This is a genomic window from Sphingomonas sp. R86520, from assembly GCF_042466285.1.
Lineage (GTDB): Bacteria > Pseudomonadota > Alphaproteobacteria > Sphingomonadales > Sphingomonadaceae > Sphingomonas.
Map to the genome: position 1 here is coordinate 1,987,198 of NZ_JAXHBZ010000001.1, position 57,671 is coordinate 2,044,868.

General features: G+C 64.4%; 51 protein-coding genes and 3 pseudogenes (2 of these 54 only partly in view). 19 read left to right on the top strand and 35 right to left on the bottom strand.

From position 1 onward, the window contains the following. A protein-coding gene (locus SJY41_RS09055; protein ID WP_380780991.1) for a hypothetical protein crosses the window boundary here: on the bottom strand, positions 1-764 show its 5' portion. Its footprint begins 19 nt before the window's first position; 764 of the gene's 783 nt are visible here — the first part of the coding sequence; it begins with the start codon at positions 762-764; its stop codon lies off the left edge, out of view. Positions 765-990: 226 nt separating this feature from the next. On the opposite strand from SJY41_RS09055, the gene SJY41_RS09060 reads away from it, so the two are divergent. Then, positions 991-1,416, top strand: coding sequence for a cupin domain-containing protein (locus SJY41_RS09060; protein WP_380780993.1), 426 nt, complete (start codon positions 991-993; stop codon positions 1,414-1,416). 457 nt (positions 1,417-1,873) lie between these two features. Here SJY41_RS09060 and SJY41_RS09065 read toward each other — a convergent pair whose 3' ends face one another. The 13 genes from SJY41_RS09065 to SJY41_RS09125 all read right to left on the bottom strand — a co-directional run bounded on the left by SJY41_RS09065 (position 1,874) and on the right by SJY41_RS09125 (position 16,750). Beyond that, on the bottom strand, positions 1,874-2,293 hold the full coding sequence (locus tag SJY41_RS09065; protein ID WP_380780995.1) for a nuclear transport factor 2 family protein: 420 nt from the start codon (positions 2,291-2,293) through the stop codon (positions 1,874-1,876). Next, positions 2,290-3,051, bottom strand: a complete 762-nt coding sequence (locus SJY41_RS09070) for an SDR family NAD(P)-dependent oxidoreductase (RefSeq protein WP_380780998.1) — start codon at positions 3,049-3,051, stop codon at positions 2,290-2,292. Before SJY41_RS09070 ends, SJY41_RS09065 begins: the two co-directional genes overlap by 4 nt. A 10-nt stretch (positions 3,052-3,061) precedes the next feature. Further along, complete coding sequence (locus tag SJY41_RS09075; RefSeq protein WP_380781001.1) at positions 3,062-4,231, bottom strand: MaoC family dehydratase N-terminal domain-containing protein; 1,170 nt, start codon at positions 4,229-4,231, stop codon at positions 3,062-3,064. Positions 4,232-4,598: 367 nt separating this feature from the next. Beyond that, complete coding sequence (locus SJY41_RS09080; RefSeq protein WP_380781003.1) at positions 4,599-5,012, bottom strand: nuclear transport factor 2 family protein; 414 nt, start codon at positions 5,010-5,012, stop codon at positions 4,599-4,601. After that, complete coding sequence (locus tag SJY41_RS09085) at positions 5,009-6,691, bottom strand: class I adenylate-forming enzyme family protein (RefSeq protein WP_380781005.1); 1,683 nt, start codon at positions 6,689-6,691, stop codon at positions 5,009-5,011. The genes SJY41_RS09080 and SJY41_RS09085 overlap by 4 nt, the downstream gene beginning before the upstream one ends. 14 nt (positions 6,692-6,705) lie before the next feature. Further along, positions 6,706-7,689, bottom strand: a complete 984-nt coding sequence (locus tag SJY41_RS09090) for an MDR family oxidoreductase (protein WP_380781007.1) — start codon at positions 7,687-7,689, stop codon at positions 6,706-6,708. A 170-nt stretch (positions 7,690-7,859) separates the two neighbouring features. Continuing rightward, positions 7,860-8,537 (bottom strand): TetR/AcrR family transcriptional regulator, encoded by a 678-nt coding sequence (locus SJY41_RS09095; protein ID WP_380781009.1) that lies wholly within the window; start codon positions 8,535-8,537, stop codon positions 7,860-7,862. A gap of 188 nt (positions 8,538-8,725) precedes the next feature. Then, entirely contained in the window at positions 8,726-11,245 is a 2,520-nt protein-coding gene (locus SJY41_RS09100; RefSeq protein WP_380781011.1) for a TonB-dependent receptor, read from the bottom strand. Between the two features lie 196 nt (positions 11,246-11,441). Next, entirely contained in the window at positions 11,442-13,685 is a 2,244-nt protein-coding gene (locus SJY41_RS09105; protein WP_380781013.1) for a TonB-dependent receptor, read from the bottom strand. A gap of 241 nt (positions 13,686-13,926) precedes the next feature. Continuing rightward, positions 13,927-14,304, bottom strand: coding sequence for a VOC family protein (locus SJY41_RS09110; RefSeq protein ID WP_380781015.1), 378 nt, complete (start codon positions 14,302-14,304; stop codon positions 13,927-13,929). Beyond that, positions 14,298-15,149, bottom strand: a complete 852-nt coding sequence (locus SJY41_RS09115; RefSeq protein WP_380781017.1) for a sugar phosphate isomerase/epimerase family protein — start codon at positions 15,147-15,149, stop codon at positions 14,298-14,300. Before SJY41_RS09115 ends, SJY41_RS09110 begins: the two co-directional genes overlap by 7 nt. Further along, complete coding sequence (locus SJY41_RS09120) at positions 15,139-15,606, bottom strand: VOC family protein (protein WP_380781019.1); 468 nt, start codon at positions 15,604-15,606, stop codon at positions 15,139-15,141. The genes SJY41_RS09115 and SJY41_RS09120 overlap by 11 nt, the downstream gene beginning before the upstream one ends. 1 nt (position 15,607) lies before the next feature. After that, positions 15,608-16,750 (bottom strand): sulfotransferase family protein, encoded by a 1,143-nt coding sequence (locus SJY41_RS09125; RefSeq protein WP_380784093.1) that lies wholly within the window; start codon positions 16,748-16,750, stop codon positions 15,608-15,610. A gap of 247 nt (positions 16,751-16,997) precedes the next feature. Between SJY41_RS09125 and SJY41_RS09130 the strand changes: the two genes are divergently transcribed. Then, on the top strand, positions 16,998-17,858 hold the full coding sequence (locus SJY41_RS09130) for an SDR family NAD(P)-dependent oxidoreductase (RefSeq protein WP_380781021.1): 861 nt from the start codon (positions 16,998-17,000) through the stop codon (positions 17,856-17,858). A 122-nt stretch (positions 17,859-17,980) separates the two neighbouring features. On the opposite strand, the gene SJY41_RS09135 is transcribed toward SJY41_RS09130, so the two are convergent. Beyond that, complete coding sequence (locus SJY41_RS09135; protein WP_380781023.1) at positions 17,981-18,850, bottom strand: helix-turn-helix transcriptional regulator; 870 nt, start codon at positions 18,848-18,850, stop codon at positions 17,981-17,983. Positions 18,851-19,032: 182 nt separating this feature from the next. On the opposite strand from SJY41_RS09135, the gene SJY41_RS09140 reads away from it, so the two are divergent. The 6 genes from SJY41_RS09140 to SJY41_RS09165 all read left to right on the top strand — a co-directional run bounded on the left by SJY41_RS09140 (position 19,033) and on the right by SJY41_RS09165 (position 25,811). Then, the gene (locus SJY41_RS09140; RefSeq protein WP_380781024.1) at positions 19,033-19,854 is read left to right on the top strand and encodes an SDR family NAD(P)-dependent oxidoreductase; all 822 of its coding nucleotides are present in this window, start codon (positions 19,033-19,035) and stop codon (positions 19,852-19,854) included. A 13-nt stretch (positions 19,855-19,867) separates the two neighbouring features. Then, on the top strand, positions 19,868-20,878 hold the full coding sequence (locus SJY41_RS09145) for a zinc-binding dehydrogenase (protein WP_380781026.1): 1,011 nt from the start codon (positions 19,868-19,870) through the stop codon (positions 20,876-20,878). Then, positions 20,875-22,125 (top strand): MBL fold metallo-hydrolase, encoded by a 1,251-nt coding sequence (locus SJY41_RS09150; protein WP_380781028.1) that lies wholly within the window; start codon positions 20,875-20,877, stop codon positions 22,123-22,125. Before SJY41_RS09145 ends, SJY41_RS09150 begins: the two co-directional genes overlap by 4 nt. 82 nt (positions 22,126-22,207) lie before the next feature. Next, complete coding sequence (gene cysD, locus SJY41_RS09155; RefSeq protein WP_380781030.1) at positions 22,208-23,113, top strand: sulfate adenylyltransferase subunit CysD; 906 nt, start codon at positions 22,208-22,210, stop codon at positions 23,111-23,113. Next, on the top strand, positions 23,113-25,050 hold the full coding sequence (gene cysN, locus SJY41_RS09160) for a sulfate adenylyltransferase subunit CysN (protein WP_380781032.1): 1,938 nt from the start codon (positions 23,113-23,115) through the stop codon (positions 25,048-25,050). Before cysD ends, cysN begins: the two co-directional genes overlap by 1 nt. Beyond that, on the top strand, positions 25,047-25,811 hold the full coding sequence (locus SJY41_RS09165; protein WP_380781034.1) for a 3'(2'),5'-bisphosphate nucleotidase CysQ: 765 nt from the start codon (positions 25,047-25,049) through the stop codon (positions 25,809-25,811). Before cysN ends, SJY41_RS09165 begins: the two co-directional genes overlap by 4 nt. A 318-nt stretch (positions 25,812-26,129) precedes the next feature. Here the strand turns inward: SJY41_RS09165 and SJY41_RS09170 are convergent, their stop codons facing one another. From SJY41_RS09170 to SJY41_RS09205, 8 genes are all read right to left on the bottom strand, one after another. Then, positions 26,130-27,725, bottom strand: a complete 1,596-nt coding sequence (locus SJY41_RS09170) for an SMP-30/gluconolactonase/LRE family protein (protein WP_380781036.1) — start codon at positions 27,723-27,725, stop codon at positions 26,130-26,132. Beyond that, the gene (locus tag SJY41_RS09175; RefSeq protein ID WP_380781038.1) at positions 27,725-29,146 is read right to left on the bottom strand and encodes an aldehyde dehydrogenase family protein; all 1,422 of its coding nucleotides are present in this window, start codon (positions 29,144-29,146) and stop codon (positions 27,725-27,727) included. The genes SJY41_RS09170 and SJY41_RS09175 overlap by 1 nt, the downstream gene beginning before the upstream one ends. A 135-nt stretch (positions 29,147-29,281) precedes the next feature. Further along, positions 29,282-31,117: a thiamine pyrophosphate-binding protein gene (locus tag SJY41_RS09180; RefSeq protein WP_380781040.1), complete on the bottom strand. Its 1,836-nt coding sequence runs from the start codon at positions 31,115-31,117 to the stop codon at positions 29,282-29,284. Continuing rightward, positions 31,114-32,475 (bottom strand): SRPBCC family protein, encoded by a 1,362-nt coding sequence (locus SJY41_RS09185; protein ID WP_380781041.1) that lies wholly within the window; start codon positions 32,473-32,475, stop codon positions 31,114-31,116. Before SJY41_RS09185 ends, SJY41_RS09180 begins: the two co-directional genes overlap by 4 nt. A 70-nt stretch (positions 32,476-32,545) precedes the next feature. After that, positions 32,546-34,405 carry a flavin-containing monooxygenase gene (locus SJY41_RS09190; RefSeq protein ID WP_380781043.1) on the bottom strand — a complete coding sequence of 620 codons (1,860 nt, stop codon included), beginning with the start codon at positions 34,403-34,405 and terminating at the stop codon, positions 32,546-32,548. 259 nt (positions 34,406-34,664) lie between these two features. Beyond that, positions 34,665-35,156 (bottom strand): nuclear transport factor 2 family protein, encoded by a 492-nt coding sequence (locus tag SJY41_RS09195; protein ID WP_380781045.1) that lies wholly within the window; start codon positions 35,154-35,156, stop codon positions 34,665-34,667. Between the two features lie 28 nt (positions 35,157-35,184). Beyond that, positions 35,185-35,946: an SDR family NAD(P)-dependent oxidoreductase gene (locus SJY41_RS09200; RefSeq protein WP_380781046.1), complete on the bottom strand. Its 762-nt coding sequence runs from the start codon at positions 35,944-35,946 to the stop codon at positions 35,185-35,187. Between the two features lie 24 nt (positions 35,947-35,970). Then, on the bottom strand, positions 35,971-37,419 hold the full coding sequence (locus SJY41_RS09205; protein ID WP_380781048.1) for an NAD-dependent succinate-semialdehyde dehydrogenase: 1,449 nt from the start codon (positions 37,417-37,419) through the stop codon (positions 35,971-35,973). 286 nt (positions 37,420-37,705) lie between these two features. On the opposite strand from SJY41_RS09205, the gene SJY41_RS09210 reads away from it, so the two are divergent. The 3 genes from SJY41_RS09210 to SJY41_RS09220 all read left to right on the top strand — a co-directional run bounded on the left by SJY41_RS09210 (position 37,706) and on the right by SJY41_RS09220 (position 40,727). After that, positions 37,706-38,974 (top strand): amidohydrolase family protein, encoded by a 1,269-nt coding sequence (locus SJY41_RS09210; RefSeq protein WP_380781050.1) that lies wholly within the window; start codon positions 37,706-37,708, stop codon positions 38,972-38,974. A gap of 55 nt (positions 38,975-39,029) precedes the next feature. Next, positions 39,030-39,293 (top strand): hypothetical protein, encoded by a 264-nt coding sequence (locus SJY41_RS09215; RefSeq protein WP_380781052.1) that lies wholly within the window; start codon positions 39,030-39,032, stop codon positions 39,291-39,293. A gap of 399 nt (positions 39,294-39,692) precedes the next feature. Continuing rightward, on the top strand, positions 39,693-40,727 hold the full coding sequence (locus SJY41_RS09220) for a dihydrodipicolinate reductase (protein WP_380781055.1): 1,035 nt from the start codon (positions 39,693-39,695) through the stop codon (positions 40,725-40,727). 4 nt (positions 40,728-40,731) lie between these two features. Here SJY41_RS09220 and SJY41_RS09225 read toward each other — a convergent pair. From SJY41_RS09225 to SJY41_RS09255, 7 genes and pseudogenes are all read right to left on the bottom strand, one after another. Further along, a pseudogene (locus SJY41_RS09225) lies at positions 40,732-41,814 on the bottom strand (ATP-binding protein). 61 nt (positions 41,815-41,875) lie between these two features. Beyond that, a complete protein-coding gene (locus SJY41_RS09230) occupies positions 41,876-41,974 on the bottom strand; it encodes a winged helix-turn-helix domain-containing protein (RefSeq protein WP_380781057.1) in 99 nt (32 codons plus the stop codon). Between the two features lie 302 nt (positions 41,975-42,276). Continuing rightward, positions 42,277-42,557: pseudogene (locus SJY41_RS09235) on the bottom strand (response regulator); the annotation flags it as partial. Between the two features lie 85 nt (positions 42,558-42,642). Beyond that, positions 42,643-42,819, bottom strand: a complete 177-nt coding sequence (locus SJY41_RS09240; protein WP_380781059.1) for a hypothetical protein — start codon at positions 42,817-42,819, stop codon at positions 42,643-42,645. A gap of 27 nt (positions 42,820-42,846) precedes the next feature. Continuing rightward, positions 42,847-43,059, bottom strand: coding sequence for a TolC family protein (locus SJY41_RS09245; protein WP_380784094.1), 213 nt, complete (start codon positions 43,057-43,059; stop codon positions 42,847-42,849). Continuing rightward, the gene (locus SJY41_RS09250) at positions 42,965-43,378 is read right to left on the bottom strand and encodes a TolC family protein (protein ID WP_380781061.1); all 414 of its coding nucleotides are present in this window, start codon (positions 43,376-43,378) and stop codon (positions 42,965-42,967) included. Before SJY41_RS09250 ends, SJY41_RS09245 begins: the two co-directional genes overlap by 95 nt. Positions 43,379-43,430: 52 nt before the next feature. Next, positions 43,431-44,080: pseudogene (locus tag SJY41_RS09255) on the bottom strand (transposase); the annotation flags it as partial. A gap of 290 nt (positions 44,081-44,370) precedes the next feature. On the opposite strand from SJY41_RS09255, the gene SJY41_RS09260 reads away from it, so the two are divergent. Continuing rightward, the gene (locus SJY41_RS09260; RefSeq protein ID WP_380781063.1) at positions 44,371-44,535 is read left to right on the top strand and encodes a hypothetical protein; all 165 of its coding nucleotides are present in this window, start codon (positions 44,371-44,373) and stop codon (positions 44,533-44,535) included. Here SJY41_RS09260 and SJY41_RS09265 read toward each other — a convergent pair. Then, positions 44,532-46,160, bottom strand: coding sequence for an alpha/beta fold hydrolase (locus SJY41_RS09265; protein ID WP_380781065.1), 1,629 nt, complete (start codon positions 46,158-46,160; stop codon positions 44,532-44,534). The genes SJY41_RS09260 and SJY41_RS09265 overlap by 4 nt on opposite strands. Before the next feature lie 177 nt (positions 46,161-46,337). Here SJY41_RS09265 and SJY41_RS09270 point away from each other — a divergent pair, with 177 nt between their 5' ends. From SJY41_RS09270 to SJY41_RS09285, 4 genes are all read left to right on the top strand, one after another. After that, positions 46,338-46,811, top strand: a complete 474-nt coding sequence (locus SJY41_RS09270) for a DoxX family protein (protein ID WP_380781067.1) — start codon at positions 46,338-46,340, stop codon at positions 46,809-46,811. Between the two features lie 62 nt (positions 46,812-46,873). Continuing rightward, a complete protein-coding gene (locus SJY41_RS09275) occupies positions 46,874-47,554 on the top strand; it encodes a cupin domain-containing protein (protein WP_380781069.1) in 681 nt (226 codons plus the stop codon). 2 nt (positions 47,555-47,556) lie between these two features. Further along, complete coding sequence (gene glsA, locus SJY41_RS09280; protein WP_380784095.1) at positions 47,557-49,101, top strand: glutaminase A; 1,545 nt, start codon at positions 47,557-47,559, stop codon at positions 49,099-49,101. Positions 49,102-49,291: 190 nt separating this feature from the next. Then, positions 49,292-50,917, top strand: a complete 1,626-nt coding sequence (locus SJY41_RS09285; protein WP_380781071.1) for an alpha/beta fold hydrolase — start codon at positions 49,292-49,294, stop codon at positions 50,915-50,917. Here SJY41_RS09285 and SJY41_RS09290 read toward each other — a convergent pair. After that, positions 50,831-52,543 carry a GMC family oxidoreductase gene (locus SJY41_RS09290; protein ID WP_380781073.1) on the bottom strand — a complete coding sequence of 571 codons (1,713 nt, stop codon included), beginning with the start codon at positions 52,541-52,543 and terminating at the stop codon, positions 50,831-50,833. The genes SJY41_RS09285 and SJY41_RS09290 overlap by 87 nt on opposite strands. Before the next feature lie 409 nt (positions 52,544-52,952). Between SJY41_RS09290 and SJY41_RS09295 the strand changes: the two genes are divergently transcribed. From SJY41_RS09295 to benC, 3 genes are read left to right on the top strand one after another with little or no spacing between them, the layout of a single operon-like run. Then, the gene (locus SJY41_RS09295; protein WP_380781075.1) at positions 52,953-54,335 is read left to right on the top strand and encodes a Rieske 2Fe-2S domain-containing protein; all 1,383 of its coding nucleotides are present in this window, start codon (positions 52,953-52,955) and stop codon (positions 54,333-54,335) included. Then, positions 54,332-54,820 carry a benzoate 1,2-dioxygenase small subunit gene (gene benB, locus SJY41_RS09300; RefSeq protein WP_380781077.1) on the top strand — a complete coding sequence of 163 codons (489 nt, stop codon included), beginning with the start codon at positions 54,332-54,334 and terminating at the stop codon, positions 54,818-54,820. Before SJY41_RS09295 ends, benB begins: the two co-directional genes overlap by 4 nt. Beyond that, positions 54,813-55,916 carry a benzoate 1,2-dioxygenase electron transfer component BenC gene (gene benC / locus SJY41_RS09305; protein ID WP_380781079.1) on the top strand — a complete coding sequence of 368 codons (1,104 nt, stop codon included), beginning with the start codon at positions 54,813-54,815 and terminating at the stop codon, positions 55,914-55,916. Before benB ends, benC begins: the two co-directional genes overlap by 8 nt. Positions 55,917-56,056: 140 nt before the next feature. Here the strand turns inward: benC and SJY41_RS09310 are convergent, their stop codons facing one another. The 3 genes in view from SJY41_RS09310 to SJY41_RS09320 are tightly spaced (at most 28 nt apart) and all read right to left on the bottom strand, a layout consistent with a single transcriptional unit that may run on beyond the window. After that, positions 56,057-57,052, bottom strand: a complete 996-nt coding sequence (locus tag SJY41_RS09310; RefSeq protein ID WP_380781081.1) for a DUF2891 domain-containing protein — start codon at positions 57,050-57,052, stop codon at positions 56,057-56,059. Between the two features lie 28 nt (positions 57,053-57,080). After that, on the bottom strand, positions 57,081-57,503 hold the full coding sequence (locus SJY41_RS09315; RefSeq protein ID WP_380781083.1) for a YybH family protein: 423 nt from the start codon (positions 57,501-57,503) through the stop codon (positions 57,081-57,083). Beyond that, a protein-coding gene (locus SJY41_RS09320; protein ID WP_380781085.1) for an EAL domain-containing protein crosses the window boundary here: on the bottom strand, positions 57,500-57,671 show its final stretch. It continues 1,514 nt past the right edge of the window; 172 of the gene's 1,686 nt are visible here — the last part of the coding sequence; its start codon lies off the right edge, out of view; its stop codon occupies positions 57,500-57,502. Before SJY41_RS09320 ends, SJY41_RS09315 begins: the two co-directional genes overlap by 4 nt.

A 57,671-nucleotide genomic window follows, 5' to 3' on the forward strand; every position in this document is an offset into this window, starting at 1 on the left:
AAGTCGGCCGGATAGACTGCCAGATCGCCGTCGTAGGCGACCCCGCCGGGCCAGAACGTGCTACCGCTGACCTTGAGGAAGTAATGCACCGTCCGCGCGAACGAGCCAGCGGAGGAACGCGGCGCCATCGCGATGCCACTGGGCGAAGCGCCGCGGGCGCGCGCGCTGAAATCCTTCACGGTGAACAGCAGGTCGTCGGTCTGGAGCGCACACAGGACGAGGTCGCTGCCGGGGCAATAGCGGACTGGCTCGACCTGGATCGCCGACAGGCGGCCGCGCTTCATCGCCACCTTGCCGGGCACACGCGTCACTTCCGGGCCGTGCACGTCGGTGTACCATTGCTGATACTCCGCCTCGCGACCCGCGACGAAATTGGCGAGGATGATGCTGACGCCCGACAACGGCTGGTCGGGTTGGTGGTTCGGGCTCGAGACCCAGTCCGAGTACATCGCGTAGCTGTGGATGCGTTCGCTCTCGTCGGCGTCGTCGATCAGCCCCGCATCGCGCGCCTCGGCGAGCAGCGGCGCGAGCGCCGGCAGGTCGATCGCCGGCGTCGGATAGTCGAAATCATAGACGCTGATGAACCGCCACGGCTGCGGAATGTCGGGCATGACCTGTTCTGGCGTCACCTCGTACCGATCGGCCGCCACGAACCCGCGCAGCCGTTGCAGCGCATCGCGGTGTGGACCGTCGAACCATGCGGCATACTCTTCCTCACGTCCCGCGGGCACGTTGTGAAGGTGGATCGTCGTGTACAGGCTCATCCCCGGTCCTTCGCTTTGCGCGTTCCGCATGGTCTAGGCGACCCCGCGTCAAAGCCATATCGCCAGTGCGATTTGACCGGCCGGATGGCGTGGCACAGTCTGACGCCATCCATCCGGGAGACCTCCGATCGCCGCCGCCACCCCCTCCGCCGCCAAGCCGCGCTTCGCGCTCTTCCGCGCTGCCGACGCTCGCGATTTCGAGGAAAGCGGCATCATGTCGCAGGGCATGCCAACTGAGATCGAGATGACCGGCGCGGTCGCCGCGATCGACGCCGGAATGCTGGAGGGCACGACGGTCAAGCTACTGTTCGAGATGCCCGGCCTCAGCCTCACGCACGCTTGGTTCAAGAGTGGCTTCCCCCTGCCCCGGCACACCCACGACGTCGATTGCCTCTATTATATCGTCGCCGGTTCTCTTCGCGTCGGCACCGAGACGCTTGCGAAGGGCGACGGCTTCTTCGTCGGCGCCGGGGTGCCGTATCATTACGTGCCCGGGGACGACGGCGTGGAAGTGCTGGAGTTCCGCGGCTCGAACAGTTTCGACATCAAGCTGCTCGCCGATAACCCGGCGTTTTGGACCAAGGCGGTTGGCACGGTGAACGGCAACCGCGAACGCTGGGCTAGCGAGTTGCCGCCGTCCGCAATTGGATAGGATCGATCACCGTACCTGGATTACCGACACCATAGGACCTCCCCGGCGGAGGACCGAAGTTGGACTTCCGAAGCGGAGGTCGCAACGCGTAGCTCTCCCCGGCGGAGGCCGGGGCCCAGTTGGAAAGGTCGCGGTAACTTTGCGCTATCCGTCATCAAAGCCGTCCCTCAACTGGGCCCCGGCCTTCGCCGGGGAGATGCACGTCGGGGGAGGTGTATCTAACGCACGCGTACAGTCGCTCGAGGCTATTGTCGTCGGTTAGATGCAAGTGCGCCCAGTCCGCCGAACGCAGTTGCTCGGCGATTATCTCTCTGCCACCAGCTAGTTTCGTTTCCCCGCGAAGGCGGGAACCCAGATTGGGCCCCCGCCTTTCGCAGGAGTCAAGCAACAGGCGTGATGTGTTGAGACGACAGCGTACATATCCACCCGCTCGCGACCCAACCCAACGGAGACGCCCCTACTCCGCTACCTGCATATCCACGAACAACCGCGTCAGTCGCGACTCCGAAATCCGCCACGCGCCATCGATCCGCGCGTAACGCTCGTGATAATGCCCCGCAGCGTTAAGTATGCGCCCGTTGGGCCAGGTCAGTCGATCCTGCATCGCCCAGATCGCCGACGCGCCGTCGCCGTCGATCTCGATCTCCGGCGAGTGGACGTGATGGACCGTCACGGCGGGCTCAAGCGACGATCGGATATACGCCACCGCCGCGTTGCGCCCGTCCAGCCGCGGTCCGCCCGACGCAGTCGCGTCGATCACCGCGTCTGCGGCGAACAGCGCGGCGAATCCCGTCCAGTCCTTCGTATCGAGCAGCCGGCAATAGCGCGCCTTTACATTCGCGATCGCGTGCCAGTCGGCGAAGATAGGCGCCGTCAAAACCGGAAGCCGCGCATCTGGTTGCCGCCGTCGCACAGGATCGTCTGGTTGTTGACGAAGCTGCCTTCGTCCGACGCCAGGAACACGCCGAGGTTGGCGATATCCTCGGCGGTTCCCTGTCGCTTGACCGACTGCATGCTCTTCAGCCGCTCCCATGTATCGTCCGCGACACCGCCGCGTGCGGCTTCGGTCTGCATCAGACCCGGAGCGATCCCGACGCAGCGTATGTCGTTCGCGCCGAACTGCATCGCCATCGCGTTCGTGAAGACGTTGAGTGCCGCCTTCGTGATCCCGTAGGCGGTCGCCGGCGTGTAGCTCGCCATCGAAGACTTGTTGATGATCAATCCCTTCGCCTTGGCGAGCGCAGGACGCAGCGCCTCGGCGAGCAACACGGGCCCAAGCGTATTCACGGCAAAGAACTGCTGCCACTTCGCCATGCCGAGGCCGAAGAACCCACGCTGGATCTCGCCCGCGTGCATTCCTGCATTGTTGATCAGCACGTCGAGACTGTCATGCAGCGCCAGCACCTCGGCGGCGAAGGTGAGGATATCCTCTTCTACACCAAGATCGACACGGTGGACCGAAGCGGTGCTCCCCGCCTGCTCGACCAGCGTCTTGCTCACCCCGAGCCCGTCCAGCTTCAGATCTGCCAGCACCAGATGCGCGCCCTCGCGCGCGAAAGCCTCGGCATAGGCGCGGCCGAGACCACCGGCCGAGCCCGTCACCAGCACCGTCTTGCCCGAGAATTTGCCCATCATCGTCGCTTCCTCATGCCGGCCGCTTGGGGAGTTCGACCTCGGCCTTCGCGGTCGCCAGAATCGCGCCGGTCTGGTTCTGCATCTTAGCCTCGATCTGCACCATGTGGCGGCCGTCGGCGTCGACGAAGACGTCGGTCACGGTCGCGGTCTGGATCGTGATATCGCCGGTCAGCGCCGGGCTGCGGTAGTTGCAGGCGCTATGCCGCACCATGCCCCACTCCCCCGCCCAGCCGGCGAGATAGTCAGTGATCCACGCGCCCATCGACGCGCCATAGCCATAGCCACGCGGCATGCCGATGAAGCGTGCCCAGCGCGGGAACAGATGGCCGCGCGACGGGCCGATATAGGCACCGTCGGTGTTCTCGGGATTGATCGCTTCCTCGGTCGGATCCTGCTCGGGCCCCGCCATCGGCCCGGTGAAGCCTAACTCGGCCATGTTCAGGTCGGTACGACGGTGCATGCTGCCCCATTGCGTGAACGAGTAGCTGCGCCATTCGGTGGTGAAGCTGACGATCGAATGCGGACCGAACACGCGTTCGGGCAGGACGTCGCCTACGTTCACCGTATCCCAATAGCGCGCGCTGTGGCCGAGGTCGTGGAGCATCTGGATCCAGGCGAACTTGCGTGTCTCCAGCGCCTCGAGTTCCTCGTCGCCCCAGACCGGATCGTTCTGATTGTCCGTCGGGGTGTTCGCCTGCCCCGCCGACTGGCTGTAGCGGATCGAGGTTGAGCGCTGCTTGGCGATCAGGTCGCCGTGCTGGTTATAATAGAAATTGTCGCCGCGCTGGAAACAGGTCGGGCCGCCGAACTTGGTCTCCTTGACGGTGTAGTCGAACGGGATGCGCTCGTTCCACACCCGGTCGCCGGCGACGATGCGCGGGCCGTAGAACCACCATTCGTCGCCGCCGAACAGCATGTGCGAATTGGGAATGAGACCGATGCACGACGGTGCCGAGCCGTGCCCGTCGTCCATCGTCACAGGGAAGGATTGCGGCGCGATCAACTGTCCGAAGCGGCTCTGCATGCCGTACATCGCATCGTAGTGCAGCCGGTTCGGGTAATGCATCGCCTGGACCCAGCGGCGGATATCGTTGTTCGCGAACGGATCGATCATCCGCGCCGGCTGCATCGGCTTGCCCAGATATGTGTCGATATCGGACGTGTCGAGAATGGTGCTCATGGCCTGCTCCTGGAGGATCCGTGGATCGATCGTTGCGCCTGTTGTCCGGCGGCAAGGGCAAAAGGCAAGGCGACCGCGCCACTCATCGCGGGAGCGTTCCGCAGGCATCGCGGGAGAGTTCCGCGAGCATCGCAGGAGCGTTCCGTTGGCGTTGCGGACGTAATTTGAGGGAACTGAGAACGCTCGGGGAGAGGACACACGTCAACCCACCCCGTCATCCCCGCGGAGGCGGGGACCCAGATGCTTTGACGGTCGCGGTCACGTGGAGTGGCCTGCCAGTATGGGTTCCCGCCTGCGTGGGAAGGACGGTCTCATGTTTGAATGGGACAACTATCCTCTCGGTCACACGCCGACTATCCTCCCGGCCTCAAGCCGGCCGCGTGAACTCGATCCGGGTGATCCGCCAACCATCGTCGCCAAGCCTGAAAACATCGGAATAGCGCCCGAGCACGGTCGAAATCTCGCCCGTTTCACGTCGCTCCGACTGCGCCGTCACGACCCATTCGCCGGTCGCGTGATCGCCGTCGACCTCGATGCGCGGCGAGTGGAGCATGTGGATCATCCACACGCTGCCGCCCGCTATCGCGTCGCACAGGAAGTCGGTGATCGCGGCGGGGCCGTGCAGCAGTCCGTACCCATAGTCGCCAACGAAATCCGCGGCGAAAACGTCTGCGAACATCGCTTGCGCTACCACCACGTCCGCGGCCGCGGTATCGGCGGCATGGCAGTAACGCGCCTTCAGATTGGCGACCGCGAGCGCCTGCGCGGCGGCGTCGCTCACGCCAGCCGTTTGACGACCAGCGCCTTGAGATCCGCCGTCTTGATCTTCGCGCTGCCGGTCAGTTCCAGTTCGTCCTCGCCGAAGAACAGCACACGGCGCGGCACCTTGTAGCTGGCGAGGCTTTCCTTGGCGAAGCGACGGACGCCTTCCTCGTCGAGCGTCGCGCCGACATGCGAGACGATGCACGTCACGACGAGCTCGCCCAGCGTGTCGTGCGGCACGCCCACGGTCTGCGTCACCTTCACCCCGGGGATCGCCTTCAGCACGGTATCGATCTCGATCGGCGAGACATTGGCGCCGCCCGTCTTGATGATGTCGTTGAGCCGCCCTTCCCAGTGCAGCCGGCCTTCCGCGTCGAAATACCCACCATCGCCGGTGTGAAAGAACCCCTCGTCGTCCAGCGTTTCGTCGAGAGGCACGCCGACATAGCCAAGCATCATCGTCGCGCCCTTGACTGCCAGTTCGCCGCGCTCGCCAAACGGCACGACTACACCGGTCAGCGGATCGACGACCTTGAACACGTTCCCCGCCAGCGGATAGCCGTGCCCCACGCCCGCCTTCGCCTCGGGCGTACCCGAATCGTAGATCGCACTGATCGTGAAGGTCTCGGTATTACCGTACGCCGACCACGGCTCCTGCCAGTCGGTGTCGATCGTCGGGTGCTTCGCGAGCGCGACGTTGACGTAATGCAGGCTCGACAGGTCGACGTCGGCCCAGTTCCCGGCGCCTTCCAACTGGGCATATTGGTGCGGCCAGGCGAACGCCATCGTGGCCTTCTCGCGCTCCATCAGCGTCAGCGCCTCCTCAGGCTGGAACGTCGCCTGCAGGATCAGGCTGCCGCCGCTCGACAGCGCGCCGCCGATCGCCATCGCGAAATTACCCGACCAGAAGAACCCGTTGGCCGACCAGGCGCGCGCATCCGGCCCGGCCTGGAGAAAGCGTTTCCAGCGCCATAGCTGCAACGTCGGGCCACGGTGTGCGCTGAGAATGCCCTTCGGCTTGGCCGTCGATCCCGACGAGAAGAACAGCACGCCCGGATCGGCCGGGGTAATTGTCGCAGCCGTCGCGTCGACCAGCGCCTGCGTCACGTCTTTACCCCGCGCGAGAAACGCATCCCAATCCTCGACCACGCCGCCGGCACCGCCACCAATCGACACGATATGGCGCAGGAACGGAAACCGCAGCGACGCCAGCGTGCCCGGCGTTGCCGTCGTTATCGCGGGTTCGAGTGCGGCGATCGTCCCGACGAAATCCTTCTTCAGCACCGTGCGTTCGAGCAGCAGCACCGAACACGCCGAGATCTGCAGCAGATGCTCCACTTCGGCCTGCGTTGAGAACGTACTGAGCGTCGCCGCCACCCCGCCCGCCAATGCCGTGCCGAACACCGCGGCCAGGAACTCGGGCCGATTGGTCATCAACACGCCGACCCGCGTCCCCTTGCCGACCCCGCACGCCACGAGCGCGCGGGCGACGCCGTTCGCGCGCTCCCAAAGATCGTCATACGTCCAGCGGATCGCTACCTCGACGCCGTCCGGCCCGGTCTCGTGCAACACCAGTGCCTCGTTCGGGCCGTACAGCCCGGTGACGTCGCGCAACCATCCGCCGAGCGTCAGCGCGCCGATGCCGAGCTCGTCCGCGAGGGGCGGTCCGGCGACGATCGAGGGGAGCGTTTCAGTCATGATCTCGTCTCGGATCAGCGGTTGACGTCGACCAGCACGCGCCCGCGCACCTTGCCGTCGATCAGGTCGGCCGCGGCCTGCACCGCGTCCGCGAGGCCGACTTCGGTGGCGATAGAATCGAGCAGCGCCGGGTCGAGATCGTTCGCCAGCCGCTTCCACGCCGTCAGGCGCTTGGCCTTCGGTGCCATCACGCTGTCGATCCCGTGCAGGCTGACCCCGCGCAGGATGAACGGCATCACCGACGACGGGAAATCCGCCCCCTGCGCCAGGCCGCACGCCGCGACGACGCCGCCATATTTGGTTGCTGCGACCGCGTTGGCGAGCGTGTTGCTGCCGACCGAATCCACCACCGCTGCCCAGCGCTCCTTCTGGAACGGCTTGCCCGGTGCGCTGAGTTCCGCACGATCGATGATCGACGTCGCGCCAAGTGTCTTCAGGTAATCGCCCTCGGACGCCTTGCCGGTCGCCGCGACCACGGTGAAGCCGAGCTTGGCCAGCAGCGCCACCGCGACGCTGCCCACGCCGCCGGTCGCGCCGGTCACCAGCACCTCGCCCTTGTCCGGCGTCACGCCCGCAGAAACCAGCGCCTCGACGCACAAGGCGGCGGTGTATCCCGCCGTCCCGATCGCCATCGCCTGCTTCGGCGTGAACGCGGACGGCAGCGGCACCAGCCAATCGCCCTTCAATCGCGCGACCTGCCCCAGGCCGCCCCAATGCGTCTCGCCGACGCCCCAACCGTTCAGCACGACGGTGTCCCCAACCTTCCAGTCGGCATGGCCGGACTCGCGGACGGTGCCGACCAGATCGATTCCCGGGATCATCGGGAACTTGCGTACGACCGGACCCTTGCCGGTGATCGCCAGGCCGTCCTTGTAGTTGAGCGTTGAGTAGGCAACGTCGATCGTCACATCGCCCTCGGGCAGATTGGCCTCGTCGACCTGCGTGACGGCAACGGTCTGGCCGGCGTCGGTCTTGTCGATCAGGATGGCTGAAAACATCGTTGGTCCCCGGTTCTGGCGGCGGCACAGCGCTCAAGCGCGAGCCGCCGCATCATGGAAATACTGTGGCGTCACCCTCCAGAGTGCCGTGCCGAAATTCCATCGAAATGATCGTCGCCCGGGAAATCATCGCCCACCCGCTATACCGACCGAAGACCCGATTTCGTGGTCTACCCGACCTTACTGTGATCGGTTTTGCCATGGTTTAGGATTAGCGCCTCGATCTCGGGGAAGCGGTCCGCGCGCATCGTACCGTGCATCGACAGCCGCAGACTTTCGACGGCAAACCTTCGCGCGAGCACGCGGCGTTCCGCCTCGGTTTTTTCATGCGTCTTGGTCCAGACCGGCCACAGGAAATTGCCCGCCAGCATCATCATCGAGAACACTTCGCTGTCGATCCCCGGCTCGGCTCTGTCAGTCTCGGTAAACCGCCGCAGCGACCCGGCATATTCGCGCCAGAACGGATCGTGCGCCGGTTCGTCGGATGCCAGCAATTGCAGGAACCAGATGCGACACAGCGCGGGGTTGTCGACGGCGAAATCGGCAAGCGTCGTCGTCAACGCGGTGATGTCGACATCCTCGACACGGCGATCCTTCACCGTTTCGGGATCGCCGAATGCGGCATGGAAAAGCTGGTCCGACACCGACTGCGTGGTCGCCGCGACCAGCTGTTCGCGCGTCTCGAAATGCTGGTACGCAGTACCGCGGTTGATCCCCGCCAGCGTCGCCACCGCCGACACGCTCATGCCGTCGGGGCCGTCGCGGGCGAGCAATTCGCGCGCCGCAACCAGAATCACTTCGCGTGTCGCCACCGGATCCCGAGGGCGACGTGTGCGGACATTCGTCATGCGCATTCCCCCCTCGCAGAACCAGGCCCTTACAGTCATGCCCGGCCGCCAAGTTCCTCGCCAGTCCAACGCCGTAGCGTATTTCTAGAGCTAGGACAGTAGCACTGCGCAATACCACCTGGAAAAGCGAACGGCGGACGATTCCCCAATCCTCCGCCGTTCGCATCATGTCGCCGTCGTTCTCCTGTTCAGTGCGATCCGAACGAGAAACGCGCATTGAGACCGAACTCGCGCGGTGGGGTGGTCGTGATCCCCGTGTACGTGCTGGTCGTGGTAACCGCGGCGGCCGAACGGAACGTCGGCGGCTGGAGCACCTGATAGGTCGAGCTCAAAGGGTCGGTCCGGCTGAGGACGCGTACCGTATCGAACAGGTTCTTGGCGAACAGGCTGATTTCCCAATTGCCGTTCGGATCGCGGATACCGGCAAAGAGGTTGACCATCGCGTACTGCTTGACGTTGTCGTAGATGTTCGACGGATCGCTCTGCGACTTGCCGAAATAGCTGGCGAGACCGCGGATATAGACGTCGGTGCCATCGGTGACCGGCATGCCGTATTCCGCCTGAAGCGTCGCGCTGAGCGGTGGCTGGAACGACGACCGCTGCGTGACCGTGCACGAACTGAGGTTGTTTGCACCTACGCGCGCGGCCAACTGGGCCACGCTCGGTGCGGACACGGTTACGTCGGGAATGCCGTCGCCGTTGAGATCGTTACAGGGGATCGTCCCGTTCTTGATCTTGCCCAGCGCGTAGCTGCTGATCAGGTTCAATTTGAGGCGACTGCCGACATCGAAGGCGAGTTCGCCCTCGACGCCGTTGACCGTGACCGGCACCGCCGCGACGAAGTTAAACTGACCCACCTGCGGCGTGACTGTCGTCACGCCAGCGTTCGTCGTCTGATTGTAGTTGATGTAGTAGACGCCCGACTGACCATTCACACCCGGCGAACGAAACACGAAATTGTCGAATTTCTGGTGGAAGGCGCTGGCGTTGAAACGAAGTTTACCATCCATTAGCGTAGTTTTGAAGCCGGCTTCATAGGATTTGGACGTCTCGGGGGGCAGGTTAATGAACGAATTTTCCAGGGCCGATCGCCGCACGCTGAAATCGCCGATTGCATTGATCGCCGCGCGGTAGGAACTGCCCGTGCTCGCGTAAACCATGAATTCACGCGTGAAGTTATGCTTTATCGACGCACTGTAGATCAGCTTGTTATCTTTGATCGAAGGATCCGGCAGGACGACGCCGGGCTGGATAAGCGTTCCTGAACTTTGGTAATCGATGTAGCGCAAGCCGCCCGATACTTCAGTCGACTGCCCGATATGCGCGGTCAGATTGCCGAACACCGATTGCTCGTGCGTCTTGCCGCGACGGCCCACCGGCGTCGTCACGGTCGCGGCGAGACCGCCGCCGAGCGCCGCCGGCAGGAATACTGGCGTCGTGATCAACAGGTCGCTCGGCGAGCTGTTCTTGTTATCGAACACGCCGAGGACGTAGTCGAACGCCCCGAAGACGCGCTCTTCGTTCTGCAAGCGCAGTTCGTGCGACGTCGACTTCACATTGGTGCCCGAAAAATACCCGTAATCATAATTCGGGAAGACGTTGCCATAGTCCTGGCCCAGGTTCGAATCGATCAGCTGCGTGTAATGCTGGAACTGATAGATCAGCCGCTGACCACCGAGGGCCAATTCGGCGCGGCCATTGTAGATGTCGTACTTCTGGTGGATCGTGCGCGGCGTCTCTTGGCTGCTCAGCCGGTCTTCGGCACGGATCGTGATCGGGCTGGCTGCGACCCCCGGGTTGACCTGGTTGAACGATTCGACCTGATCGAACTGCCGCGATCTACGATCGAGACGCTGGAAGCTGCCTTCCAGCCGCAAGGCATCGAACGGTGTCACAAGCGCGCTGACGCGACCGCTATATGTGCGGGTATAGGGATCGCGGCCGTCGATCCGCGGATTGACGGTCTTTACGCGATTGCCCTCGTCCTCGTTGATTAGGCCTGCGACGCGGATCGCGGCGATACCCTCGATGATCGGCACGCCGAGGCCGCCGTTGAAGTTGAGCGTACCGATCGTGTTTCCGGTCAGGTTCGTATAGCCGCCCGCCTTGTAGAGATCGGGCTTGCGCGTCGTGACGGTGATCGAGCCCGACGGCGAGGCGCGGCCGCGCAGCGTACCCTGCGGCCCGCGCAACACTTCGATCTGACCGATGTCGTAGAGCTGCTGCAGCACGACGCCAGCGGTAATCGGCGCGTCGTTCTGGTAGAATTCGACAGTCGGATTCTGGCCGCTCGCGTTGATGTCGAAATTGACGCCGCGAAGCTGCGCGTTGCCGCCGGTGCCGTTCGAATTGCTGCTCAAGCTGAGACCCGGGACGATCGTCGAGACTTCCTGGAAATCGCGGAGGTTGAGCTTGGCGACTTCGGCCGCGGTGACCGCATTGACCACCGCCGGAACGTCCTGGATGCTTTCCTCACGCCGACGCGCGGTAACGATGATGTCGCTGTCCGGCGACAGCGCCTGTGCGGCTGCAGGCGCTGCAGCCTGTGGCACCGGTGCGGTCGCACCGGTCGTTACAGGTGCCGCAGGGTCGACAGACGATGCCGTCGCCGGAACGGCTGCGGTATCGGCCTGCGCCATCACCGACGCCGGCATGGCCAGCGCGATGAGGCTGACACCGATCAAGGCATTCGACGAAAGTGTCCTCACGGTACGATCCTCCCCATGCGCGGCCTGCACGTCATCGCTTCTTGCGATGGCATTACGGATCGCGTGAATAATCTACGAAACCCTTATGGTGAATTTGCCCGGCCGATAAGGTTTTACGACTTTAGCAACCGTATATATCGCCATCACGATTTACCGAAGTTACGCTACAACCTGATGGATCAGTTTCAGTTTCAAATCAGAACTTGGCACCCAGCGAGATACCCCATGTCCGAGGGGAATTCCACACGGCACCGATCCCAAGCGTGTTAAACAAGACCTGGTTTCGGTATCGTTTGTCGGTTAGGTTGTCGCCGAACACTGCAAGCGTAAAGCGATCGGACGAATCAACCCATTGCACACGCAACGCTGCGACTTCGTAGCCTTCCTGTTTATACTGTTTCGACGCGTCGAAATAGAAACTCGACGTATAATAGACATTCCCCGACAGGCTGAACTTCCCGCCCGCGAGCGCAGTGTGATAGGTTGCACCGACATTGCCGGTGAAATCGGGCGCGCGCTGCATCTGGTAGCCGCTGGAATCGTTGATCGTCTGCGCGATCGAGCCTGCCCCGATCGCACCGCAGGCCAGCGACGGCACCGCACCGGTCGGGTCGCAATAGCTGTAGAACGGCGCCTGCGTGAAGTTGCGGTAGCGCGCGTGGGTGTACGCGCCGCCTATCGTCAGGTCGAACGCGCCGGTGAGCTTGTAGCGCACGGAAGATTCGATTCCGCCAATCCGCGAACTCGCCGCGTTGGTGATCAGCGCCAGCCCGCTCTGGAAGCTCGACACCTGCAGATTCTTGTAGAAGTAATAATAGGCGGCGATGTCGAACGAGAGGCGGCGATCGTCGTATTTGTAGCCGACCTCGAACGCGTCGATCCCCTCCGGCTTGATCGGCACCGCGGAGGCACCGCCGACGTTCAGGATGCCCGCCTTGTAGCCGCGGCTGAACGATGCGTAGACGCTCGACACGTCGCTAGGCTTGTAGCGCAGCACCGCGCGCGGCGTGACGCGGTCGGTCTTGTAGTCGGGGACGTCGAACCGCTGTTGCGTCACCGGGATCAGGAAATACGCGTCGCCGACGACGTCGTGGCCGTAGCGGACGCCACCGGTCAGGAACAGCTTGGGCGAGAGTTCATAGGTCGCGTCGACGAAGGCTGCATAGGACCTGGTGGTCGTGCTCGATCCCCCGAACGGCATGTACGGCGGGGGGCCGAACGCGGCATTGACGAAATAAGTGTCGCGGTTGCGGAAATAATACAGACCCGCGGTCCATTGCAGCTTGCCGCCCGGCTTCGACGTGAACAGGAATTCTTGCGTGAACGTGCGGTTGCCGATGCCGAGGTTGATGTTGAACAGCGGGATCGCGGTCGCATCGAGATCCTGGAGATTGACCGCGTCGTCCTTGCGCACCTGCGTGTACGAGGTCAGGTCCGCGAACCCCAGGTCGGCCTTGATCGTGCCCTGGAACGCATCGGTCTTGTTAGTGAACCGGGTCGGCGTCGAGGGGACGTTGATGACGTCGCCGGGCCGCGTGGTGTAGGTCGATGGCGGCGCGAACGCATAGACGAGCGCGCGACCCGTGCTGTCGTTGGTGCCATATGCCGCGGTCGGCACGCGGCTGTAGAACCCCGATCCGCCGTTCGGATCGGCATACGCGTTGGTCAGCAGCAGCGTGGGATCGTCGGTCTTCGAATGCGTATAGCGCAACAGCACCGAGATAGCGTCGCTGACGTCGACCTTGATCCCGGTGCGGACCGACCAGTTCCTATACTTCCCGACCTTGTCGTCGTCGTTCGCGATGTTGCGGAAATAGCCGTCGCCCTTGCGCAGCAATCCCTCGACGTCGACCGCGATCCGGTCGCTCAACCCGACTGTCGCATAGCCCTGATAGGTCTGCGCGTTGAACCGGCCATAGGTCGCCTTGAATTCGGCGGCCGGCTTGGTGCTCGGTTCTGCGGTGGTGACGAGAATCGCGCCGCCCGTCGTGTTGCGCCCGAACAACGTACCCTGCGGACCTTTAAGCACCTGGATGCTGCGCGTCTTGGTCAGGTCGAACGCGGTCGCCTCGGGGTTGGCGACGTAGAAGCCGTCGACGTAGATTCCGACGTTCGGGCCGCCGCCGGAGGTGGTGACCGCGGTGCCGACGCCGCGGATGGTCGGTTGCGAGAAGCTGCCCGAACTATCGAAGCGCAGTGCGGGCGTGACGCGCGCGACGTCGGACAACTGGTTGATGTTGGCGGTCGCGAGTTGTGCCTCGCTGATGCTGGTGATCGAAATCGGCACGTCGCGCGAGCGTTCTTCACGACGCTGTGCCGTCACGATGATCTCGCCATCGACGGTAGTCTCGGCGGCCGGTGCAGCGGGCACCGGTATCTGAGCGGGCGCGGTCTGGGCGAGCGCGGCATCAGCCATCACCAGCATGGTGGCAATCCCCACGACCGACGCCATGCTTCGAGCAGCCGAAACCCTCACCCCTACTCTCCCTGCGGCGTTTTATTTTTTGGATCCACCTCCCCACAGCGGAAGTAGACAGGTGTGTTTATTACGCCAGCGGTGCGGTCGTGTAACGCGATATCCGCACGGCGGACGTACCGCCTATCGGATATCGCGGCAGCGATCGAAGCGCGATCGAAGCGCGATCGACCCGCGTTCCGATCTCGCTCTGTCGCGCCGTCGATCAGGCAGGCCCGAACCGAAACACGCAGAGCTTGTTGCCGTCCAGATCGCGGAAATACGCACCATAGAAGCCATTTGGATCGTCACCGCGCACGCCGGGCGCGCCTTCGTCCTTGCCCCCAAGTTCGAGCGCCTTGGCGTGTACCGCATCGACATCCGTCCGGTTCGCTACCATGAACCCGCCCTGCGTACCGTTGCCGACCGTCGCCTCGCCCTCGAACGGCAGGCCGATCAGCAGCATCGCGCCATCCGTGCCCTTGTACGCGATCATGTTGGGTCGATCATAGGCCAACCCCGCCCCGACCATCGCCGCGATCGGATCGTAGAAACCGCGCGCCCGCGTCAAGTCGCGCGTCCCGAACCGTGCTACCGTCAACATCCATGGTCTCCTTGATGGTCGACCAACGCATGCGCCGCAGCGACGACCGGACGCAACCGGTCGATCGGTGGCTCGCCGGCGCTGGCTCGTGCGAACATCGGCACTTCGAGGCCGATGGCGATGGTCTCGGGCAGTACCGCGATCAGATCGGCGAGCGGCAGTTCGCCCTGCCCCGGCGTGCGCCGTTCGAAGCTCGCCTCGCGGAAATAATCGGGCTCGGTCGCGACGAGCGGTACGTCGCACAGCTGCGCATAGCCGATCAGGTCCGGATCGAGCGCGGCAACCTGCGCACATGTCCCGCCCGATCGAAACAGATGCATCGCGTCGACCAGCACGCGGAAGTTCGGCCGGTCGATCCGCTCGACCAGCGCGACCGCTGCGTCGAGCGTACCGATCGCCAGGCCCGGCGCGAACTCGATCGTGGCGTTCATCCCCCGCGCCGCAGCCATGTCGGCCAATGCCGCAAACTGATCGTCGGACCGTGCAACGTCAGGCTCCATGCCCACGCCGCCTAAGCATTCCGCACCAAGTTCGGCCATCAGGTCAAATTCCGCCGCACGGTCGCGCATGTCGACTCCCCGCCGTACAGCAAAGCCCTCGCCGAGCGAGATCGTCACGCCCCGCTCGCGCATTGCCGCGATCATGGCCCGCCGTAACGCTGCGTCGTCGCGCAACGACCAGCCCGCATAGCCATGCGGATTGAACGGCGCCGGACCGAGACCACTCGAAATATGGCCGCATCCGAGATCGGCGGCCAGATGGACATGCGCGACCGGATCGAGCCCGAACACGCTGAGCAGCTCGATCCCCAACCTGCTCATGATCCGTGCGGCGTCATCGCCCACCCATCCCGGTCCAGCGATCGGGCACCATCCAGACATATTCGGTATAGTGGCCGAGCCAAGGCCGCGTATCGGTATAGGCGAATTGCAGCAGCCCCGGCGTGCCGCCCTTCAGCACGATCGGGAACGGCTGCGCCTCGATCTTCGCCATCGCCGCGTCCCAGTCATCGACCACATGACAGACATGGTGGAATGCGAGCCCGTCGCCCACGGGCAGCGCATCGCGGTAGATCGCGAGCACGTCGCCGTCCTTCGGCTCAATCAGTTCGTAATTGAGATCCTCGACCCACACGAAGGCGAGCTTCTGCACGCCCCGTCCCTCGCCCTGCGGCGTCCAGACCTGGACCGGGGTCTCGATCTCGAAGATCGTCCGCACGTCGGCGTGCCGCCTGAACCCGGCGACCGCCTTGTCGACGTCGCGCGTGACATAGGCGTTCTGATAATGCCGGCCGATGCTCATCTCAGCCCTCCCGCGCGACGTCGTACTGCGACAGATAGCGTTCGAACTTCGGCGCCAGCGCCTCGACCGACAGGCCATATTGGTCGAGCGCGTACTCGTGCTTGCCGAATTTCCCCTGTGGGTTCTCGTCGAGCCACGCCAGCATCGCCGCCTCCGCCTCGGGCGTCAGCGTATCGCCCAGATCGGCATACAGCGTGCGGATCGCCGCCATCGGATCGCGCGTCACGTCGGCATAATGCACGTCGACGATCCGGTCGTGGCCGAGCCGCTCACGCGTATCCATGATCCGGTCGAGGTGCAGCTGCGCCTGATACGGGCAATCCTCGCCCAACCATTCGTAATCGACCTTGCCGGTATAGCCGCGGTGGGCCATCGACAGGATGCTGCAGAACGAGCTGGTCGCGGTGAACGGATCGCGGTGCGCCCAGATCAGCTGCGCATCGGGATAGGTCTCCAGCAGCGTATCGAGCCACAGCGCGTGGCTCGGCATCTTGAGGCTCCACGCACCCGGCGCATCCGCCTGCAACAGCTGGAGGAAGCGCTTGTGATAGGTGTAGGCCGACGTCATGTCGGTCTGGAGCAGCCAGTCGCGATACGCCTTGAGCTTGCCGCGCGATTCCAGCGCAAGTCCCTTGAAGTCGTGGATCATGAAGAACATGCACTCGTTCGGATAGACCGCCGAATTGCGATAATATTTGCCCATTTCCGGCCTTGCGGCGAGCATCGCCTTTTCCTGCGCGAGCTTGGCGATCGCGCGCGGATCGGTCTTCAGCGTCGCGGTCGTCGGTGGCGGCACCGGCTCCTCGATCTCCCACGTCAGCGCCGACCGCCGTGCCGGATCGCACGCCAGCAGGTTGCTTAGCAGCGTCGTGCCAGTCCGCGGCATGCCGAACACGAACAACGGCCGCTCGACCGGCCGGGTCAGCAGTTCGGGGCGCTTGGCGAGATAGTCGGTGGTCTTCAAACGATCGACCAACGACTGGACCAGTCCGCCGCGCATCCGCTCGATTAACGGTTCGGGATGATCGTAGGAATTATAATCCGCGAGCAGGACGTCGAGCCCTTCGCGATAGGACTCGGAATCGAACCGGTCGAGGCCGGCCGTCGTCATGGCCTGTTCGATGAGCGCGTCGGAAACGAGCATCTGGCTCACAGCATTCTCTCCCAATGTCGTCTTTTGCCGGCATCATGCGCAGCGCTTCACGGTGCGCCAATGCCGTTCGATGTCGCGATCCGGCCTGGATATCCAGATCGGGCCATAACGCCGGACCGTCATGCTGCGCAGCATCGCACCCGCGATCCCGGCGTCTCCGGCCCCGCCATCGATTGCCGCCACCAAATTTTGGAAGGACGTTGGGACGAGAAACGAGGCGATGATCGGGAGGGTATCGATGGCGTTACGCGTGGCAGTCGTGACTGGCGCAAGCTCGGGGATCGGCAAGGAAACCGCCAAGGCGCTCTCGGCGCAAGGATGGCACGTGATCGCGTTCGGACGCGATCCGGCGCGTACCGCCGCGGCCGAAACCGAAATCCGCGCCGCGTCTAACGGTGGCAGGGTCGACATGATCCGCGCAGACCTGTCGCGCATGGCCGAGGCAACGCGCGCCGCAGACGCGATCGCCACACTCGCCCCCCGCATCGACGTGCTGGTAAACAACGCCGGTGGCATGGCGGACCGCATGGTGGTCACGAACGAGGGACTGGAGGAGAATTTCGCCGGCAATCATCTCGGGCCGTTCCTCCTGACCAATCGCCTGCTGCCGCTGTTGCGCACGGCGGCCCGCGATGCGCCGAGGGGCAGCGTGCGGATCGTCAACACATCGTCGGACGGCGGCGAGATGATCCCCGGCCTGCACTGGGACGACTTGCAACTGTTCGACGCGTTCCTCGCCGGTCGCGCCTATTGCCAGGGTAAGCTTGCCAACGTGATGCACGCACGCGGCCTCGCGTCGCGGCTGGCAAACGACGGCATCGTTGTCCACGCGCTGCATCCGGGCACAGTCGATACTAACTTCATCACCCACGCCGACGCGACGACGCAGGCGCATATCCGGACGCGCGCGACGATGAGCCCGAAGGCCGGTGCCGACGCGCTGATCTGGCTCGCGACCGCCGACGAGCCGGGGCGATCGACCGGCGGCTATTACCACCAGCGCACGCGCATGCCGCCCAACCCGTTCGCGCTGGACGACGCCAACGTCGAACGCCTGTGGCGCGAAAGCGAACGGCTCGTGGCGTCGGCGGACGACTGACCGAGCAATCTCATCCTCGCCCGCCAGGGGAAGGATGAAGAAACAGCGGTTATTACTTACCGGCCCCTCCGTCTGGCGAGCGCCAGCCACCTCCCCCTGCCAGGGGGGGATGGGTAGCTCCTCTACTCCCTCCCCCGCAGGTGCCGCTGGCGGAACCGGAGCGGCGTCACGCCGGTCGCGCGGCCGAACGCGTAGGAAAAGCCCGATGGCGAGGCGAAGCCGAGCGCGAACGCGATAGATTTGATGCTGTCGTCCGACGATAGCGCACGCTTGGCCATCTCGATCCGCGTCTGCCCTATATGGTCGCCGATCGTGAACCCGCGGCTCGACCGGAATCCGCGCGTAAGCTGGCGGATCGACACCGAACACAAGTCCGCCAGCTCGCCAAGCGACGGCGGCGGTCCGCCACGATGCAACCGCTCATCGATTAACCGCAGCCGCCAAGACGCGAGCCCGCCGGTGATCGGGTTATCCGAGATCGCCTCAAGGTATCGCGCAAGTTCGATCGCCAATTGTCCCGCGATCATCGCAGCGAGTTCCGCGCTGCCGGTGCCGCCATGCCGCATCTCATCGGCAAGCCGGGACAGGCACGACCGGATATACGGGTGGACGATGTCGAGCCCGCCCTCCAGCCGGCGATCGGTCCAATCGAGCGGGGTCTCGAGCCAGTGATCGACCGAATCGGCATGGATCTCGCACGCGATCGACGCCTGGTTGTCGCCCGCATCGGTCCGGATGTGAAGCGCCTCACCGGGCGGCACGAGAAAGATCTCGCCCAGCCGTTCGAACCGGTGCGGACCCCACCGTTCCGAATAACAGCCGCGCGCCTTTTCGGGACGTGGCGTCAGGCACAGATCGAGCCAGTAATGCGCGCCGCGGCGGAAGACGTGGTTGGTCGGTTGGTCGTTCGAAAACCGCATGATCCGCGCCATCCCGCGTGGAATCGGCAATTCCGCCTCGAACGCCGATTGCGTATACGTGTCGGTCTCCAACGCCCGTTCCCCCCCCGGCAGCATGGGTTCGTACCGCGCAGCATAACCGCGTCGACCTTTGGCTATCTAACGACATAATGGCCTGGCGTCGACAGGCAGTGCGATTGCGGCATGACGCACGATGCCCGCACATTGGTCGCAAGGACCGGCCCGGGCAAACCAGGGCGTGGCAGGAGGATGTATTGGCAAACGCACTTTTCGATTGCACCGGCAAGGTGACGCTCGTTACCGGTGGCAACAGCGGGATCGGCCTGGGCTTCGCGCTCGGCGTCGCCAAGATGGGCGGCGACGTCGCGATCTGGGCCCGCAACGCGGATAAGAACGCCGCTGCCAAGGCCCAACTCGAAGCCGCCGGTGCAGGCCGCGTCGAGACCTATCAGGTCGATGTGTCGTCCGAAGACCAGATCGTCGCCGGCTATGCGAAACTGCTCGCCGATTTCGGACGGATCGACTGCGTCTTCGCCAATTCGGGCCGCTCGTCGAAGTCGCGTTCGGTACTCACGCTGGACTCGGCCGAATGGCACGACCTGCTCGCGGTCAATCTCCACGGTGCGTTCTTCACCTTGCGCGAAGGCGCCAAGGCGATGGTCGCGCGCGCCGAAGCGGGCGAGCCCGGCGGCAGCCTCGTCTATTGCGGCAGCTTGTCGATGTTCCACGGTATCCCCGGCATCAACAATTACGCGGCCTCGAAGGGCGGCATGGGCGCCGCGGTCCGCGGAATGGCGGCCGAACTCGGCAAATACGAGATCCGTGCCAACACCATCGCGCCCGGCTACACCAAGACCAGCATCGGCAGCGACGCCGGTCATAGCCCCGAGATGCAGGCCCGCATCGTCGCGGTCGACGCGCATTTTTCCGCCAAGACGCCGATCCGTCGCCCCGGCACGATCGAGGATTTCGAGGGCATCGGCGCCTATCTCGCCAGCGACGCCTCGCGCTTCCACAGCGGCGATACGATCGTGATCGACGGTGGCAGTGCCATCTATCCCCCCTACGCCTTCTGATCGGGGACCCAGCATGCGCCGCCTGACCATCCATCACATCGACGACGTCCGGCTCGATGCCTACGCGCGTCCGGAGCATGGTCCGAAGGACGTCGTCGTCCGGATGAAAGCCTGCGGGATCTGCGGGAGCGACCTGTCGTACATCAAGAACGGCGGGATCCCGGTGGCCGGCACGATGACCGCGCTCGGCCATGAGGGCGCTGGCGAAGTCATGCACGTCGGCGACGAGGTCGAGGGACTTCACATCGGCCAGGCGGTCATCGTCAACCCGATGAACACGCCGAGTTTCATCGGCAGCGGCGGCCCCGAAGGTGCATTCACCGAGGAACTGCTGGTTCGCGAAGGCCGGCTGGGCCACAGCCTGTTGCCGATCCCCGAGGGCATTCCCTTCGACGTCGCCGCGATGTGCGAACCGCTCGCGGTCGCGCTCCATGGCGTCAACCGGTCCGAGGTGACGGCCGGCAGCAAGCTGGTGATCTTCGGCTGCGGCCCGATCGGTCTCGGCATGGTGATGTGGGCGGTCGATCGCGGCTGCGACGTGATCGCGATCGACCTCGCCGACGAGCGCCTCGATCGCGCGGAGGCGCTCGGCGCACGGACGATCAACCCGGCACGCGAGGATCTGGTCACGCAGGTCAAGGCCTATCACGGTGCGGAAATGTATTTCGGCCGCGAGCGCGCCGGCACCGATGCCTATATCGACGCCGCCGGTGCGCCTTCGATCCTCGGCGACGTCGTGCGGATGGCGAAGCGTCACGCGCGCCACGTCATTACCGCGGCCTATCTGAAACCGATCGAACTCCCCGCGGGCCCGATGCTGACCAGCGAAATGACGATCACCACCGCAGTCGGTTACCCGTCCGAGTTTCCCGACGTGATCGCCGCGATGCCCCGGTTGCACGACAAGATCGCCGCGATGATCAGCCACAGCCTCCCGTTCGATGCGGTACTCGACGGCCTGAAGATCGCCGCCACGCCCGCCTCGGCAAAAGTCATGATCTATTTCGAAGGAGCCGGTTCATGAGCGACAAGCAGACACCGCTGGGCGCGCTGGTGACGGCCGGCGCAGGTCAGACCGACGCCGAGGTGATCACCGACACCATCTTCATGGTGAAGGACATATCGAACGCCTACCTCGTCACGACCAGCGACGGCGACCTGCTGGTCAACACCGGCTTCATCGGCAATGGTGAGCGCAACAAGGCGCTGTTCGCACCGCATCGCACCGGTCCGCTCAAGCGGATCATCCTGACGCAGAGCCATGCCGATCATTACGGTGCGCTCCCTGAGCAGCGCGAAGACGGTACGCGGGTCATCGCGGGCGCCGGGTTCACCGAGACCGCCGAGTATTTCGATACGCTCGCGCCGTTCCTCGGCCGGCGCTCGGGCAAGTTATGGGCGTCGATGACGCGCCGCAGCGGCCCGCCGCCCGCCCCGCCGAAGATCGTGCCCGATATCGACGTGACCGACGTTGAAACCTTCGAACAGGGCGGACGCAATTTCGAGGTCCACAATACGCCCGGCGGCGAGACGCTCTGCGCGGTATTCATATGGTTGCCCGAAGAGCGGACGATCTTCACCGGCAATCTGTTCGGCCCGGTCTGGCGCGCAATGCCTAACCTTGTCACGATCCGCGGCGACCGCCCGCGCCTCGTCCGCGCCTATCTCAAATCGCTCGATGCGGTGCGCGCGCTCGAACCCGAGCTGGTCATCACCGGGCACGGCGAACCGATCCGGGGGGCCGATCGGATCCGCGCGGATCTCGATGCGATGCGCGCCGCGGTCACACATATCGAACGCGAGACGATCGCGGGCATGAACGCGGGCAAGACCGTTCACGAGTTGATGCGCGAAATCACGCTGCCGGCAGACGGCCAGATCGGTGAGTTCCACGGGAAGGCGTCGTGGGTGGTGCGTGCGATCTGGGAGGAGAATGCCGGCTGGTTCCATTATGCCGACGGCACCACGGCATTGTACGGCGTGCCGCGTACCGCGGTCGACGCCGATCTCGCGGAACTTGCCGGTCCCCCGGCGCTGGTCGCCCGTGCCAAGGCGCATGTCGCAGCCAGCAAACCCCTCGAGGCGCTCCACCTCGTCGACATCGCACTCTCTGTCGAACCCGCCGATGCGGATGCGCTCGGAGTCAGGAAAGCGGCGCTCGAACGCCTCGCCGCGATCTCGGGAGGTTCCAACCTCAGCGAAACGATGTGGTTGAAGGCGGAGATCGCCGACGCCGACGCTCGGCTTAGTACTGGGCTTGCCGCGGGATAGCGAACGCCTTCCTTGCCGAACACTGCATAGATTGCCGGAACCACCCGGCGCTGGGCAAGCGGCCCCGCGGAGATACGATATCATGGCCAAGACACTGACCCATCTGGAACGGCTCGAAGCGGAGGCGATCCACATCATGCGCGAAGTCGTCGCCGAGGCGGAGCGCCCCGTGATGCTCTATTCGGTCGGCAAGGATTCAGCCGTCATGCTGCATCTTGCGCGCAAAGCGTTCTATCCCTCGCCGCCGCCCTTCCCGCTGCTGCACGTCGATACGACGTGGAAGTTCAAGGCGATGTACGAACTTCGCGAAAAGGCTGCACGCGAGGCTGGCATGGAGTTGTTGGTCTATCAGAACCCCGAAGCGATCGCGCGCGGGATCAACCCGTTCGACCACGGCGCGCTGCACACCGATATGTGGAAGACGGAGGGGCTGAAGCAGGCGCTCAACCTGCATGGGTTCGATGCGGCCTTCGGCGGCGCGCGGCGTGACGAGGAAAAATCGCGCGCGAAGGAACGCATCATCTCGTTCCGCACCGCGACGCATGGCTGGGATCCAAAGAACCAGCGACCCGAACTGTGGAACATCTACAACGCGCGGAAATCGAAGGGTGAGAGCATCCGGGTTTTCCCGATCTCGAACTGGACCGAGCTCGACGTCTGGCAATATATACAGCTCAACGACGTCCCGATCGTCCCGCTCTATTATGCCGGCATGCGCCCGACGGTCGAACGCGACGGCATGCTGCTGATGGTCGACGACGATCGCTTCCCACTCGCCCCCGGCGAAGTTCCCGTTGAACGCTCCATCCGCTTCCGAACCCTCGGCTGCTACCCCCTGACCGGCGCGGTCGAGAGCACGGCGTCGACGCTGTCCGAGATCATCCAGGAAACGCTGCTGACCACAACCAGCGAACGCCAGGGCCGCGCGATCGACAAGGATTCCGGCGGCGCGGGCATGGAAAAGAAGAAGCAGGAAGGCTATTTCTGATGAGCGACATCGCAACCCAGGATTCGGTGTACCAGACCGAGGCGTTGATCGCCGAGGACATCGACGCGTATCTCGACCAGCACCAGCACAAGACGATGCTGCGCTTTATCACCTGCGGCTCGGTCGACGACGGCAAGTCGACGCTGATCGGACGGCTGCTTTACGATTCGAAGATGATCTTCGAGGATCAGCTCGCGGCACTCGAGGCGGACAGCAAGCGCGTCGGCACGCAGGGCGGCGAGATCGATTTCGCGCTGCTGGTCGACGGGCTCGCGGCCGAACGCGAACAGGGCATCACGATCGACGTCGCGTATCGATTCTTCTCGACCGAAAAGCGCAAGTTCATCGTCGCGGATACGCCCGGCCACGAACAATATACCCGCAACATGGTGACCGGCGCATCGACCGCCGACCTCGCGGTGATACTGATCGACGCGCGCAAGGGCGTGCTAACTCAGACCAAGCGCCACAGCTATCTCGCGCATCTGATCGGCATCCGGAACCTGGTGCTCGCGATCAACAAGATGGACCTGATCGGTTACGACCAGGGGCGCTACGATGAGATCCTCGCTGAGTATACCGAGTTCGCGAAGAGCATCGGCATCACCAATTTCACGCCGATGCCGATTTCCGGCTTCAAGGGCGACAACATCTCGCTCGCGTCGAAAAACATGCCTTGGTACACCGGGCAGACGTTGATGGAGCATCTCGAATCCGTCGATGTCGACGTCGACGACGACCAGAACAAGCCTATCCGTATGGGCGTACAGTGGGTCAACCGCCCCAACCTCGACTTCCGCGGCTTTTCGGGACAGGTCGCAGCGGGCATCGTCAAGCCCGGCGATGCGATCCGCGTTCTGCCCGGCGGCAAGACCTCGACGATCAGCCGTATCACGACGCTCGACGGTGATCTGCCCGAAGCGGTGGCGGGGCAGTCCGTCACGCTGTCGTTCGCCGACGAGATCGACTGTTCGCGCGGCAACGTCATCGCCGCATCGGAGTCCCCGCCCGAAACCGCCGACCAGTTCGAGACGACGATCGTCTGGATGGACGACGAACCGCTGATCGTAGGACGCTTCTATTGGCTCAAGCTCGGCACGCAGATGGTGTCGGCGACGGTCCGCGAACCAAAATACCAGGTCAACGTCAACACGATGGAGCATCTGGCCGCCAAGACGCTGGAACTGAACGCGATCGGCGTCGCCGAGATCACCACCGATCGCGCGATCGTTTTCGAACCGTACGCGCAGGGCGACGCGGCACCGAACAAGGTGCTCGGCGGGTTCATCCTCATCGACAAGATCACCAATGCGACCGTCGCGGCGGGCATGGTGCACTTCAGCCTGCGGCGCGCGCAGAACGTCCACTGGCAGGCGACCGACATCGGTCGCGACGTGCATGCCAGCCTCAAGAACCAGAAGCCCGCAGTGCTGTGGTTCACCGGGCTATCGGGTGCGGGCAAATCGACGATCGCCAACGAGGTCGAGAAGGCGCTCAACCTGATGAACCGCCATACCTTCCTGCTGGACGGCGACAATATCCGCCACGGATTGAACAAGGACCTGGGCTTTACCGAGGCCGATCGGATCGAAAATATCCGACGCGTCGGCGAGGTGGCGAAGCTGATGGCGGACGCCGGATTGATCGTCCTCACCGCATTCATTTCGCCGTTCCGTGCGGAACGCGACCTGGTGCGCTCGATGCTGCCTGAGGGCGAGTTCATCGAGATCTTCGTCGATACGCCGCTTGAGGTGGCCGAAGGGCGCGACGTGAAGGGGCTCTATAAGAAGGCCCGCGCTGGTGATCTGAAAAACTTCACCGGGATCGACAGCCCGTACGAGGCGCCGCTCAACGCCGAAATCCGCGTTAACACGGTCGCGATGACCCCGGCCGAAGCCGCAGAGTTCATCGTCCGCAAGATCATGCCCCTCAAATGAGTGTCGCCTCCGACACTGTGGTCGAGAGCGACGTCCGTCTTGCCGAACGTCTTGCAACCGAAGCGGGCGCGATCCTGCTCGGGTTGCAGGCGAGCAGCGGGCTGACCGGCAAGGAGCTGGGCAAGGCCGGCGATGCGCAAGCCAACACCTTCCTGATGCGGACGTTGCGCGCGGCGCGGCCGGATGATGCGATCCTTTCCGAGGAAGAGAAGGACAGTGGCGATCGCTGTTCGGTGCGCCGCGCGTGGATCATCGATCCCTTGGACGGGACGCGCGAATATGGCGAAGGGCGCACCGACTGGGCGGTGCACGTCGCGCTCGCGATCGACGGTGTCGCGACGGTCGGCGCGGTCGCGCTGCCGGGGCTTGGGCTAACGCTGACGTCCGGCGCGCCCAAGCCGCTCGAACCGGCGGGTGAACCGTTGCGCATGCTGGTCAGCCGTACACGGCCGGCAAGCGAAGCGGTCGCTGTAGCGGAGGCGGTCGGTGCGACGCTGGTGCCGATGGGTTCGGCAGGCGCAAAGGCGATGGCGGTGGTGCGCGGCGAGGCCGACATCTACCTCCACACCGGCGGGCAGTATGAATGGGACAATTGCGCCCCGATCGCGGTCGCACAGGCGGCGGGGTTGCACGTCAGTCGCGCCGACGGGTCGGCGTTGGTGTATAATTGCGCGGATCCGTATCTGCCGGATCTGCTGATCTGCCGACCGGAACTGGCGGCGCGGGTACTGGAACTGGTAAGGGCGTTGCCGGCGGTATGATTAGGCCAAGCGTTTACTTCGCATACCGCACCACCCCCGCGAAGGCCGGGGCCCAGTTGGCAAAGCTGGAATAACTAGGCAATAACCCCGGTTAGCAATGCCCCGCAACTAGGCCCCGGCCTTCGCCGGGGAGGTGCAGGTGGATGGAAGTACAATTCCTTCCAATCGTAACCACGAACACCCACCCAAAGCTTGTTTCCCCGCGAAGGCGGGGATCCAGACTGGGCACCCGCCTTCGCGGATGAACACGGAGCGGTGGGATACCGTGGTTTGGTCGGCTCGGACCGTCTCCTAGTTGAGTCAGCAGCACCCACTAGGCTAGCCAGCCCGCAGCTTCAGCACGCTCCCCTCAGCATCGCCGGAAACATAGAGCGTGCCATCCTCGCTCACCGTGATATCCGCGAAAGGGATCATCGGGCCGGCCATGTCGCCGATCGGGCCGAGTAACTTGGGGGCGACTCCAGCGGGCGCGCCGACCGGCAGGTTTGAGGCGATGCGCCGCGATACACCCGTCGCGAGATCGATCTCGGATACCGTCTTGGCGACCGCGTCGACCACGAAGAGCTTACCTCCATACGCCGCCAACCCTTGCGGCGCATGCAGCCCGTCGATCACCGTCTCTGCCCTGCCGGGAGTGATCTTCGAAACGCGCCCCGCCCCGGTTTCGGCGACGTACACGCTACCGTCGTTACCGATCGCGACGCCCATCGGCTTGTCGAGCCCGGTCGCGAGTTCGGTCACCCCGCCGCCGTGCGCGGACAGCACCCGGCCGGTGGCGTATTCGGCAAACACCACCGCGCCGTCGCTGGCGATATCGACACCCATCAGCTGGTCGTAACCGGTCGCAATGACGTCACTTTCGCCGGCGCCAGGCCGATACCGCGCCACTGCGCCCAAGCCCGTCGTCACCACCCACTCGCCAGGCGCGGATGCGACCGCACCACGCAGATAGCCCGGGCAACCAGGATAGAAGATCATCCCCGCGAGCGTGAGCGTCCCGCCCGGCACGAGCGTGTAGCCGAACGTGCCATCGGCAACGAACAGCACGCCGTCCGCGCCGACCGCGAGCCCGAGCGGCCATTGCAACCCGCGCGGGATGACCGACCGCGTCTTGCCGATGCCGAGAATCTCGGTGATCTCGCCGGGGATGCTCGAAACGAAGATCCGGTCGCCGACGAAGCTGATGTTATCCAGGCCCGGACCGAGGTCTGCGAGCACTTCGCGCGTGCCGGCAACCGGATCGATCCGCAACACCTGCCCGCTCGCGACCTGCGTTGAAACAATCCGGCCCTTCGCATCGAACTTCACCGAATCAGGTACGCCGAGATTGCCCGCGACCACTTCCGGCGTGCCGCCGTCGAGGCTGACCCGCCAGATCTCGTTGGTGCCCATCACCGGGAAATACAGCAGGCCGTCGGGTCCGACCTCGAACGCATTCGCCATCGGCACGCCTTCGAGGATCACGCGCGGCGCGCCGCCGTCGAGGCTCAGTTCCATAATCCGCGCGCCGACCCGGCATTCGCCCGCGATCAGCCGCCCCTGATGCCAGGTGATAGGGTTGGCGACCGGCATGTCGCCCTGGATGACCCGGACGCTCCCATCGGGCGCCAGCATCGAAACGCGTCCCTCGGTAATTTCGGTCGCATAGAGATTACCGGCCTCGTCGAACACGATGTCGTCGGGTGCGACGATCCGGCCGCCCATCGGACTGATCGCCTCGACGGAACCGGTCTCGATATTTACCGCGCTAATCTGGCTGGCCGTCACCTGTGCGACATAAAGCCTTCCGTCGGCGCCGGTGCGCAAGCCGTTGGCGCCGTACAGGCGACTTGACGGCGTTGCGCGCGCCAGCGTCCATCCGGGTGCGGCGGTCGCAGCGGCGGGCGCACTGTAGCGGCTGAGCAGAGCGGCCATCAGGCCGGGGCGTAACCGAGGAGCGACTTCACTTCGAGATATTCGTGGAAGCCGAATTCACCCCATTCGCGGCCGTTGCCACTCCGCTTGTAGCCGCCGAACGGCGCATGGAAGTCGAAGCCGCCATTGATGCTAATCCAGCCGGTCCGCATCCGTCGCGCGACCGCGCGGCACTGATCGAGCTCGGTGCCGTTGACGTAGCCGGCAAGCCCAAAGCTGGTGTCGTTGGCGATCTCGACCGCGTGGTCGATGTCGTCATAGCCGATGATGACGAGCACCGGCCCGAAGATCTCCTCGCGCGCGACGACCATGTCGTTGGTGCCGACGAACACGGTGGGCCGCACGAACCAGCCCTTATCGATCCCATCTGGCCTGCCGAGCCCGCCCGCGATCAGCGTCGCACCCTCATCGAGACCCTTCTGAATATAGTCCTGGATGCTGTCGAACTGCGCCTTGGAAACGACCGGGCCCATCGCGACATTGCCCTTGGGATCGCCGACCGTCACAGCCTCCGCCGACGCCTTGGCCGCCGCGACCGCCTCGTCGAGCCGAGCCGCCGGGACCAGCAGGCGCGAGCCGACGCTGCACGTCTGACCCGAATTGCCCATCATGCCGCCGGTCGCCGCCGCCACGTTCTGCGCCATTGCATCGTCGTCGAGTACGATGAACGGGCTCTTGCCGCCGAGTTCGAGCGCGACGCGCTTGACCGTTGTCGCAGCATCCTGCTGGATTTGCACGCCGACCGGTTCGGAGCCGGTGAACGATACCATGTCGACATCGGCGTGGATCGACAGCGCAGTACCGATGACGCTGCCGGAACCCTGCACCATGTTGAACACGCCCGCCGGTACGCCCGCGTCGTGGAGGATTTCTGCGAGAATCTGCGCGGAGAACGGCGCGAGCTGCGGCGGTTTCAGGATCATCGTGCAACCGGTGGCGAGCGCGGGGAAGATCTTCACGCAGGTCTGGTTCATCGGCCAGTTCCACGGGGTGATGAGCGCGCACACGCCGACCGGCTCGCGCGCGATCATCGTCGCACCGCGCTGTTCGTCGAACTTGAACTCGCGCAGCACTTCGATCGCGGTCTGGAGGTGGCCCGCACCGAGCCCGACATGGAAGCCATGCGCGAGCGAGGCCGGCGCGCCCATTTCCTCCATGATCGCGTCGCCGAGTTCGGTCTGACGCCTGGCATATTCGACCTGGATTGCCCCGAGCAGGTCGAGGCGTTGCTCGCGCGTCGTCTGCGACCAGCTTGCAAACGCGCGACGTGCGGCGGCAACCGCCTTGTCGACATCCGCGACCGAACCCGATGCGATGACGCCCGCGCGCTCTTCGGTCGCGGGGTTGATGACATCGGCGGTCCTGGGCTCGGCCGGATCGACCCAGGCGCCATCGATGTAGAACTGCAGATATTCGCGCATGGGTCTCTCCTAAATATCACGCCCTCCCCTTCAGGGGAGGGTCGGGGGGGGGGATTTACGGTCTCGCAGAGATCGGCGCCGGTGCTCGCGGCACTCCCCCACCCCAACCCTCCCCTGAAGGGGAGGGAGCCGAACTTACTGCGTGCCCTCGGCGTACCAGGTGCGGAACCTGTCGTATTTCGGCATCTCTTCGGAGTTCGCCTTGGGGTCGATCGGCACGTGGATCACCGCCGGGCCGCCATGCGCGTAGGCGCGGGCGATCGCCGGCCCGATCTCGTCCGCGGTCTCGACATATTGCCCGTAGGCGCCAAGCCCCTCGGCGATCTTGTCGAAGCGCACCTTGTTGCTCCAGTGCGTACCGGTTTCCGCGGTGCCGAGGCCGAAGGTGCGCTTGTAGACGCCGACCTCGAGGCCCCATTGGAAATCGACCGCCACCACACAGACCAGCGGCAGGTTGCGGCGCACCGCGACCTCCAGCTCGCCGATGTGGAACAGGAACGACGAATCCGAGGTCACCAGCATCCCCGGACGAGTCACACCGGTCTCGGCGATATCGGCAAGCATAGCGCCCGTCGCGTACGGCAGTCCGGTGCCGATATGCCCGTAATTCTGGTTCCAGATCACGTCGTTTGGCTTACACTGGTTATAGGTCCAGCCGAAGATCACCGAGGCGCCGCCGTCGCGGATCATGATCCCGCCCTCCGGGAACGCCTTGGTCGCCTCGACGATGAAACGCGAGGTGTGGACCTGCGTGTTAGCCGTACCGTCGCTCTTGGTCAGCGTCTCCTCGGCGAGGCTGTCGAGTTCCGCCTTGCCGTCGCGCATGAACTTGGCGAGCTGTTCGCCCGCCTCGCGTCCCTTGCCCAATGCGCGCGTCAGCTGCGGCACGACCGCGCGGAGATCGCCGACCAGCGGCACGTCGACCGCACGGTTGACGCCGATCGCGGTTGGGTCCTGCTGGACGTAGATCCATTTGCGGTTCGCCTCGCCCGCATGCCAGTGACGCCAGCGGCCGAAATGCACGGGCTCGCCGAGTTCGGTGCCGAGCGCGACGACCAGATCGGACTCCTCGACCGCCTCGATCGACGCATCGGAGAATACATACTGGAAGGTCTTGTCCTCGAGCCCCTTGATATAGCTCGTCCCGCCCGACGTCTGGATGACCGGGCAATTCATTAGCTCCGCTAGTTCCTTTACCTTCGCCCCCGACTGGCTGGTATAAACCGCATGGCCGACCAGCAGGATCGGGTTCTTCGCGGCAAGAATCAGCTCGGCCGCCTCGGCGATCCGGTCGCCGTCGGCGCCCTGGTTGACCAGGCGATAGCGGTGCGGCGGCAGGACCGGCGGCACGTCGAGTTCCTCGAGGATGATGTGGCTGGGGTATTCGACATAGGTCGGCCCCGGCGTGCCGGACATCGCGATCCGGATCGCCTCGCGGATCACCTCGTCGGTCTGGTCGGCATATTCGATAGACCCCGAATATTTGACCGAATCCTCGATCATCGGCTCCTGCCGGACGAACTGGATACGCCCACGACGCACGCGCCGCTCGGTGACGCGCGCACGCTGGCCACCGAGGAAGATCACCGGCGAATTCTCGACCTTGCAGCACTGGATCGCGGGCATCATGTTCGCGAGCCCCGGCCCAAGCGTGCCGAAGCACAAGGCCGGCTTGCCGGTGATGCGCGACGCCGCCTCGGCCATGAACCCGGCCGCTGCCTCGTGATGCGGCGATACCACCGTCCAGCCGCGCGCCTCCGCTTCGAGGCACAGATGTACGAAGTTCGGATCGGGGATGCCGAACAGCGTCTTGATCCCCTCCGCCTCGAACAGGTCGAGGACGCGCTTGTAGACGGGAGTGCCGCCCGCCTTCAGCGAGAGTTCGGAGGTTGCCGTATTTGTCGGCGCGGCCTGGCCTGGCAGCAACGAGATAGGCTGGGCGGGCTTGGGCTTCGGGTCGTCGTAGCTCATGGCAGTAACCTCGGTTCACCGGTTCCCATGAACTCGGCCAGATTGCGGTGGAAATTGGTGATCTTGCGTTCCTGGTGCGGATTGGGCAGCGGGCCGCGGAAGCCGCGGGATTTCATGCCCTTCTGCACCCAGCGCATGTTCGAGAAATCCTGCGCCAGCACCGCGCCCCAGTGTTCGGCGGTGGGCTCGGCATTTTCCCATTGCGTCGCGGGTTCTTGCCCATCGGGGTAGCGCTCGATCGCGTAGGATTCGAAGATGCACATGTTCGGGTCGTCGCCGAAGGGCCGCGCGCGATAGCAGAGCGCGAAGGTAATCCCCTGCAGCACTGACATGTTAGGAAAGACGTGCCAGGCGAGCCCCGCTTCGGCGGTCACGTCGGGCGGGATCTCCGGCCAGACCACGCCGCGCGCGGCGTCGTCGGCCTTGGCCGATTTCATCCAGTGCGCGATCACCTCGCCCGCCGGGGTTTCCTCGGGCAGTTCGTGCTGCAGCCGGCTCGCGGCGACGACCAGCGTCTCGGTCGAGGCCGCGTAATTCAGCGTCTCGTAGTTTTCCTTGATCAGCTCGTAGGTCGAGATGCGCGCATCGGCACCCTTGCCGGCGCGCGTCACGCTGGACCCCTGGCTCATCCGGTCGGCGGCATCGCGCTGGTCGAAACCGCTGACGCCGTGCAGGCCGTACGCGGCGCTGTAGGCGTAAAATTCGGCGTAATCGAGCAGCTGGGTGTGCGTGCCGGCGACATGATACGGCTCCATGAACGCCTCGAGCGCGGTCTTCCAGTTGCTGGGATAGACCGTCCATTTGCGCCATTTGTAGCGCATCCTGTCCATCTCGAAATGCGCCAGGATGCGCCCCGCATCGCCGAGGAATTCGGCGAGCGGCGCGGCGTCGGCATCCATGTTGATCCACACCCAGCCGCCCCAGGTGTCGACCTGGACGCGCGACAGGCAGGTCCGCTCGGGCGTCAGCGCACCCATCCAGTCCTGCGGGTCGAGCACGAAGATGTTGTTGCCGTCGCGGTCGAACGTCCAGCCGTGGAAGCCGCAGACGAAGTTGCGCCGGTTGCCGCGGACGCTGTGGACATCGTCAGGCGTATCGATCAACTGCCGGCCGCGATGCGGGCAGACATTGTGGAACGCGTTGAAGCTCGCTTCACCCGTCTTGATGACGATGATCGAGTCGTCGCAGATATTGTAGGTGACGAAGTCGCCGACCGCGCGGAAGTCCTCGACGCGCTCGACCATCTGCCAGACCTTGGGCCAGAGCTTCTCCTTCTCGGCCTCTGCATACTCGCGCGACAGGAACGCTTCGACCGGATAGGTGAGTGGTTCTGCGAGGTCTTCGACGGAGATGTTCACAGGACTGATCCTTCCCTTAGAGGACCGGTTCTTCGGTCATCGGCATCCGAAGTCCAGCCCGCGCCACCATTCACCGCCCGTGCGATTTCGCGCTCGATCCGGTCAGCGACAGCCCCTCCAGATCGCCCTTGTCGCGCCATGACGTCAGCAATGTCTGGAATGCGTTCCAGCCGGGCGCATAGGCGCGGAACAGGCGCCATTTGGCTTTGCCCTCCCCCTCGCCTTCGTTGTTAAAATAGCTTGGCGTGCACTCGCGCGAGAAGGCAGACATATCGATCTCGTTGCCTTCGAAATGCGCGACATACGCATCCATCGCAGTCTGCGTCGGCTCCACGACGGGCGTGCCACGCTTGAGCGCTTCGGCGATGATGTGCGCGATGTGATAGCCTTGCCGGCCGTTCTGCTCGGTCACCGACGCATTCAGCCCGCCCTGGATATACCCCATGTAGAACTGGTTGGGGAAACCGGCGGTCATCACGCCGTGGAAGGTGCGCGGCCCGTCGCGCCAGTGATCGTAGATCGACGCGCCATCGCGGCCTTCGATCGTGTCGATGCCCCAGCGCCGCTCGAGATCGCTCGTCACTTCGAACCCGCTGGCGAAGATCATGCAATCGACTTCATATTCCTTGCCGTTCGCGACGAAGCCCTTCTCGGTCATCGCCTCGACGCCCTTGGCGAGCGAGACGTCGACCAGTTCGACATTGGGGCGGTTGAAAGTCGGGTAATATTCGTCGCTGGACAGCGGGCGCTTGCACAGGAACCGGTAATAGGGCTTCAGCGCCTCCGCGGTCGCAGGATCCTCGACCAGGTCGTCAACCCGGCGCCGGAGCCGTTCCATCACGCGGAACTCGACTACGTCGCGCTTTGCCATGAACTGCTCTGGGGTCAGCGCGGGCCACCCCTCCTCGGCGAGTTCGGCGGCGAGGTTGCGGCTGATCTCGGTCCAGATATCGCAGATCAGGTCCTCGTCGCCGGGATGGAATGCCTCCATCGCCGCGCGGTGGAAATTGATCTGTCGTGTGTTCTGCCACCCCGGCTGCAGCGACTTCGCCCAGTCCGGATCGGTCGGGGGATTGGGTCGCTCGTCGACGCTGGACGGGGTACGCTGCACGACATAGGTCTGCTTGGCGTAACGCCCGAGATACGGCACGATCTGGATTGCGGTCGCACCGGTGCCGACGATCGCGACGCGCTCGTCAGCAAGGTTGTCGAGCACCGGATTCTCGTAGCTTCCGCCGGTATAGTCATAGTCCCAGCGCGCGCTGTGGAACATCTTGCCCTTGAATTTTTCGATGCCGGGAATGCCGGGCAATTTCGGCATGTTGAGCACGCCGCTGGCGATGATCACGAAGCGCGCATGGATCTCGTCGCCGCGGTTAGTCGAGACGCGCCACCGATCGATCTCGGCGTCCCAGCGAAGCCCCTTTGTCTGGGTGTGGAACAGCGCCTTGTCGGCAAAACCGAACCTTTCCGCGATAGCGCGCGCGTATCCCTGGATCTCGCGACCGTCGGCAAATTTGCGAGACGGCATGAAGCCGGTCTCTTCGAGCAACGGCAGGTAGATATAGGATTCATTGTCGCACTGGATGCCAGGATAGCGGTTCCAGTACCACACGCCGCCGAAGTCGCCGGCCGTGTCAACAACGCGAAAATCGGTGATGCCCTGCTTGATCAGTTGATAGGCCGCCATGATCCCGGACCAGCCTGCGCCGAGCACCACGACATCGGTATCTTCGGCGATCGCATCGCGCGGCGTTACCGGCTGGTGCGGATCCGTGACGTAGTCCTCGACCACGTCGCCGGTAAGGCGTGCATATTGCTCCTGGCCCTCGGTCCGCGTGCGCTTGTCGCGCTCATGCGCATAGCGTGCTTTCAGCGCGGGAATATCGATCTCGTCGGCCGAGGGCGTCCGTGATGGCAGGCAGGTCATATCCACTCCCGGATTTTCTCGTTGAGCCAACCCTAATGAACATCTCTGTCTATTACCAAGGTGGCTGCGTAGAATCCGCGGGAGCGATGGGTTTGCAGATCGGGGTCAAGGCGCGTCGGCTTTCGATCCTCCCCCGCCAGGGGAGATGGTGCCGAAGGCGACGGAGGGGGAGGACACGGAGCCAGCGTTATCGCTTCCCGCCCCTTCCGTCTGGCAAGTGCCAGCCACCTCCCCATGCCGGGGAGGATTGCGAAGTCGTCTACGCCTTGCGTACGAACGTCGGCTCATCCACCCCGGGCATACCCGGGAACGCGCCATAATCGGATGGGACGACGAAGCCGCCGCTCAGGTCGGTCGGGCCGTGATAGGCCATTGTCCAGTGCCGCCACTGGAACCGCCACGCGCCGTCCTGTTCGACATACCGGTCGTAATAGGTGCCGAACGTGATCGCGCTGGTGCCGTCGTGCTTCTTGGCAAATTCGGTGACTTGCAACCGGCCGATCGCAATGCCCTCCCCGACCTCCAGGATCGGCTGGCCGACGACGAGCTGGATCCGCTCGCATCGACCGAGCAGCTTTCCGCACGCCTCAGCGATCTCCTCCCGACCGGTCATCACCATACCGGCGATCTTCCAGATGCCGTCGGGCGCGAAGCAGTCCGAGAACGCGGTCGCGTCCTGGCGCCACACCGCGTCGACGAAACGCGCGTGCAGCTGCCGGATGCCGCAATCGGCTGTCACGAAATCGGTCATCGTCTGCTCTCCAGGAAGTGTGTCGTCGTCAGCGCGGCGCCATGCGGATCGCGCCGTCGAGCCGGATCACCTCGCCGTTGAGCATCGGGTTGGCGACGATCGCACCGACCATCTGTGCATATTCGCTGGGCTTGCCGAGCCGGCTCGGATGCGGAACCTGCGTGCCGAGCGAGTCCTGCGCGGCCTGCGGCAGTCCCATCAGCATCGGCGTGAGGAAGATGCCCGGCGCGATCGTGACGACGCGAATACGATGCTGCGCCAGGTCGCGCGCCGCCGAGATCGTCAGGCCGACGACACCGCCCTTCGACGCCGCATAGGCCGCCTGCCCGATCTGCCCGTCATACGCCGCGACCGACGCGGTGTTGACGATCACGCCAGCCTCCTCGCCGTCTATCCCGGCGGCGATCAGCCGCGCGGCGAACTTCGAGATCATGTTGAATGTGCCGATCAGGTTGACCTCGACCGTCTTGCGGAACGCCGCGAGCGGATGCGCCACGCCGTGTTTGTCGACGATCCGGATCGCGGGGGCGACGCCCGCGCAATTGACCAGCACGCGCGCCGGTCCGTGCAGCCGCTCAGCCGCTTCCAGCGTCTCGGCGACGCTCGTATCGTCGGACACGTCGACCTTGAAGTACGCACCGCCCAAAGTCTTTGCCACTGCGGTGCCGACCTCTTCGTTCAAGTCGAAGATTGCGACCCTCGCGCCGGCTTCCGCGAGCATCGTCGCGGTCGCGTTGCCAAGCCCCGATGCGCCGCCCGTGACGATCGCCGCTACGCCGTTCAAGTCCATCTCATATCCTCGTGTTGTTGCGGCTCAGAGCCCGGCCATGCAGAGATATTTGAGCTCGACATAATCCTCGATCCCGTGGCGCGAACCTTCGCGGCCCATGCCCGATTGCTTGATCCCGCCGAACGGGGCGACCTCTGTCGAGATGATGCCTGTGTTGATCCCGACGATACCGACTTCCAGCGCCTCGCCAACGCGCCACGTCCGCGCCAGATCACGCGTGTAAAAATACGCCGCCAGCCCGACCTCGGTATCGTTCGCCAGCGCGACCGCCTCGTCCTCGGTATCGAATACGAAGATCGCGGCTAGCGGCCCAAACGTCTCTTCGCTCGCCAGCGCCATATCGGAGGTGCAGTCCGACACGATCGTCGGCTCGAAGAAGCTGTGCCCAAGCGCATGCCGCTTGCCGCCCGCCACCAGCTTGCCTCCCTTGGCGAGTGCATCGGCGATGTGCTCCTCGACCTTGGCAACCGCGGTATCGTCGATCAGCGGCCCCTGCGCGACGCCCTCGCCGGTACCAGGCCCGACCTTCAGCTTGGCCACCACCGCGGCGAGCTTGGCCTCGAACGCCTCGGCGACATCGCGCTGGACGAGGATGCGGTTGACGCACACGCAGGTCTGCCCGCTGTTGCGATATTTGGAGGCCATCGCCCCTTCGACCGCGGCATCGAGATCGGCGTCGGCGAAGACGATGAACGGTGCGTTCCCGCCCAGTTCCATCGACAGCTTCTTCATCGTCGGCGCACACTGCGCCATCAGCGTCTTGCCGACCGCGGTCGACCCGGTGAAACTCAGCTTGCGCACCACCGGGCTGCCGGTCAGCGCGGCACCGATCACGCGCGACGACCCGGTGACGACGTTGAACACGCCCTTGGGTATCCCCGCCCGCTCGGCCAGCACCGCGAGCGCGAGCGCGCTGAACGGCGTCTGCGTCGCGGGTTTGAGGACCATCGTGCAGCCCGCCGCCAGCGCCGGCGCCGCCTTGCGCGTGATCATCGCGGCAGGGAAATTCCACGGCGTGATCGCGGCGACCACGCCGACCGGCTGGCTGATCACGACGATCCGGCTGTCGGCGCGGTGGCTCGGGATCACTTCGCCGTAGAGGCGCTTGGCTTCCTCGGCGAACCATTCGACGAACGACGCGGCATAGGCGATCTCGCCCTTGGCCTCGGCGAGCGGTTTGCCCTGCTCGCGCGTCAGGATCATCGCCAGATCGTCCTGCTCCGCGATCATCAGCTCGAACCAGCGCCGCAACAGCTTCGATCGTTCGCCGGCCGTCTTCGCTCGCCAAGCCGGCAGCGCAGCCTCGGCGGCAGCGATCGCCGCATGCGTCTCGTCCGCGCCCAGCGATGGAACCGCACCAAGGACCTCACCGCTTGCAGGATCCGTCACGTCGATCGCACCGGCCCCGATCCATGCGCCGTCGACATAGCATTGCTCGCGCAGCAGTGCCCGATCCGTCAGCGTGAAAGTCATGCGTCTTGCTCCGTGGAATGGTCGGCGTTTTGCGGGGCGGTCCCTACGCCGTCAATGAAGCCCGGCAGGCATCGCCCGCGCGGTGCCCGCCCAGCGGCCAATTGCCGGTCCATCGCCCGGGCGGACTTTGCACGGCACGACCGTCTCAGGGTGGATAGCCACCCGGCGATGCGCGTATGTCACTGATACTGCGTTTCCAACGAGACGCCCGAGATAAGCCCGAGACAAAGCCGGTACGAACCAGATCAACGGATCGGCCGAAAAAACGGATTGGATGGAGGACATCATGGCGGATAACGACACCAAGGATCTGGCTAGCGACGCACGGAAATACTGGTCGGCGGAGGGCTATACCCGTGGCGGCGTGATCCGCGAGGTCGACTATGCCACGCAGTCCGGCGGACTTGCCGAGGATCTTGCCGGCATCAAGATCGTCGACACCGACACGCATCTTACCGAGGCACCCGATCTCTTCACCTCGCAGGCACCGGCGAAATTCAAGGACCGCGTCCCCGTCGTGCGTCGCGTCAACGACGTCGATCGCTGGTTCGTCGGCGACCGCGATTTCGGGTCGATGGGCGGCAACGTCATCAGCAAGGACAACAACAAGCTGCTCGGCCGCCTCGCCTTCCCGACGCTGGACGAGGCACATCCCGGTGGCCACGAGGTCAAGCCGCGGTTGCAGGCGATGGACGACATGGGCGTCTATGCGCAGATTTGCTATCATAATTCTGGCGTGACTCAGGCCGGATCGCTGATGTCGCTCGGCGACAACGAGCTCGCGGTCGAAATCATCAAGATGTACAACGACGCGGCCGTCGAGCGGCAGCGCGTCTCGGGCAACCGGTTGTTCACGATGGCGCATCTGCCGCTGTGGGACAAAGCGGCGCTCGACAGGGAAGCGCGTCGCTGCATCGACATGGGGCTTAAGGGCTTCGTGCTGCCCGACACGCCCGAGCGCGTCGGCGTCCCCTCGTACATGCATTCATACTGGGATGACTTCCTCGACCTGTGCAGCAGCACGGGCACGCCGATCAACTTCCATCTGAACGCGGCGATGGATCCGACCACGCTGACCTGGGAAGGCTTCGCATTCGAACAGACGCTGTCGGTGGTCGCGACGATGTTCTCGATCGGCAACGTGGCGACGCTTGGCAACTGGATGGTCAGCGGTCGGCTCGACAAGCATCCCGGCCTCAAGATCGGCCTGATCGAGAGCGGTATGGGCTGGATCCCGTTCGCGGTCGAGGCCCTTGAGCATCAGTTCCAGGAGATGCTGCCGAACCGCGCGGGCGGCGTGCTGCAGAAGACGCCGTGGGAATATTTCCACGATCACTTCTTCGGCACCTTCTGGTTCGAGACGATCGGCCCGCGGCTGCTGCTGGAGACGATCGGCTTCGACAACATGATGTTCGAAACCGACTTCCCGCATCCGACCTCGCTGTATCCGGGCGTCCAGAAGCACATCCAGAAGTCGCTCGGCGGCTATGACTACAGCATCAAGAAGAAGGTGCTCGAGACCAACGCGGTACGGATGTACAACCTGCCGTTCTGATCACAGGCGATACCGGCCCGCCGTTCGAGCGACGACGGGCTGCAAGGGAGCAAGTATGACCAAAGCACCAGACGATACGCTCCGCGCCGTCGCCAACCGCGTGATCGAACTCGAGGAGGAGCTAGAAGCCTCCGGCGTCGCGACGATCGACGGCAGCGAACTAGAATGGAGCCGTGCGGCCTTGCACAAATGGGTCGACGATGTCGTAGGCGTCGTCGTCTCGCCGGGGTTGGGGCGTGTCACGGTGATCCATCCGGGCGGGAAGCGCTCGTCGATCGCCTCCTCGACGCTGCCGTATCTGATGAGCAAGCCGCTTTAGGACCGATGGCATGCGGCACTGAGTATATCTCAGGAGTTGTGTCTCGGGGTTATATGTCGCGCGCACAAACCTTGTTTCCCTGCGAAGGCGGGAACCCAGACTGGGCTCCCGCCTTCGCGGGAGAACAATAAGCGGGCCTGCATTGGCACGCACGTCCGACTGATTCCGGGATTCGCCCTCCGATAGTCAGGGTCTGAGTTTAGTCACTGCATAAATGCTCGGCTGGTAGTCCGCGCTTAAGACCGACCGAAAAAAATTCCCCCTCCGGGCGGGGGCCGGGGCCCAGTTGGAAGGCCGCAGTAACGCTACGCGGATCTCACGACAGCCGTCCCCCAAATGGGCCCCGGCCTTTGCCGGGGGGACTAAGAGCACCGGCGACCGCAATAAGGGAAAAGAGCGATGCCCGAGCCAACCCTTCGCGTGATCCAATGGTCGGTCGGCAACATCGGCCGGCAATCGTTGCGCGGCGTGATCGCGCACCCGCGCATGGCGCTGGTCGGTATCTACGTAGGCTCCCCCGACAAGGCCGGACGTGACGCCGGCGACCTGTGCGGCCTTTCCGATACCGGCATCATCGCGACCAGCGCGATCGACGACATCCTCAGCCTCGACGCGGACTGCGTGCTCTACATGCGGCAGGCCTGCGATTACGACGAAGTCTGCGCGTTGCTCGCATCGGGCAAGAACGTCGTCACCACGCGGTCGGAATTCCACCACCCGTCGACAATGGATCCAGTGATCCTTGCGCGGATCGAAGCCGCGTGCGTGTCCGGCGGAACCTCGATCTACAGCACCGGCAGCAGCCCGGGGTTCGTCACCGAAGCGCTCGTCCTGCCGCTGCTGTCGCTGCAACGCCGGCTCGATTGCCTGACGATCGACGAGTTCGCCGACGTATCCCGCCGCGACAGCCCGGCGATGATCTTCGACGTCATGGGTTTCGGCGCGGCACCGGGCCCGATGGACGGCGCCAAGCTCGCGCATGTCCGCGACAGTTTCCTCGCATCGCTGAACCAGATCGCCGACGCGATCGGGCTGCCGTTCGATGCGACCAGCGTCGAAGGCGAGGTCGCGGTCGTGACGAGGGACACACCCATCGCCGCTGGCGTCCTGAAAGCCGGCACCGTCGCAGCGCAACGCATCACGATCATTGGCCTGCACGATGGCAAGCCGGTCCTCCGCTTCCGCGCGCACTGGTATTGCGCCACCGAACTCGACCGCGACTGGACGCTGTGCGAGACCGGCTGGCATGTCTCGGTCGCTGGCGACACGCCGATGGAGGTCGCGATCACCTTCCCCGTCGCGATGGAAGATTATGCGGCGGTGATGCCCGGCTACACCGCGCACCGCGCCGTCAACGCGGTCGCCGCGGTGTGTGCCGCGCAGCCCGGGATCCGCACTACGATCGACCTTCCGCAAGTCGTCGCGACGTTCTGAACCCTTACGCCGCGGGAATGGAGACCGAGAAGCACGCGCCCGATCGATCCGCACGGTTCTTTGCGGCGATCCTGCCACCATGTGCCTCGACCATCTTGGCCGCGAGCGTGAGGCCGATGCCGCTACCGGGCCTGCCCTCGCGCTTGTCCGCGCCAGCACGCTAGAACGGGATGAACAGGCGGTGTTCGTCCTCGGGCGCGAACCCGTCGACCTCGTCGATGATGCTCGCGACGCACCGCCCGTTCGCATTGACGAGCGACACGGCGATCCGGCTTTCGGGCGGCGCGTGCTTTACGGCGTTGGTGAGAATGTTCGTGAAAATCTGTGTCAGCCGTACCCGGTCGCCGAGCACGACGGCGGGGACGTACATCTCGGTCCATGCCACCGGCACCAGCGCGCTCGACGCCCGCAGGTCAGTCACCGCCGCGCGCAGGACATCCCCTAGATCGATCTGAGTGCGCTCAAGTTCCAGCTCCCCCGCATCCGCATGGGCCAGAGTCCGCAAATCCTCGACCAGCGTGGAGAGTTGTTCGACCTGCCGGAGCAACCTGTCGGCCTCGCCCTTGTCGGGATCGATCACGCCGTCAGCCAGTCCGTGCAGCCGGCCCTTCAGGATCGTCAGCGGAGTGCGCAGTTCGTGCGCAATGCCCGCGGTCAGGACGGTCCGTTCGCGTTCATACGCCTCGATCTCCGCCGCCATCCGATTGAAACTCGCGATGAGTTCGCCGGTCTCGCCCGATCCGCCCCGAGGATCGACGCGGACCGACCGGTCGCCCGCGGAAACCTGCGCAGCAGCACGAGCGACGGCTGTGATCGGTCGGCTGATCCGCCGCGCAACCACGGTGGCGATGCCCCCCCCCCCGGCGAGGATTGAAATCAGACCAATCGAGGCGATGAAGCCGAGATCGGTAATTCGCGGGCCATCGTCTCTATACCGGTTGAACAGGTCGTAATAGCGGTCGCTGCCGCGCTGACCCGATCGGACGAGCCAGTCGAGTTCCGCGCGTGCCTTGGGCGGCATGTGGCGAGCGACGTTGTCGAACCGGTAGTACATCGCCGCGTAATAGCCACCCAGCCCGACGACCATCGTCAGCCAGTCAGCGCTGCGAGCAAAACCATCCGCGTGACAATACGGTTCAGTATTCGGATCATAGCCTGTACCCCACGCCCCGTACCGGCTCGATCATGTTTGCGCAGCCCGCAGATACAAGCTTTTGGCGCAATTTCGACAGATGACTGTCGACCACCCGGTCATAGGCATCGCTGTCGGGCGATGCGGCCTCCAGCAGTTCGCACGCGGGAAAGCGCGACGCGGCTGGCGTCCCATGTGCGCCAAAATCTCAAATTCCGATGGCGTCAGAGATACACGGACCAGACCACCGCTCGACTGATCCTTGCAGGTTACCACGCGCGCCGCGAGATCGATCGTCAGCGCGCCGACCTTCAGTGTTCGACGCCCCGATGCGCCCGGCGTTCGCCGAAGTACGGCGCGGATCCGCTCGATCATCTCCGAAGGATTGAACGGTTTGACGACATAATCGTCGGCACCCAGCCGCAGCGAGGAGAGTTTGGTCACCTCGTCGTCGAACGCGGTCACCATGATCACTGCGGTATCAGCTCGGCGATGGATCGCGGTCAGGACATCGAGGCCATCACCCCGGGCAACCCAAAATCGAGCAGCACGAGATCCGGCTGGAACTGCGAATGCGGGCGGATCGCGTCCCTGACGTTGCCTGCCTGCTGGACCTCGAATCCTGCGCGTTCGGCGTAGGCGGTCAGAAGCTCCGCGATCGCTCGCTCGTCCTCCACGATCAATACTCGGCTTGCCATCGTCGTCCTTTCGACGGGAGCTATCGTCGACGATTGTGGAGGATTGATCGAGGACCATTTTTAGCGAGCCGGGTTCCCATTCCATCTAGCCTGTCCGCACACCACCACTCAGCGCCGTGTAAAGCGAGACGCTGTTCTGCAAATCTGTTGCCCGCACCTCGAGCAGCGACTGTTCGGCGGAGAACAGGTTACGTTCGGCATCCAGCACTTCGAGATAGATCGCAATGCCGTTGTCGTAGCGCAGCCGCGCAGTCCGGGCCAAACGGCGTTGTGCCTCCGCTGTGCGAGTCTACGCGGCGATCTGCTCGGCATAGTGCTGGCGGGCGATAAGCGCATCGGCGACCTCCTGGAATGCGCCCTGCACCGTCCGCTGATACGCCGTGTCCAGCTCGTCGGCCTGCGCGCTGTTAAGCCGTACCTGTGCGGTGCGCCGTCCCCAGTCGAAGATCGGCAGGTTCAGCGTGCCGCCGTAATTGAATGCCTCGCTGCTTCCTTTGAACAGATGCCCAGCGTGGGTGACAGGAAGCCGTAGCCCCGCTCAGCGAGATCGTCGGGAAGGACGCCGCCCGTGCGGCGCCGATATTGGCGTTGGCCGCGCGCAAATTATGCTCGGCTTCCAAAATATCCGGTCGTGCCGCCAGCAACGAAGACGGGAGACCCGGTGCGATGTCCCGCACCTGGCTGGGTTGCAGCACGGGCCGCGCGGCCGGCAATGGCGTGATGGATGGGCCACCGATCAGGACGTCGAGCAGGTTGCGCGATCGCGCGGTGGTCCGCTTTATCTCAGCGGGTTCGGTCTGCGCCTGTGTCAGCAGCAGCATCGACTGGTCGAAATCGACCGTCGACGTCACCCCGGCGTCGAGCCGCTTCCGTAGTCATCTGGTCATGCACGAAGTCCAGACTCCAGCGCTGGTTGGGCAGCGCCAGCACGGGGGCCGGTGCCCGCGCGCCGACGGCGCGCTTGCGTCCCTTCCGGCGACGTACCGTCAAACCCTCTTCGCGGTAAAGCCGCTAGGTCTTCTTGCGGTTGATCGTGATGCCGTCCCGGCGCAGCAGGATGTGAAGCCACCGATAGCGGAACCGCCGGCGCTACTGCGCCGGCTCGCGCAATCGCGACCGCAAGTCGCCATCATCTCCCCGGCACGAGCGGTACCGCATGCTCTTGCGAACCGCTCCGACGACAGCACGCGCCCGCCGCTCGCTCATCCCCAGCGCCGTCTGGAGGTGCGCGACCGCTTCCCGCTTCGCGGCGGGCGTCACCATTTTTTTGAAAGCAGGTCCTTCAGACCTGCGTTGTCGAGCATCGTGTCCGCCAGCAACCGCTTGAGCCGGCCGTTCTCCTCCTCGAGTGCCCGCAGCCGCTTCGCATCGGACATCTCAAGGCCGCCGAACTTGGCCTTCCACGCATAATAGGTCGCGCTCGACATCCCGTGCCGCCGGCACAGATCCGTCACCACCGCACCAGCCTCGGCCTCCTTCAGGATGCCGATGATCTGCTCTTCCGAAAACTGCTTCCGCTCTATCTGTCCGTCCCTTCTTCCGGGTCGGACTCTAGCTCCAGCCGGAGGAAAAAACGGGGGTCACGTCAGCGGACGGCATGTCATTTGAGCGCACCAACGCGGCTGCGACTTGATTCAGTTCGGCGCGCCAGTCTCCCGCACCCTAATACCACGCACGGATGCATCGTTTCCACGCGGCGATCAACGTGCGTACCTACGGCATCATCTCATTGATGCGGGTGCCGGGCGTGTCCGGCATGAAACCCGTTAGGATTGCGTGCCAGCGTTCCTGCGATGATCTGGAAAGATACAATATGCCTCTCCCCTCGAAACTGAGCATTGCCCAGGCGATGATCGTCACCGCAGCGACTGCCTTCAGTACGACGCTGTGCCTGCTGGCGGTCGTCGGTCCCGTTTACGATCGCCTCGCCCACACGACCTTGAGCAGCCCGCACATCCGCCCGAGCGCACTCGCCTAGCCGAGCGGCACCGGTGTCGACAGGAACTGCCGCACATGCGCGACGAACGCCAGCGAAGCGGGTTCTCGCCCGAGCAGCAGGTGGTTGTCGCTGTCGAGCGTGACGAACTCTGCGCCCGGTATCTCGGCGGCCAACTCGCCGCCGGTCGCCAGCGGAATACGCCGATCGCCACGCGCGTGCATCACCAGCGTCGGCGCCTGCACATCCTTCAGGATCGCGCGCACGTCGATATCGGCGAACACTTCGAGATAGCGCGCGGCATTCTCGGCGTTGACGGTCTGGCGCTGGAAGATGTTGAACCAGTCGAGTTCCTCGGCGGTCGCGCTAGGCATGAAGGTTGCCGTCACGACCTGTCGGTACGCGGCATCGGTACGCCCCCAACCCTGCCGGACGAGCGTGATGATTGCCTCGCGTTCCTCGACCACGTCCGGCGTGGCGTCGATCCGCCAGCCTGCCGCGTATCCGCCCCACAAGATCAGGTGGCTGACGCGTTCGGGATGGCGCACCGCATAGGCGATCGCGACCGCGCAGCCTTGCGACAGGCCCAATAGCGGGAAGCGATCGATCCCGGCGGCATCGACCACCGCTTCCAGATCGCAGACGAACGCCTCGAAATTGATGTCCGTCACGCGCGCTTCCGACATGCCGTTGCCGCGCTCGTCGTAGCGCACGAACATGTGGTCGCGCGCGAGCTCTTGGAACAGCGGCGCCCAGATCGGCGCATCCCAGTCGAGCTCGAGATGGTTGAGCCAGTTCGCCGCCTTGACCAGCGGCGGTCCGTCTCCGACGCAGGCATAGGCAAGCCGAACGCCGTCACGCGCCTTGCAAAACTGGATCTTCTGCCGCTGCAGCATGTCGTGCGATGGGAGCGCGGAGATCGGCGGTTCGCGCGTTCCCGCTAAGGGCGGTGGCAAGCCGGCTTCGCTTACCGCGTCGGCAAAGCTGCGCTTCGCGACCTTCGCATCGTCCTGCCGCCCGAGCTGTTGCAGCGTCGCCTGCAGCTGAACCGCCGCATCGGCATTGAACGGATCGGCCTCGAGCCACTCGCGTGCCCAGGGCAGCCGAACCTCCGGCGACAGCGCGATTGACACGACGAAGCGATGCAGCAGCGATCGACGCAAGCGCTCGGCCGCGGCGCGCTCTGCGGCGAGCCAGATCGCGAACCGCTCATGCCGCGGCATGTCGAGACCCGCCAATAGCGGTTCGCGCAGGGCCACCAGAGCGGCCATCAGATCGCTCGCCACTGGTGGCTCCGCATCGAGCGCGTGATGGGCGCGCTGCAGGTCAACGACAAATCCCTCGCGGTCGATCGCGACCGCCTCGCGATCGGCGATCAGGCGACGGCGGCCGTGATCGACGACCGGTCGCAATTTGCTCAGCGACCAGCGCAGCGCACCACGCGGATCGTCGGGCCCTTCGTCCCACAGCAGGTCGCACAAGTGTTCACGACGCTGCGGACGGTCCGCCAGCAGTAGATACGCGAAAAGCGCCCGCGTCTTGCGCGACGCGGGCAGGTCAATCGTTATAGATTCGGACGTTATCGCCAGAGAACCCAATATGTTGACGACCAGACTGGGCAAATGATCGATCGATACGGCCTCTCGACGTGAGAAACCATTTACCACGCTTCCCTCGTCAATGTCCACGCAGGCTCAATCGCCGGTCTCCACGCCGGAGGGCGAGTGCACGATCAGATAGCGCGGCATGAAGTCGCGCCGAGGTAAATTGGATCGCGCGCTCATGACTACCGACTCTTCATATCCAATCTCGAACGCCCGGCGACGATCTCGTTCGAACTCGGCGTGTTCGAAATCGGTGTCGCTGTGACGTTCTGGCTCGATCTTGGGGGCGTCGCAGCGCGGTCGGACAACCAGTTTCCCGCACGGGAGCGCCCGGCGCTTTCTACCGCGACGTGTACCGGTCGCGTCCTGACCGGGATCGTCGTCGTGCTGCTGTTCGCCGATGCGGTCGCGCAACTCGTATCGCTACCGATCCTGCGCGCCGACGTTGAGGCGACCGGCTTTCCCTTCGCGTTGTCGCCGGTGGTCGGGACGATCACGATGACCTGCGTCATCCTCTACGCCAATGCGAGGACCGCCCTGCTCCGTGCGATCCTGCTGACCGGATTTCTCGGGGGTGCGATCTGCCTGCACCTGCGGCTCGGCGAGATCGGTTCGCCGCCACAGATCATCTCGCTGGTGCTCGGCATCATGACGTGGGGCGGGCTCTACCTGCGCGAACCCAGGTTGCGCACGCTGCTTCCGCTCCGCGCCTGACGCTCCATCCCTTCCTGCCATTCAATTACGCCGGCACCTCGGGTGCCGGCGAAGGACGCGACATGACTATTTCGATGCACACGCTCCCCGCCCCGTTCGCCCGTGCCGCGACGCTCGACACGACGCGCTTCTACATGGGAAGCCTGATGAGCTTCCTGACCACCGGCAGCGAGACCGGCGGCGGCCTCGCGTTGATGGAGTATCAGGGCAAGCCCGGTAACGAGCCACCGCCGCATATCCACCTTTGGGAAAACGAGATCGTTTATGTGCTGGACGGCATCATGGAGATGTATTGCGGCGATGCGGTCATGCTGCTCCATCCCGGCGAGATGGCGTTCATCCCATGCGGTCGACCGCACGCCTTCTATATCCGCTCGGCGCAATTCCGCGCGCTGGCGATCGTCCAGTCGGTCGGCGAGCAGCCCGTCGCGCTCGATGCCTATTTCATGCAGATGAGCAGCCCCGCCACGAGCATGACGCTGCCGGCGGACCCGGTCACCTACCAGACGGAGGACCCGGCGCATCCCGTCGCGGTGGCCGCCGCGCACGGGATGCAGATCCTGTCGCCCGACGAAGCCGCCATCGCCCTGCCGCGCTACCCCGGCTTCGACAACCCCGGCTTGGGCAATGTCGATAGCGTCCGCGCCGACGCTATCACGCAGCCGACGCGCAACCAGTCGCTGGCGGTGTTCGGTGCCGTCGCGGGACTATGGCCGCTCGCCGCCATAGAGACTGCGTCGTGACGATGCGCCTGGACGAAGACGCTAATGCGCGGAAACTCTACGAGGGATTGACCGATGGCGGCGAGCGGTCGCGGACCGCGATCGAGCGGGTGCTGCGCGACACGGGCCTGGCAATCGACGATCCCCGCCTGCGCGAACTCGACGCGTTGATGCAAGGCTATGCGCAGACGGTCGACATTCCGTTCGAGGCGATCGCGCCCGCACTGGCCGGCGCGAACCGGACGTTGCTCAGCCGTGCGCTGACCGGCGACCTTGTGATCCCCGACTTCACCGCGTTCTGCGCAGAGATCACCGGCATGTTTGAAGGGGTGCGCGACTGCCGCGAGGGCGAGGTCGCCGCCTATATCCCGCAGCTCGCCCGCGCAGATCCCGACGGCTTCGCGGTCGCGGTCTGCACTATCGACGGGCAGCGCTTCGCGATCGGCGACACCGCGACGCGCTACTGCGTGCAATCGACGTGCAAGCCGATCAACTATGCCATCGCGCTCGACCGACTCGGCGTCGATGCGGTCCACCGCCATGTCGGCCGCGAGCCATCGGGGCATTCGTTCAACGCGATCACGCTGAACACTGCCGGCCTGCCGCACAATCCGATGATCAATGCGGGTGCGATCATGTGCGCGTCGCTGATCGCGCCGGAACAGTCCGCTGCGGACCGGTTCGACACGGTAATGCAGACCTGGAGCGCGCTCGCCGGCAAGGGGGCGGTCGGCTTCGACAACGCGGTGTTCCTATCCGAGCGCGACACCGCCGACCGCAACTTCGCACTCGCCTATTTCATGCGCGAGAACGGCGCCTTCCCCGAGGGCACCGACCTGAAGGCGACGCTCGACCTGTATTTCCAATGCTGCTCGATCACCGTCGACGCGCCCGGCATGGCGACGATCGCCGCGACGTTTGCGAATGGCGGCGTCTGCCCCCTGAGCAACGACCGCGTCTTCACCAGCGACACGACCAAGAATTGCCTGTCGCTGATGGCGTCGTGCGGCCTGTACGACTTCTCCGGCGAATTCGCGTTCACCGTCGGGCTGCCCGCCAAATCGGGCGTGTCGGGGGCGCTGTTCATCACCATTCCCGGCGTCTGCGGGATCGCAGTCTGGAGCCCGCGGCTCGATGCGCTCGGCAACTCGGTGCGCGGCGTCGAATTCGCGCGACGGCTGGCCAGGCGGTTCGCATTCGACGGTTTGGTCGATACCGCGGAACAGACCGACCCGCGCCGCCGGTCGGCCGAGGCCGCGGTCGATCAGGCAACCTATTTCTGCGCCGCCGCGGCCAAGGGCGACCTGACCGAATTACGTCGCCTGGTCGCGCGGTCGATCGACGTGAACCTTACGGATTACGACGGTCGGACCGCGCTGCATCTGGCCGCGAGCGAAGGTCGCGCCGACGTGCTCCGCTATCTCCTGTCGCTCGGCGCCTCGACGGACGTGGCCGACCGCTGGGGCAATACCCCGCTCGATGATGCACTACGCCATGGCGATGCCGAGAGCATTGCGGTGCTGCAACCGATCTTCCCACGCGGGTCGATCGAAGCCTTGGCGTATTGATCGCCAAGCCGTCGCCAATCTGAATACGTGCGCTTAATAGAACGCGCGCGTCTTGTTTTCCCGCAACCGCGGGAGCCCTGTCCGGATTCCCGTCCTCGCGAGCAAACACGCTACGCCCCGGCGCGCGATCCGACCGCTTCCCAAGCGCACGGCCCCCAGTCTCGCGGCATCATATCGGCCCACCAAATTCATGAGTCATCTCGCTATAGCGACGCTCGGCATCCTGTCGGTTTCTCAATCGAGCGACGCAGTACCGCTGCCCCCCTCGCGCAAGACGCGCGCACTGCTCGCCTATCTCGTTCTCGCGACACGCCCGCAGCGTCGCGAGCATCTGATCGATCTGTTCTGGAGTGATGGTCCCGACGATCCGCGCGGTGCGCTGCGCTGGTCGCTCAGCAAGATCCGCGCCCTGATCGATACGGATCGCCCACGGATCATCGCAGACCGCGAGACCGTCGCGTTCGATGGCGGCGAGGTCGCGATCGACCTTCATGCCGCCCGCCAGATCGGTCCCGACGCATCGGTCGATGAGATCGTCGCGTGTCTGACTGCACTGCGCCAACCCCTGCTCGCGGGGATCGATCTTCCTGACAACGCGGCGTTCCAGGCCTGGCTGATGGCCGAACGCGAGGTGGTCGCACGGTTACGACGCACGCTGCTCCAGCGCCTCGTCGGCGAGATGCCACTGACGCACGAGGACCGGCTCCCCTGGTGCCGCGAATGGTGCGAGGTCGATCCGTTCAATCTTGAGGCCGCAACGCGGTTGCAAACGACGTTGCGGGACCTCGGGCGGCTGGCCGATGCCAAGCTGGCGGAGCGAGACTTTGCCGCTGCCCTGCGCGATGCTGGACTCGCCCGCCCACCGATCGGATCGTTCGAGCCTGCGCCCTCCCCCGCACCGCCTACCGCCTCGACACCGGTATTGGTCCCCGACCCGTTAACCGATCGTATCGTGCTGCACCGCCAGAGGATCAGCTTCGGCACCGCCGGCGACGGGGTTCGGATCGCTTACGCCTCGGTTGGCGAAGGCCCGCCGCTCGTCAAGGTCCCGAACTGGCTCAACCATCTCGAGCTCGACTGGGATGCACCGGTCTGGGCACCGCTGTTCCACGACCTCGCGCGCGACCACCGCTTCGTGCGCTACGACGGGCGCGGCAACGGCATGTCCGATCGCGACGTCGCGGATATTAGCTTCGACGCCTTCGTGCGTGATCTCGAGGCGGTCGTCGACGCGGCCGGGCTCGATCGCTTCCCGCTGCTCGGCATTTCGCAGGGCTCCGCGATCGCGATTGAATATGCCGCACGGCATCCCGAGCGCGTCAGCCACCTGATCCTGTGGGGCGGTTTCGCGAGCGGCTGGCGCGTGACCGGCACGCCCGACGTCCGCAAGGAACGCGAGGCGATCCTGACGCTGGTCCGTCAAGGCTGGGGCCGCTCGGACCCCGCGTACCGCAAGCTCGTGACGTGGAAGTTCATGCCGGGTGCATCAGCCGAGGAGCTCGACTGGTTCGACATCTTCCAGCGCGAGGCGGTCAGCGCCGAGAACGCGGTGCGCTTCGCCAATGTGTTCGCGGATATCGACGTGCGCCACCGGCTCGCGGGCGTGACCGTGCCGACGCTGGTGATGCACGGCCGGGGCGACCGCAACGTTCCTCTGGCCGTCGGCAGCGCGCTCGCCGCGGCGATCCCCGGTGCCGAGTTCGTGACGCTCGACACCGACAATCACATGCTACTCGGCCGGGAGCCGGCGTCCGCGGCCTTCGTCGCGCATGTCCACCAGTTCCTTGCCGAAGAACGCGGGGGCATCGATCGCTGACCGCATGTCGGGCGACCGCGCGGCCATCAACAGCGCCGCCGCACGTTCGCCGATGACCACGCACGGTGCCATCGTGTTGCCGGTCGTCACGCGTGGCATGATCGAAGCATCGACGACGCGCAAATTGGCGATCCCGTAGACGCGCAGCTCGGCATCGACGACCGACATCGCATCGCGCCCCATCTTGGCCGTGCCCGACTGATGCCAGACGGTCGAGGCGGTATCACGCACGAATGCGGTAAGTGCGGACCGGCTCAGATTGCCCGGCATCGCCTCGCGCTTGACGAACGGGCGCAACGCCGCGCCGTTTCCGATATCCCGACACAGTTCGACGCTGCGGACCAACGCCGCGAGATCGTCGGGATGAGCCAGTGCGTTCGCCTCGATCCGGACCGGCGACGCGGGAGATGCGCCGGTAAGCGTGACACTCCCCCGGCTCTTCGGCCTGACGAGCCCTGGCAAGAGCGACCATGCCGAGGTCGGCGGCGTGTACCGTTCCAGCGCGTCCTGCGCGACGATCGGCGCCTCGGCGATGAACGCCTGGATATCCGGCGTTGCCAGCTGCGGATCGCTTTTCCAGAAGAAGGTCGCCTCGCCCAGATTGTTGCGCGGGACGATCGGCTCCGGGCTTTCCCAGACGCAGCCCGCGACCATCACGTGATCCTGGAAGTTACGCCCGACGCCGGGCAAATGCTCGGCCAGCGCGATACCGTGGCTTTTCAATTGCGCTACATCGCCTATGCCAGACTGCATAAGGACCTTCGGCGTGTTGATCGCACCGAGCGACAGGATCGTCTCGCAGCGCGCGCGGATCTGTCGCCACTCGCCGTCGACCACGATCTCGACGCCCTTTGCCTCGCGACGTTCGATCAGCACCCGCGTCACCGTGGCATGCGTCAGCACGGTGAGGTTCGGCCGCGCCATCGCGGGGTACACGTACCGCCGGAACACCGACGATCGCAGCCCGCCGTCGATCGCGAGATTGCAGATCGCGGCACCGCCCGGCCCTTCCATCATCGCGCCATTGGGATCGGCGAACGTGGCGATACCCGCATCCGCAGCGCCGCGAAGCAACGCGCCGGCGACCGGATGCGGGTCCTGCGCAGGTTCGACGTGGAACAGTCCGCCCTGCCCGCGTCGCAGCGGGTCAGGCATCCCACGCCAATCCTCGATCCGGCGATAGATGCCGAGCACGGACTCGTAGTTCCAGGCGTCGTCGCCAGCTTCGTGCGCGAAATAGTCCCAGTCGGTCTGGTGACCGCGCGACCAGACCATCACGTTGATCGACGATCCGCCGCCCAACCCCTTGCCCATCGACAACGGCATCGCGCGGCCGTTCAGATGCGCGCTAGGCTCCGCGACGAACCCCCAGTCGCGCTCGCTGCCAAGGTTGGTCGGCCAGAGCAACGGCTTGGACACGCTTGGTCCGACGTCATTACCTCCCGCCTCGATCAGCAACACGGTGACGTCCGGATCATCCGCCAGCCGTCGTGCCACGACAGACCCCGACGATCCTGCGCCACAGACGATATAGTCATACTCGCCGAGATCGTCGGCACGCCGCCTGAGTTGGTTTGCTGCAACACGAACCGCAAAGGCAGCCGCGGTTTCGTCGTCACGCTTCATGGAAGACACTCCGCGAAGCGAGGTTTCGGCAACAGGGGCATGGCCCATTAAATGACTCATCGTTTTTACATCCTCGATCGAGGCGCCCGAATATTGGGTACCGCCACGATCCGTTTGCGCGAGAGACCGTGTAGCCGCCGGGGATGACGGCGTAGGAACAGGCGCCGCAGGCGTGGTAATCCCGCATGGTCCCGTCTGATCTGCGCAAGGTTCAGGCCGTTGCTTATCGTGGCATCAAGCCAAGACCACGGTCACTGCGACATTGGCAGATTCCACGCACAGGCCAACGCATGCTTCAACGACGGCCTCACACAGACAGGCTTCAGCCGCAGCGAGCCGGCGAGAGGGATGACCAATCCGTCTCCCTCCACTGGGTTCCGGCCATCACCTGTTTTGAGGAATTCCGATCATGACCAATCTCCGTGCACGCCTGGCAACCGCCATTGTCGAGAATGCGACAACCGGCGAATTCAAATGCCGCCGCGATGCGTTCACCGACCCCGCCATCTTCGACCTCGAGATGAAGCATATCTTCGAGGGCAACTGGGTCTTCCTGGCGCACGAAAGCCAGATCCCCGAAACCAACGATTATTTCACGACCTATATCGGTCGCCAGCCGATCATCATCACACGCGACAGGGCGGGCACGCTCAACGCCGTCATCAACGCCTGCGCGCACCGCGGCGCGATGCTGTGCCGTCGCAAGCACGGCAACAAGGGCAGCTTCACCTGTCAGTTCCACGGTTGGACATTCAGCAACGCGGGCAAGCTGCTGAAAGTGAAGGACGGCAAGACCGGCGACTATCCGGCGGCGTTCGATACCGAAGGTTCGCACGATCTGACCAAGGTCGCACGGCTCGGGAATTACCGCGGCTTCCTGTTCGGGAGCGTCAATCCCGATGTCCTGCCGCTGGAGAAGCACCTCGGAACGACGCGTTTGATCATCGACCAGATCGTCGACCAGGCCGTCGACGGCCTGGAGGTACTGCGGGGCAATTCGTCGTATTTGTACGATGGCAATTGGAAGCTGCAGATCGAGAACGGCGCCGATGGCTATCACGTCAGCGCAGTCCACTGGAATTACGCGGCCACGATGAGCCGTCGCAATTACGAGGCCGGCGGCGTGCGCACGGTCGATGCAAACGGCTGGTCGAAGAGTGTCGGCGGTGTCTACGGCTTCGACCACGGCCATATTCTGCTGTGGACCAGATTACTCAACCCCGAGGTGCGCCCGATATATGGCCACCGCGAGAAGCTGGAGGCGCGGCTGGGCAAGGAACGCACCGAGCGGATCCTCGTCCAGAGCCGCAATCTGTGCCTCTATCCCAACGTCTATCTGATGGACCAGTTCTCCACCCAGATCCGCGTCGTGCGACCGATCAGCGTCAACCAGACCGAGGTCACGATCTACTGCTTCGCGCCAAAGAACGAAAGCGATGCGGACCGCGCGACGAGGATCCGACAATATGAGGATTTCTTCAACGTCAGCGGCTTGGGCACGCCCGACGATCTCGAGGAATTCCGCGCGTGCCAGAAGGCTTACGAGGGAGCGGGCGATTTGTGGAACGATCTCAGTCGTGGCGCCCTGCACTGGATCGACGGCGCGGATGACAACGCGAAGGAGATGGGCCTCGAACCGTTGCTCAGCGGCAATCGAAGCGAGGACGAAGGCCTTTTCATTCGTCAGCACGGATATTGGGCGAAGACCCTGATCGCCGCGCTTAATGACACCGACGACGGGAATGGCCGAATCACCCCGCAGCCAGCCAGCCGGTTGCAGGTGGTCGCGTGACGCTCGCTTATCAACAGGTCGTCGATTTCCTCCACCGCGAGGCGCGGTTGCTCGACGATCGCGCGTGGGACGAATGGCTGACCTGCTACTCGCCACAGGCCGTGTACTGGATGCCGGCATGGGACGACGACGATCGGACCGTCGACGATCCACAGCACGAAATTTCGCTGATCTACTATCCCAATCGCGACGGGCTGGAGGACCGCGTCTTCCGGATCAAGACCGAGCGATCGGGCGCAAGCATGCCGGAACCGCGCACCCACCATCAAATCTCCAACATCGAGATCATGGGCAGCGACGAAGGCGCCATCGAAGTACGCTTCAACTGGCACACGCTTAGCCATCGCTACCAGGAGACACTGAGTTTCTTCGGCACGTCGTTCTACACGATCGACGCGACCAACAATCAACCGCTGATCACGAACAAGAAGATCGTTCTGAAGAATGATTACATTCGCCAGGTGATCGACATCTATCATGTCTGAGCACCCAACCGACCGACAGCATCGCATCGCTTACCGCATCGCGCTCAACTTCGAAGATGGCGCGACGAGCTTCATCGACTGCAACGCAGGCGAGACGGTGCTCGATGCCGCGTATCGCAGCAACATCAACCTGCCGATGGACTGTTCGAACGGCGTATGCGGCGCCTGTAAATGTCGCTGCGAGCAGGGTGATTATGATCTCGGCAACGAGTATCTCGAGGACGCCCTGACCGAAGGCGAAGCGGCGGAGGGCATGGTCCTCGTTTGCCAGATGCAGGTATCGTCCGACTGCATCATCGCAGTGCCGGTACCGTCGGCCGCCTGCAAGGTTAAGCCGGCCGAGCATGGCGCCGTCGTGTCGAGCATCGAACGCGTCGCCGACAGCACGTTCGTCCTGCGGCTCCGTCTCGATGCCCCCGAGGCGGTCGACTTCCTGCCGGGCCAGTTCGTCAACCTGACGGTGCCTGGCACCGACCAGCACCGCTCCTACTCGTTCAGCTCGAAGCCGGGCGCGGGCGAGGCAAGCTTCCTGATCCGCACCATACCGGGTGGCGTGATGAGCACGTGGCTGGCGACTGACGCCGCCGTCGGCACGCGCATCAGCTTCGTCGGACCGCAAGGCAGCTTCTTCCTTCGCGACATCGATCGCCCCACGATCCTGCTGGCCGGTGGGACGGGGCTCGCGCCGATCCTTTCGATGCTGGAGGTGCTGGCGGATCGAGGACCGGGCCAGCCAATCCACCTGATCTACGGCGTCACCAGCGATGGTGACCTTGTAGGGCTGCCAGGGATCAAGGCGCTTGCCGCACGCCTGCCAACCATGACGTGGGCCAGTTGTGTCGCCGATCGCCAGACGACACACCCGCTGCAAGGCTATGTCACGGAGCATCTGACCGACGAGCATCTGAATGCGGGCAACTGCGACATCTATCTATGCGGCCCGCCAGCGATGGTGGAGGCAGTTCGAGTGTTCCTCCGCGACAGGCGCATCCAGCCACAGCACTTCTATTACGAAAAATTCGCACCGAGAAAAAACGACTTAGGTCACGGTACAATTTGGATCGGCGCATTTTTTGCAAACTGTCCCCCAGTCTAGGAGCAGGCTGTGAAAGAAAATCCATAATCCTCAAACGCCGCTACGAGGGGACAAGGATCAACCTTGCTGCAAGCGGACATTTGCGAACAGGGTCGACCGACGTACTACGTACCGTTCGCGGCCCCCCCGCGTAGAAACCGTTACGCCTCACCGCCGGCCTCAAGCGCGAGTAGTGCAAAGGTCGCCAGCCAATGCTCGCCCATATAATCGTCGGCAAGGTGCGGTAGCGCCTCCGCCAGGTGTGCGTCCGCGATTGCACGCGCCCGCGCCGGATCGGGTAAGGCATCGGCGATCCTGCGCCAGCACCAGGCGCGTGACAGGTTGACGCCGTCGAGATGCGCGAGACGCCCGTCGGAACGATCGGTGACGACCGCGGGCGTTCGCAAGCACATCGTGGCCGCGCCGTACGGGTCGGGCAGGAACCCTGCCAACCACTGCGGGAAGTCGGCGCCGAGTATCATCTGCATCAGCGTCGCCTCGCAGAGTGTCGCCGACAGAAAGTCCTCTCCGCTCGGTTCCCAGGGGCGGCAATCCCGGTCCTGACCAAACCAGACCCGCGCGCGCGCTTCGATCAGGTCGGCTAGCGGAACATCGTACGTCCGAGCCCATCGCACCGCATGGACCAGGGCGAAGGCCGTACAGTCATGTTTGCCGCTGCGCACCGGGTAGATCAACTTCGGCAGATAGGCGGAGAACCGTCGGGCGAACGCACGCGCCAACGGCTCGACCGCGGCTGCCCAGGACCGGTCGGAGCGCTGCGCGAGTTCGTCGTGCAACGCGAGCAGCCAGGCCCAGCCATAGGGACGTTCGAACCCGCCGGTGTTCGGCCGATCGAGATACGCTAGCTCGCCCTCTATCCGGTCAGGTACCAGCATCCGGTCCGCCAGCGCTTCGATCGCCCCTGCCTGCGCCATATCGGGGAACAGCCGTGCCAGCCGCATGACCTGCCACCAACCATGGACGCAGCTGTGCCAATCGAAACTGCCGTGGAAGACGGGATGCAACGTCCTTGGCAAAGCGAGATCGGCTGGTCCGGCCAAGACCTGATCGAGCTTGTACGGCCATTCCCGCGTGAGGTGCCCGAGCGTCAGTTCGGCAAACCGCGAGCCGGTGGCACTGTCGATCACGTGCGTCATGTCTTACCCGCTACTAACGTCAAGCCGATCAACTGCTGTGATCGGCGATGATCCGCCACATCGTCCCACGGCGTTCGAAAACCAGCGTGGTCATACCCGATTCCGTCGTCGACGACCCGGTGAGCGTCCATCGGGCGAACAGCATCGCATGCGCGGGGTCGAGTCCGCGCATTTCCAGGAACGCGAACGACAGCCTGCCGCGGGCATTGCCGGTGCTTCTGAAGCTCGGTCGGTATTTTGCCGAGATCGCATTCTTGCCGCGCAACAGACCTTTCGGCGTCACGAATACCGCATCGTCGGCGTAGATATCCATGAATCGTACGAGGTCGCCCGCGTTCCAGCCCGCGGCGCTGGCGTCCATGCCCTCCCGGATGGCGGTTTCGGCCGGCATTCGAGCCGGCGCCGCTGCAAGGGTGACGAGTGCCAGCGGCAGCATCATGCGTCGCATCATCGTGATCGCCCTCGTGCCATGAGTTCTAGCAAGGCCGCCTCGCCCACTGGTTCGGACATGAGAAACCCCTGGTAAAGGCTACACCCGGCGGCGGCGAGCAACTCCAGCTGGGACGGCGTTTCAACCCCTTCGGCAATCACCGCGAGCCCGAGCGAGCGTGCCATCGTG

Bases quoted from the DNA above. Each gene is read 5' to 3' on its own strand.
- benC (WP_380781079.1), top strand. From the start codon at position 54,813: ATGTCTGAGCACCCAACCGACCGACAGCATCGCATCGCTTACCGCATC.
- SJY41_RS09190 (WP_380781043.1), bottom strand. From the start codon at position 34,405: ATGACCTGCCTGCCATCACGGACGCCCTCGGCCGACGAGATCGATATT.
- SJY41_RS09220 (WP_380781055.1), top strand. From the start codon at position 39,693: ATGCCCGAGCCAACCCTTCGCGTGATCCAATGGTCGGTCGGCAACATC.
- cysN (WP_380781032.1), top strand. From the start codon at position 23,113: ATGAGCGACATCGCAACCCAGGATTCGGTGTACCAGACCGAGGCGTTG.
- SJY41_RS09290 (WP_380781073.1), bottom strand. From the start codon at position 52,543: ATGAAGCGTGACGACGAAACCGCGGCTGCCTTTGCGGTTCGTGTTGCA.
- SJY41_RS09165 (WP_380781034.1), top strand. From the start codon at position 25,047: ATGAGTGTCGCCTCCGACACTGTGGTCGAGAGCGACGTCCGTCTTGCC.
- SJY41_RS09295 (WP_380781075.1), top strand. From the start codon at position 52,953: ATGACCAATCTCCGTGCACGCCTGGCAACCGCCATTGTCGAGAATGCG.
- SJY41_RS09095 (WP_380781009.1), bottom strand. From the start codon at position 8,537: ATGACGAATGTCCGCACACGTCGCCCTCGGGATCCGGTGGCGACACGC.
- SJY41_RS09170 (WP_380781036.1), bottom strand. From the start codon at position 27,725: ATGGCCGCTCTGCTCAGCCGCTACAGTGCGCCCGCCGCTGCGACCGCC.
- SJY41_RS09070 (WP_380780998.1), bottom strand. From the start codon at position 3,051: ATGATGGGCAAATTCTCGGGCAAGACGGTGCTGGTGACGGGCTCGGCC.
- SJY41_RS09180 (WP_380781040.1), bottom strand. From the start codon at position 31,117: ATGAGCTACGACGACCCGAAGCCCAAGCCCGCCCAGCCTATCTCGTTG.
- SJY41_RS09310 (WP_380781081.1), bottom strand. From the start codon at position 57,052: ATGACGCACGTGATCGACAGTGCCACCGGCTCGCGGTTTGCCGAACTG.
- SJY41_RS09090 (WP_380781007.1), bottom strand. From the start codon at position 7,689: ATGTTTTCAGCCATCCTGATCGACAAGACCGACGCCGGCCAGACCGTT.
- SJY41_RS09260 (WP_380781063.1), top strand. From the start codon at position 44,371: ATGCCTCTCCCCTCGAAACTGAGCATTGCCCAGGCGATGATCGTCACC.
- SJY41_RS09060 (WP_380780993.1), top strand. From the start codon at position 991: ATGCCAACTGAGATCGAGATGACCGGCGCGGTCGCCGCGATCGACGCC.
- SJY41_RS09275 (WP_380781069.1), top strand. From the start codon at position 46,874: ATGACTATTTCGATGCACACGCTCCCCGCCCCGTTCGCCCGTGCCGCG.
- SJY41_RS09195 (WP_380781045.1), bottom strand. From the start codon at position 35,156: ATGACCGATTTCGTGACAGCCGATTGCGGCATCCGGCAGCTGCACGCG.
- SJY41_RS09285 (WP_380781071.1), top strand. From the start codon at position 49,292: ATGAGTCATCTCGCTATAGCGACGCTCGGCATCCTGTCGGTTTCTCAA.
- glsA (WP_380784095.1), top strand. From the start codon at position 47,557: ATGCGCCTGGACGAAGACGCTAATGCGCGGAAACTCTACGAGGGATTG.
- SJY41_RS09075 (WP_380781001.1), bottom strand. From the start codon at position 4,231: ATGAGCACCATTCTCGACACGTCCGATATCGACACATATCTGGGCAAG.
- SJY41_RS09205 (WP_380781048.1), bottom strand. From the start codon at position 37,419: ATGACTTTCACGCTGACGGATCGGGCACTGCTGCGCGAGCAATGCTAT.
- SJY41_RS09150 (WP_380781028.1), top strand. From the start codon at position 20,875: ATGAGCGACAAGCAGACACCGCTGGGCGCGCTGGTGACGGCCGGCGCA.
- SJY41_RS09145 (WP_380781026.1), top strand. From the start codon at position 19,868: ATGCGCCGCCTGACCATCCATCACATCGACGACGTCCGGCTCGATGCC.
- SJY41_RS09200 (WP_380781046.1), bottom strand. From the start codon at position 35,946: ATGGACTTGAACGGCGTAGCGGCGATCGTCACGGGCGGCGCATCGGGG.
- SJY41_RS09215 (WP_380781052.1), top strand. From the start codon at position 39,030: ATGACCAAAGCACCAGACGATACGCTCCGCGCCGTCGCCAACCGCGTG.
- SJY41_RS09130 (WP_380781021.1), top strand. From the start codon at position 16,998: ATGGCGTTACGCGTGGCAGTCGTGACTGGCGCAAGCTCGGGGATCGGC.
- SJY41_RS09125 (WP_380784093.1), bottom strand. From the start codon at position 16,750: ATGCTCGTTTCCGACGCGCTCATCGAACAGGCCATGACGACGGCCGGC.
- SJY41_RS09120 (WP_380781019.1), bottom strand. From the start codon at position 15,606: ATGAGCATCGGCCGGCATTATCAGAACGCCTATGTCACGCGCGACGTC.
- cysD (WP_380781030.1), top strand. From the start codon at position 22,208: ATGGCCAAGACACTGACCCATCTGGAACGGCTCGAAGCGGAGGCGATC.
- SJY41_RS09175 (WP_380781038.1), bottom strand. From the start codon at position 29,146: ATGCGCGAATATCTGCAGTTCTACATCGATGGCGCCTGGGTCGATCCG.
- SJY41_RS09110 (WP_380781015.1), bottom strand. From the start codon at position 14,304: ATGTTGACGGTAGCACGGTTCGGGACGCGCGACTTGACGCGGGCGCGC.
- SJY41_RS09315 (WP_380781083.1), bottom strand. From the start codon at position 57,503: ATGATGCGACGCATGATGCTGCCGCTGGCACTCGTCACCCTTGCAGCG.
- SJY41_RS09085 (WP_380781005.1), bottom strand. From the start codon at position 6,691: ATGACTGAAACGCTCCCCTCGATCGTCGCCGGACCGCCCCTCGCGGAC.
- SJY41_RS09210 (WP_380781050.1), top strand. From the start codon at position 37,706: ATGGCGGATAACGACACCAAGGATCTGGCTAGCGACGCACGGAAATAC.
- SJY41_RS09250 (WP_380781061.1), bottom strand. From the start codon at position 43,378: ATGCTGCTGCTGACACAGGCGCAGACCGAACCCGCTGAGATAAAGCGG.